Annotated in this window: 37 protein-coding genes (1 of these 37 cut by a window edge); 15 read left to right on the top strand and 22 right to left on the bottom strand. The window is 72.3% G+C overall.

From position 1 onward, the window contains the following. The 3 genes in view from zwf to pgl are tightly spaced (at most 2 nt apart) and all read left to right on the top strand, a layout consistent with a single transcriptional unit that may run on beyond the window. Nucleotides 1-343, top strand: the 3' portion of a protein-coding gene (zwf, locus tag ACXR2U_RS09170; RefSeq protein ID WP_458824710.1) for a glucose-6-phosphate dehydrogenase. 1,199 nt of this gene lie to the left of the window's left edge; 343 of the gene's 1,542 nt are visible here — the last part of the coding sequence; the start codon falls outside the window, past its left edge; it ends in the stop codon at nt 341-343. A gap of 2 nt (nt 344-345) precedes the next feature. Beyond that, entirely contained in the window at nt 346-1,332 is a 987-nt protein-coding gene (locus tag ACXR2U_RS09175; RefSeq protein ID WP_458824665.1) for a glucose-6-phosphate dehydrogenase assembly protein OpcA, read from the top strand. After that, nucleotides 1,329-2,108 carry a 6-phosphogluconolactonase gene (gene pgl / locus ACXR2U_RS09180; RefSeq protein ID WP_458824666.1) on the top strand — a complete coding sequence of 260 codons (780 nt, stop codon included), beginning with the start codon at nt 1,329-1,331 and terminating at the stop codon, nt 2,106-2,108. Before ACXR2U_RS09175 ends, pgl begins: the two co-directional genes overlap by 4 nt. A 73-nt stretch (nt 2,109-2,181) precedes the next feature. On the opposite strand, the gene ACXR2U_RS09185 is transcribed toward pgl, so the two are convergent. The 12 genes from ACXR2U_RS09185 to malQ all read right to left on the bottom strand — a co-directional run bounded on the left by ACXR2U_RS09185 (nt 2,182) and on the right by malQ (nt 14,767). Next, entirely contained in the window at nt 2,182-2,742 is a 561-nt protein-coding gene (locus ACXR2U_RS09185) for an acyltransferase (protein WP_458824667.1), read from the bottom strand. Further along, complete coding sequence (locus tag ACXR2U_RS09190) at nt 2,739-3,080, bottom strand: RNA polymerase-binding protein RbpA (RefSeq protein WP_458824668.1); 342 nt, start codon at nt 3,078-3,080, stop codon at nt 2,739-2,741. Before ACXR2U_RS09190 ends, ACXR2U_RS09185 begins: the two co-directional genes overlap by 4 nt. Before the next feature lie 43 nt (nt 3,081-3,123). Next, nucleotides 3,124-3,357, bottom strand: a complete 234-nt coding sequence (secG, locus tag ACXR2U_RS09195) for a preprotein translocase subunit SecG (protein ID WP_458824669.1) — start codon at nt 3,355-3,357, stop codon at nt 3,124-3,126. A 132-nt stretch (nt 3,358-3,489) separates the two neighbouring features. Further along, nucleotides 3,490-4,284: a triose-phosphate isomerase gene (gene tpiA, locus ACXR2U_RS09200; RefSeq protein ID WP_458824670.1), complete on the bottom strand. Its 795-nt coding sequence runs from the start codon at nt 4,282-4,284 to the stop codon at nt 3,490-3,492. After that, a complete protein-coding gene (locus ACXR2U_RS09205; protein WP_458824671.1) occupies nt 4,281-5,516 on the bottom strand; it encodes a phosphoglycerate kinase in 1,236 nt (411 codons plus the stop codon). Before ACXR2U_RS09205 ends, tpiA begins: the two co-directional genes overlap by 4 nt. After that, the gene (gene gap, locus ACXR2U_RS09210) at nt 5,513-6,529 is read right to left on the bottom strand and encodes a type I glyceraldehyde-3-phosphate dehydrogenase (protein ID WP_458824672.1); all 1,017 of its coding nucleotides are present in this window, start codon (nt 6,527-6,529) and stop codon (nt 5,513-5,515) included. The genes ACXR2U_RS09205 and gap overlap by 4 nt, the downstream gene beginning before the upstream one ends. A gap of 129 nt (nt 6,530-6,658) precedes the next feature. Further along, on the bottom strand, nt 6,659-7,636 hold the full coding sequence (gene whiA, locus ACXR2U_RS09215) for a DNA-binding protein WhiA (RefSeq protein WP_458824673.1): 978 nt from the start codon (nt 7,634-7,636) through the stop codon (nt 6,659-6,661). An 82-nt stretch (nt 7,637-7,718) separates the two neighbouring features. Beyond that, nucleotides 7,719-8,723: a gluconeogenesis factor YvcK family protein gene (locus tag ACXR2U_RS09220; RefSeq protein ID WP_458824674.1), complete on the bottom strand. Its 1,005-nt coding sequence runs from the start codon at nt 8,721-8,723 to the stop codon at nt 7,719-7,721. Beyond that, nucleotides 8,720-9,628, bottom strand: coding sequence for an RNase adapter RapZ (gene rapZ / locus ACXR2U_RS09225; protein WP_458824675.1), 909 nt, complete (start codon nt 9,626-9,628; stop codon nt 8,720-8,722). Before rapZ ends, ACXR2U_RS09220 begins: the two co-directional genes overlap by 4 nt. A 99-nt stretch (nt 9,629-9,727) precedes the next feature. Further along, the gene (uvrC, locus tag ACXR2U_RS09230; protein WP_458824676.1) at nt 9,728-11,779 is read right to left on the bottom strand and encodes an excinuclease ABC subunit UvrC; all 2,052 of its coding nucleotides are present in this window, start codon (nt 11,777-11,779) and stop codon (nt 9,728-9,730) included. A 164-nt stretch (nt 11,780-11,943) separates the two neighbouring features. Continuing rightward, nucleotides 11,944-12,645 carry an acylneuraminate cytidylyltransferase family protein gene (locus tag ACXR2U_RS09235; protein WP_458824677.1) on the bottom strand — a complete coding sequence of 234 codons (702 nt, stop codon included), beginning with the start codon at nt 12,643-12,645 and terminating at the stop codon, nt 11,944-11,946. After that, nucleotides 12,638-14,767, bottom strand: a complete 2,130-nt coding sequence (gene malQ / locus ACXR2U_RS09240; RefSeq protein ID WP_458824678.1) for a 4-alpha-glucanotransferase — start codon at nt 14,765-14,767, stop codon at nt 12,638-12,640. Before malQ ends, ACXR2U_RS09235 begins: the two co-directional genes overlap by 8 nt. Before the next feature lie 62 nt (nt 14,768-14,829). Here malQ and ACXR2U_RS09245 point away from each other — a divergent pair, with 62 nt between their 5' ends. Continuing rightward, complete coding sequence (locus tag ACXR2U_RS09245; protein ID WP_458824679.1) at nt 14,830-15,135, top strand: DUF7677 family protein; 306 nt, start codon at nt 14,830-14,832, stop codon at nt 15,133-15,135. A 30-nt stretch (nt 15,136-15,165) separates the two neighbouring features. On the opposite strand, the gene uvrA is transcribed toward ACXR2U_RS09245, so the two are convergent. After that, nucleotides 15,166-18,165 (bottom strand): excinuclease ABC subunit UvrA, encoded by a 3,000-nt coding sequence (gene uvrA / locus ACXR2U_RS09250; protein ID WP_458824680.1) that lies wholly within the window; start codon nt 18,163-18,165, stop codon nt 15,166-15,168. A 136-nt stretch (nt 18,166-18,301) separates the two neighbouring features. On the opposite strand from uvrA, the gene ACXR2U_RS09255 reads away from it, so the two are divergent. Beyond that, nucleotides 18,302-18,988 carry a DNA alkylation repair protein gene (locus tag ACXR2U_RS09255; RefSeq protein WP_458824681.1) on the top strand — a complete coding sequence of 229 codons (687 nt, stop codon included), beginning with the start codon at nt 18,302-18,304 and terminating at the stop codon, nt 18,986-18,988. Here ACXR2U_RS09255 and ACXR2U_RS09260 read toward each other — a convergent pair. Then, complete coding sequence (locus ACXR2U_RS09260) at nt 18,975-19,967, bottom strand: type IV toxin-antitoxin system AbiEi family antitoxin domain-containing protein (protein ID WP_458824682.1); 993 nt, start codon at nt 19,965-19,967, stop codon at nt 18,975-18,977. The genes ACXR2U_RS09255 and ACXR2U_RS09260 overlap by 14 nt on opposite strands. Before the next feature lie 217 nt (nt 19,968-20,184). Continuing rightward, complete coding sequence (locus ACXR2U_RS09265) at nt 20,185-20,862, bottom strand: uracil-DNA glycosylase (RefSeq protein WP_458824683.1); 678 nt, start codon at nt 20,860-20,862, stop codon at nt 20,185-20,187. 194 nt (nt 20,863-21,056) lie between these two features. Between ACXR2U_RS09265 and ACXR2U_RS09270 the strand changes: the two genes are divergently transcribed. The 3 genes from ACXR2U_RS09270 to ACXR2U_RS09280 all read left to right on the top strand — a co-directional run bounded on the left by ACXR2U_RS09270 (nt 21,057) and on the right by ACXR2U_RS09280 (nt 26,159). Next, complete coding sequence (locus ACXR2U_RS09270; protein ID WP_458824684.1) at nt 21,057-21,866, top strand: serine protein kinase RIO; 810 nt, start codon at nt 21,057-21,059, stop codon at nt 21,864-21,866. Nucleotides 21,867-21,912: 46 nt separating this feature from the next. Then, on the top strand, nt 21,913-23,331 hold the full coding sequence (locus tag ACXR2U_RS09275) for a mycothione reductase (protein ID WP_458824685.1): 1,419 nt from the start codon (nt 21,913-21,915) through the stop codon (nt 23,329-23,331). A 221-nt stretch (nt 23,332-23,552) separates the two neighbouring features. Next, a complete protein-coding gene (locus tag ACXR2U_RS09280) occupies nt 23,553-26,159 on the top strand; it encodes a hypothetical protein (RefSeq protein ID WP_458824686.1) in 2,607 nt (868 codons plus the stop codon). 14 nt (nt 26,160-26,173) lie between these two features. On the opposite strand, the gene ACXR2U_RS09285 is transcribed toward ACXR2U_RS09280, so the two are convergent. Continuing rightward, the gene (locus ACXR2U_RS09285) at nt 26,174-27,826 is read right to left on the bottom strand and encodes a DUF2510 domain-containing protein (RefSeq protein WP_458824687.1); all 1,653 of its coding nucleotides are present in this window, start codon (nt 27,824-27,826) and stop codon (nt 26,174-26,176) included. Next, entirely contained in the window at nt 27,774-28,466 is a 693-nt protein-coding gene (locus ACXR2U_RS09290; RefSeq protein WP_458824688.1) for a hypothetical protein, read from the bottom strand. Before ACXR2U_RS09290 ends, ACXR2U_RS09285 begins: the two co-directional genes overlap by 53 nt. Before the next feature lie 176 nt (nt 28,467-28,642). Between ACXR2U_RS09290 and ACXR2U_RS09295 the strand changes: the two genes are divergently transcribed. The 4 genes from ACXR2U_RS09295 to ACXR2U_RS09310 are packed head-to-tail and all read left to right on the top strand — an operon-like array spanning nt 28,643 to nt 32,634. Next, a complete protein-coding gene (locus ACXR2U_RS09295; protein WP_458824689.1) occupies nt 28,643-29,944 on the top strand; it encodes a DUF4032 domain-containing protein in 1,302 nt (433 codons plus the stop codon). Next, a complete protein-coding gene (locus tag ACXR2U_RS09300) occupies nt 29,941-30,621 on the top strand; it encodes an MBL fold metallo-hydrolase (protein ID WP_458824690.1) in 681 nt (226 codons plus the stop codon). The genes ACXR2U_RS09295 and ACXR2U_RS09300 overlap by 4 nt, the downstream gene beginning before the upstream one ends. Then, nucleotides 30,618-31,109, top strand: coding sequence for a PH domain-containing protein (locus ACXR2U_RS09305; protein ID WP_458824691.1), 492 nt, complete (start codon nt 30,618-30,620; stop codon nt 31,107-31,109). The genes ACXR2U_RS09300 and ACXR2U_RS09305 overlap by 4 nt, the downstream gene beginning before the upstream one ends. 10 nt (nt 31,110-31,119) lie before the next feature. After that, nucleotides 31,120-32,634, top strand: coding sequence for a PH domain-containing protein (locus tag ACXR2U_RS09310; RefSeq protein WP_458824692.1), 1,515 nt, complete (start codon nt 31,120-31,122; stop codon nt 32,632-32,634). Between the two features lie 2 nt (nt 32,635-32,636). Here ACXR2U_RS09310 and ACXR2U_RS09315 read toward each other — a convergent pair whose 3' ends face one another. Then, nucleotides 32,637-33,500 (bottom strand): helix-turn-helix domain-containing protein, encoded by an 864-nt coding sequence (locus ACXR2U_RS09315; protein WP_458824693.1) that lies wholly within the window; start codon nt 33,498-33,500, stop codon nt 32,637-32,639. Between the two features lie 102 nt (nt 33,501-33,602). Here ACXR2U_RS09315 and ACXR2U_RS09320 point away from each other — a divergent pair, with 102 nt between their 5' ends. The 3 genes from ACXR2U_RS09320 to ACXR2U_RS09330 all read left to right on the top strand — a co-directional run bounded on the left by ACXR2U_RS09320 (nt 33,603) and on the right by ACXR2U_RS09330 (nt 35,886). Then, nucleotides 33,603-34,301: an SDR family NAD(P)-dependent oxidoreductase gene (locus tag ACXR2U_RS09320; RefSeq protein ID WP_458824694.1), complete on the top strand. Its 699-nt coding sequence runs from the start codon at nt 33,603-33,605 to the stop codon at nt 34,299-34,301. 69 nt (nt 34,302-34,370) lie between these two features. Beyond that, nucleotides 34,371-35,567, top strand: a complete 1,197-nt coding sequence (locus ACXR2U_RS09325; protein WP_458824695.1) for an MFS transporter — start codon at nt 34,371-34,373, stop codon at nt 35,565-35,567. A 25-nt stretch (nt 35,568-35,592) separates the two neighbouring features. Continuing rightward, nucleotides 35,593-35,886 carry an antibiotic biosynthesis monooxygenase family protein gene (locus ACXR2U_RS09330; RefSeq protein WP_458824696.1) on the top strand — a complete coding sequence of 98 codons (294 nt, stop codon included), beginning with the start codon at nt 35,593-35,595 and terminating at the stop codon, nt 35,884-35,886. A gap of 9 nt (nt 35,887-35,895) precedes the next feature. Here the strand turns inward: ACXR2U_RS09330 and ACXR2U_RS09335 are convergent, their stop codons facing one another. From ACXR2U_RS09335 to ACXR2U_RS09350, 4 genes are all read right to left on the bottom strand, one after another. Then, entirely contained in the window at nt 35,896-36,273 is a 378-nt protein-coding gene (locus tag ACXR2U_RS09335) for a VOC family protein (protein WP_458824697.1), read from the bottom strand. Nucleotides 36,274-36,357: 84 nt separating this feature from the next. Beyond that, nucleotides 36,358-37,392, bottom strand: a complete 1,035-nt coding sequence (locus tag ACXR2U_RS09340) for a hypothetical protein (protein ID WP_458824698.1) — start codon at nt 37,390-37,392, stop codon at nt 36,358-36,360. Next, nucleotides 37,389-39,908 carry an ATP-binding protein gene (locus ACXR2U_RS09345; protein ID WP_458824699.1) on the bottom strand — a complete coding sequence of 840 codons (2,520 nt, stop codon included), beginning with the start codon at nt 39,906-39,908 and terminating at the stop codon, nt 37,389-37,391. Before ACXR2U_RS09345 ends, ACXR2U_RS09340 begins: the two co-directional genes overlap by 4 nt. Before the next feature lie 29 nt (nt 39,909-39,937). Next, nucleotides 39,938-41,377, bottom strand: coding sequence for a hypothetical protein (locus tag ACXR2U_RS09350; protein ID WP_458824700.1), 1,440 nt, complete (start codon nt 41,375-41,377; stop codon nt 39,938-39,940). Nucleotides 41,378-41,583 lie beyond the last annotated feature (206 nt).

Here is a 41,583-nt window from a genome sequence, read left to right on the forward strand (position 1 = left end):
GGTCATCCGCGTGCAGCCCGACGAGGGCGTCACGTTGAAGTTCGGGTCCAAGGTGCCCGGCTCGGCGATGGAGGTCCGCGACGTCGCGATGGACTTCCTCTACGGCGAGGCGTTCACCGAGGCCTCGCCCGAGGCCTACGAACGGCTCATCCTCGACGTCCTGCTCGGCGACGCCACGCTGTTCCCGCGCAACGACGAGGTCGAGGCCAGCTGGCGGGTCATCGACCCGCTGGAGGAGTTCTGGGAGGGCTCGGCCCCGCACCTGTACCGCGCCGGCGAGTGGGGACCCCACGCCGCCGACGAGATGCTCGCCCGTGACGGCCGACAGTGGAGGCGTCCGTAACCATGACCACCCTCTGGGACACCACCGGTACCGCGGTGGTCAAGGCGCTCGCCGCCGAACGCCGCACCGGCGGCGCGGTGACGAGTGGGCTCGCGCTCACGCTCGTCATCGTCGTCGACGAGAAGGACGTGCAGGAGGCGGAGACCGCGGCGACGCTCGCGGCCTCCAAGCACCCGATGCGCGCGCTCATGGTCATCCGACGCCAGATCGACGCGCCGGTGCCGCGGCTCGACGCCGAGGTCGTCCTCGGCGGGCGGCTCGGCCCGGGTGAAGCCGTCGTCATGCGGATGTACGGCCGCTTGGCCCTGCACGCCGAGTCGGTCACGTTGCCGCTGCTCGCCCCGGACGCCCCGGTCGTGACCTGGTGGCACGGTGCGCCGCCGGACCGCATCTCCTACGACCCGCTGGGCGTGTTCGCGGACCGTCGGATCACCGAGGTCGGGCTCGCGTCGGACCGGGTCGCGGCTCTGCGTCAGCGCGCCGCGGACTTCGCCCCGGGCGACACCGACCTCGCGTGGACCCGCGTCACCGCGTGGCGGGCCACCCTGGCGTCGGCGTTCGACGGCACGACGTCGCCCGCCACCTGGGCCACCGTCGACGGCGACGAAGGCGACCCGTCGGCCCTGCTGCTCGCGGGCTGGCTGTCCTCGCGCCTCGGGTTCTACGTGCCGGTGCGGCGCACCAGCGGTGGCATGGCCATCCGTGAGGTGACGATCGGCATGGAGGACGACACCACCCTGCAGGCCGTCCGCGACGGCAGCCGGATGGTGCTGCGCCGCGGCGGTCAGCCGGACTCGATCTCGCCGTTCCCCGAGCGCTCGCTCGGTGAGCTGCTGGCCGAGGAACTGCGCCGCCTGGACTCCGACCGCGTCTACTCCGAGTCGCTCGGCGCCGTGACCGGCACCAGCGGTCTGCCGGAGCGGCCCAACAAGCGGGTGCACATCTGGAACGACCCGGCGCTGGCGCCCGAGACCCCCGCCGCCTCGTGAGCGCGCCGGAACCGGTTCTCGAGGTCTCGGAGACGCCGGACGCCCTGGCCGCTTCCGTCTCCGACCGGCTCGTGGCGCTCGTCGTCGCGGCCCAGCAGGCCCGGGGTTCGGCGTCGCTGGTGGTCACGGGCGGCCGGGTCATGAAGCAGGTGCTGACCTCGCTGGCGTCGGCCGACTCGAGCGCGACCGGCATCGACTGGTCGGCGGTCGACGTGTGGTGGGGCGACGAGCGCTGGGTCGAGTCGGGGTCGTCCGACCGCAACGACCTGGAGTTCCAGCCCGTCGCCGACGCCGCTCCCTTCGACCCGGCCCGGATCCACCGGATGCCGGCCGTCGGGGACTTCGCGACCGTGGAGGACGCCGCGGACGCCTACGCCGAGGCTCTCGCGGCGTCGGCCCGCGACCGTGGCGACGACGGCCCGGTGCCGGCGTTCGACGTCGCCCTGCTCGGGGTCGGCGAGGACGGCCACTGCGCGTCGCTGTTCCCCGGCAACCCCGGGACCTCGGTGTCCGACCGTGCGGTGATCGCGGTCCACGACTCCCCCAAACCGCCGCCGGTCCGGTTGTCGCTGACGTTCCCCACCCTCGACGCCGCCGCCGAGATCTGGTTCGTCACCGCGGGTGACGGCAAGGCCGACGCCGTGGCCGCCGCCCTCACCGGCGGTTCGCGCCCGACCGAGGTGCCGTCGTCGGCACCGCGGGGGCGGGTCGCCACCCGGTGGCTGGTCGACGCGGCCGCCGCGGCGCAGCTGCCCGCCGACTTCCCCGGCCGCTGACCGGTCGCTCCCCCGCGACCGGCCGGTGGGCCTGTCGCCAGGCTGGCCCGACCGCGGGGCGGGTGGTCCGGACCTACTGGAACGGCAGGTGCCGCCCGGTCCGGTAGCCCAGCGAGCTGCGCCGGGGGCCGATCGGACGCGCGGGGACGCCGCCGACGATCGTCATGGGCTCGACGTCGCGGGTGACCACCGCGCCGGCCGCGACGACCGCACCGCGTCCGATGGTGACGCCGGGCAGGATCGTGGCCCGGGACCCGATGCTGACGTGGTCCTCGAGCACGACCGGACCGCCGGCCGGGGCGAAGGTGTCGCTGTGGGGGTCGTGCTGGAGCGTGAAGACGTGCACGTGGCCGCCGATGTTGACGTCCTCACCGATGCGCAGGCCCCGGCGGCCGTCGAGGAAGGCGTCGTTGCCGACGATCGACCGGGCACCGACGTGGATGCCCTCGGGAGCGAAGAACACCAGGCGCCAGGCGACGACCGCTTCGGGCGCCAACGTCATCCCCAGCGCGCGGTAGACCGCCAGGCGGAACGCGTGGACGGGGACCCGGCCGGCGCAGAAGCCGAGGAACAGCAGGAAGCCGCGGCGTTGCTGCAGGAGCCGGTGCCGGAGACCCCGGCCCGCGCCGGTCACTCGCCTCTGCGGGCCCGCACCTTCGCGAGGGCCTCCTCGAGGATGGCCGCGCCGTCCTCGTCGGTGCGGCGCTCCTTCACGTACGCGAGGTGGGTCTTGTACGGCTCGTTGCGCAGGGCCTTCGGCGGGGCGTCGGACTTGCGGCCCGCCGGGTAGCCGCAGCGTGGGCAGTCCCAGGTCTCGGGGAGGTCGGCGTCAGCGGCGAACGCCGGCTGCACCTCGTGTCCGTTCGCGCAGAAGAACGACACCCGCTGCCGCGGGGCCGATTCGCCTCGCTCGTTCTCGCCCATCGGTCCGGCGCCGACTCGGCTGCCGCGGATGGCGTTGCCACCGGCCATGCTTGGTGTTCCCCTCGGGTCGATCTCTCGTTCGGGTGGCGGGTCAGCCGGACTTGTACAGCAGGCCGAGCCCGATGATGCAGACCGCCCACACGACGCCGGAGATGATCGTCAGGCGGTCGAGGTTGCGCTCGACCACGGACGACCCCGACAGGCTCGAGTAGAACGAGCCACCGAGCATCGACGACAGACCGCCACCCTTGCCCTTGTGGAGCAGGACGAGCACGACCAGCATCACGCTGAAGATGATGAGCACGATGGACAAGGCGAGGATCACGTACGTCAGTCCTTGAGGTCGGAGGTGGCGCGGTTGCTGGCAGGCAGTCGGTCCACAGGATAACGGTTCGGTCGCGGATCGTCCTCATCCGCCGCCCGCCGGCTCGTTCCGGACCGCTCGACCGGCCGTGGATCAGCGCAGCGCGGCCCGGCAGATCGCGGCGAACGCCTCGGCGTCGAGCGAGGCGCCCCCGATGAGGCCGCCGTCGACGTCGCGCTGGTCGGTGAGCGCCGCCGCGTTCCCCGCGTTCATCGAGCCGCCGTAGACGATGCGGACGGCTGCGGCGGCGGCCGGCGAGTACAGCTCGGCGAGCTGGGCCCGCAGCGCCGAGCACACCTCCTGGGCGTCCTCGGGCGTGGCGGTCCGGCCGGTGCCGATGGCCCACACCGGCTCGTAGGCGATCACCAGGCCGGGAGCCGAGACGACCTGCTCCTCGGTGATGTCGACCAGGCCGAGGGCGAGCTGGGTGCTGCAGTGCGCGACCTGCTCGCCAGTCTCGCGGATCTCCAGCGGTTCACCGACGCAGAGGATCGGCACGATGCCGTTGGTGATCGCCGCCCGCGCCTTGGCGTTGACGATGTCGTCGGTCTCGCCGTGGATCGCGCGCCGTTCCGAGTGCCCGACCGTCACGTACGTGCAGCCGAGCTTGGCCAGCATCGGCCCGCTGACGTCGCCGGTGTAGGCCCCCGACGCGTGCGGCGACAGGTCCTGCGCCCCGTACCGCAGGGCGAGCTTGTCGCCGTCGACGAGGGTCTGCACGCTGCGCAGGTCCGTGAACGGCGGCAGCACCGCGACGTCGACCCCGGCGTAGACACCGGGATCGACGCTGTGGGCGACCTTCTGGGCGTGGGCGATGGCCTCGAGGTGGTTGAGGTTCATCTTCCAGTTGCCGGCCACGAGCGGCCGGCGGGCGCCCGGCGTGCTCACGGCTGCTCGAGCACGGTGACGCCCGGCAGCGGCTTGCCCTCGAGGTACTCCAGGGACGCACCCCCGCCGGTCGAGATGTGCCCGAACGACGACTCGTCGAGGCCGAGCGCGCGGACGGCGGCCGCGCTGTCGCCACCACCGACGACCGAGAGGCCCGGTGAGGCGGCGACCGCCTCGGCCACCGCCTTCGTGCCGGCCGCGAACGGCGCCAGCTCGAAGACCCCCATCGGTCCGTTCCAGAACACGGTGCGGGCGTCGGCCAGGGCGCCGGCGAACGCCGCCGCGGACTCCGGGCCGATGTCGAGGCCCTTCCACCCGGCGGGGATGGCGTTGGCGGCGACGACCTGGGTGTTCGCCTCGGCGGAGAAGTCGTCGGCGACGACGATGTCGGTCGGCAGCACGATCCGGCTGCCGGCCTCGGCCAGCAGCCGCCGGCAGGTGTCGACCATGTCGGCCTCGAGCAGCGAGTCACCGACCCCGTGGCCCTGGGCCGCGAGGAAGGTGAAGCACATCCCGCCGCCCACCAGCAGCCGGTCGACCTTGGGCAGCAGCGACTCGATGACGGCGAGCTTGTCCGACACCTTCGACCCGCCGAGCACGACCGCGTACGGCCGGTCGGGCTCGCCGGTCAGCCGCTGCAGGACGGCCAGCTCGTCCCGCACCAGACCGCCCGCGTAGTGCGGGAGCAGGGTCGCGACGTCGTAGACCGAGGCGTGCTTGCGGTGGACGGCGCCGAACGCGTCGTCGACGTAGGCGCCACCGGGTTCCGGGGACTCGCCGTCGGTGTCGTCCGGGCCGCCGACGAGCGCCGCGTACGACCGGGCGAGCGCGAGCCGGGCGGCGTCGTCCTTGCTGGTCTCCCCCGCCTCGAAGCGGACGTTCTCCAGCAGCAGGACGTCGCCGTCGTCGATGGCGTCGGCGAGCAGCCGGGCGCTCTCGCCGACGGTGTCCAGGGCGAACTCGACCGGCTTGCCCAGCAGCTGGGCCAGACGATCGGCGACCGGGCGCAGGGAGTACTTCGGGTCCGGCTCGCCCTTCGGCCGGCCCAGGTGCGCCGCGACGATCACCCGCGCGCCGGCGTCGGCCAGCGCGGTGATGGTCGGCAGCGACGCCCGGATCCGACCGTCGTCGGTGATGACCCCGTCTTTGAGCGGGACGTTGAGGTCGGACCGGACGAAGACCCGCCGCCCCTCCACCCCGTGGGCGAGCAGGTCCTCGAGCGACCCCGTCACGACGAGAAGGGCTGGCCGACCAGCTGCACGAGGTCGACGAGGCGGTTGGAGTAACCCCACTCGTTGTCGTACCAGCCGACGACCTTCACCTGGTCGCCGATGAGCTTGGTGAGCCCGCTGTCGTAGATGCAGGACGACGGGTCGGTGACGATGTCGCTGCTCACGATCGGGTCGGACGTGTACTTGAGGTAGCCCTTGAGCGGGCCGTCGGCGGCCGCGCGGTACGCGGCGTTGATCTCGTCGACCGAGCCGGGCGCGGTGCCGAGGTTGACGGTCAGGTCGGTGGCCGAGCCCGTGGGCACGGGCACGCGGAGGGCGTAGCCGTCGAGCTTGCCCTTGAGCTGCGGCAGGACCAGGCCGATGGCCTTCGCGGCGCCGGTCGAGGTCGGGACGATGTTGAGAGCCGCGGCGCGGGCGCGACGCAGGTCCTTGTGCGGGCCGTCCTGCAGGTTCTGGTCCTGCGTGTACGCGTGGATGGTCGTCATGAGGCCCTGGGTGATGCCACCGAAGGCGTCGTCGAGGACCTTGGCCAGCGGCGCCAGGCAGTTCGTGGTGCACGACGCGTTCGACACGATGTTGTGGTTGCCGGGGTCGTACTGGCGCTCGTTGACGCCCATGACGATGGTGATGTCCTCGTTCGACGCCGGCGCCGAGATGACGACCTTCTTGGCGCCGCCGTCGAGGTGGGCCTCGGCCTTCTGCGCGTCGGTGAAGAAGCCGGTCGACTCGACCACGACGTCGACGCCGAGGTCGCCCCAGGGCAGACCCGCGGGGTCACGCTCGGCCAGCACCTTCACGGGCTTGCCGTCGACGTTGATCGCGTCGCCGTCGACCTCGACCTCACCGGGGTAGCGGCCGAGGATCGAGTCGTACTTCAGCAGGGTGGCGAGGGTCTTGGTGTCGGTGAGGTCGTTGACGGCGACGATCTCGAAGTCGGAACCGGCTGCCTGGACGGCGCGGTAGAAGTTGCGGCCGATGCGGCCGAAGCCGTTGATGCCCACACGGATGGTCACTGAGGAAACTCCCGGGTCTGGAGAACGGTCAGGCGTCTGCAGGTGGTGCTCGACACAGAACCCTACTGGCCCGCGGGGCCCCGGTTTCCCACCCCTCGCACTACCCGTCGGTAGCGGTCGCGTCCGCCCTCAGGCGAGCATGTCGGGGGTCACCGCGGACTCGGTGTCGGGGATGCCGAGCTCCTGGGCCCGCTTGTCGGCGAGGGCCAGCAGACGACGGATGCGTCCGGCCACGGCGTCCTTGGTCATCGGCGGATCGGACAGCGCACCGAGTTCCTCCAGCGAGGCCTGCTTGTGCTCGACCCGCAGCCGGCCGGCCTCGAGCAGGTGCCCGGGGGCGTCGTCGGCGAGGATCTCCATCGCCCGCTCGACCCGCGCGCCGGCCGCGACCGCGGCGCGCGCCGAGCGGCGCAGGTTGGCGTCGTCGAAGTTGGCGAGGCGGTTGGCGGTGGCCCGGACCTCGCGGCGCATCCGCCGTTCCTCCCAGGCCATGAAGCTCTCCTGGGCACCGATGCGGGTGAGCAGCGCGCCGATGGTGTCGCCGTCACGGACGACGACCCGGTCGGCACCGCGGACCTCACGGGCCTTGGCCGTCACGCCGATGCGGCGCCCGACGCCGACCAACGCGAGCGCGGCCTCGCTCGACGGGCAGGTGATCTCCAGCGAGCCGGCCCGCCCGGGCTCGGTGAGCGAGCCGTGGGCGAGGAACGCCGCGCGCCACGCGGCGTCGGCGTCGGCCTGGTTGCCGGAGACGACGAACTGCGGCAGACCGCGCACCGGACGTCCGCGCAGGTCGATGAGGCCCGCCTGCCGGGCGAGCCCCTCGCCGTCGCGGGTGACGCGCACGATGTAGCGGTTGGCCTTGCGCAGGCCGCCCGCCGTGACGATCGAGATGTCGGAGGCGTGCCCGTACACCTCGGCGATGTCCTTCTTCAGCCGCCGCGCGACCGACCCGGTGTCGAGCTCCGCCTCGATGACGATGTGGCCCGCGACGAGGTGCAGGGCACCCGCGAAACGCAGCATCGTCGCCACCTCGGCCTTGCGCGCCGACGGCCGGCTCACCTCGACGCGGGACAGCTCGTCCTTGACGGCGGACGTCATCGCCACGAGTGGATCCTCCTGTGTGGGCGAGCGGGCTGGCAGGCGGGCGCAGGTCGGCGTCCGGGCGGTGCGGTGCCCGGTCGTCGGCTCACGGTGCGAGCACCCGACCGTAGGCCACGGCGAGCTTCCGTGGGTCGTGGCGGTCGGAGTGGTCGGCGTCGCGGACGTCGGCCAGGACGACCTCCGCACCGAGCGCGGCGGCGGCGTCCTGCACGTCGGCGAGCTGAGCGGGGTCGAGCGTCGACGGGTCGGCGAGGACGGCGTCGACCATGAGGCCGCCGACCCACCGGCTCTGCCCCCGCAGCACCTGCAGGTGTTCGGCGGGGCTGAAACCCGAGGTCTCGTCGGTCTGCGCCACGAGGTTGAGCACGACGACCTTGCGGGCGCGGGTCGTGACCAGTGCGGCCGCGAGTTCGTGCACGAGCAGGTGCGGGATGACGCTGGTGAACCACGACCCCGGCCCGAGCACCACCAGGTCGGCCTCGCGGACGGCGTCGACGGCGGGGGCGCACGCGGGCGCACCCACCGGGAACAGCTCGATCGCGGCGAGCCGCCCGCCGGCGTCGGCGATCGCCGACTGGCCCTGGATGCGATCGACCCGCACCGCGCCGTCGTCGACGTCGTGCTCGATGTCGGCGACCAGGTCCAGCGGCTTCGGGCTCATCGGCAGGACCCGCCCGGTGGCCCCGACGAGCCGCGCCGCCACCGCGAGGGCCTCAACCGGGTCGGGGTGCAGTTCCAGCAGCCCGGCCAGGACCATGTTGCCGACCGAGTGCCCGGACAACGACCCGCGACCGCCGATCCGGTGCTGCAGCAGCGGCGGCCACCCGGTCTCGGCGTCGGCGCCTCCGGCCAGGGCGACCAGGGCCATGCGCAGGTCACCCGGTGGCAACAGCGCCGGGAGTTCCTTGCGGATCCGACCGGAACTGCCGCCGTCGTCGGCGACGGTCACCACGGCCGTCACGTCGGGGGTCAGCTGTTTGAGCGCTGCCAACGAGGCGGACAGGCCGTGGCCACCGCCGAGCGCGACGACCTTGGGTGGACGACCCGTGGTTGCAGGGTGCAACGGTGCGTCCTCACGCGGTTCCGTCATTCGCGGCCCACGTCACGGTGGACGACCGTGGCCCGGACGCCCTGGGTGTCGAGGCGTTGCGCGAGTTCGCGGGCGATGACGACCGAACGGTGCTTGCCGCCGGTGCACCCGACGGCGAGGGTCATGTACCGCTTGCCCTCCCGGGCGTAGCCGGCACCGATGATCTGCAGGACCTCGCCGTAGAGGTCGAGGAAGTGCTCCACGCCGTCCTGGCTCATGACGTAGTCGCGGACCTCGTCGGTCTCGCCGGTGAGCGGCCGCAGGTCGGGGATCCAGTGCGGGTTGGGCAGGAACCGGACGTCGACGACGAGGTCGGCGTCGACCGGCAGCCCGTACTTGTAGCCGAACGACAACACCGTGGCGTGCGGGGGTTCCACTCCGCCGGACAGCGGGAACGACCCCTCGATGACCCGGCGCAGCTGGTGCACCGACAGCCCGGTGGTGTCGACCACCAGCTCGGCGTCCTCGCGCAACCCGGCCAGGACCTGCCGCTCGCGGGCGATGCCGTCGACGAGTCGGCCCTCCGGCCCCTGCAGCGGGTGTTCGCGGCGGTTGGACTCGAACCGGCGCACCAGGACGTCGTCGGCCGCCTCGAGGAACAGCACCCGCGGCTTGAGGCCGCGGTGGTCGAGGTCGCGGATGACGGCGCGCAGGTCGGCGCTGAAGGGCCGGCTGCGGACGTCCATGACCACGGCGATGCGGCTGATCGCGCCCTGGCTGCGGCTGCCGAGGTCGACCATGGTGGCGAGCAGCTCGGGCGGCAGGTTGTCGACGACGTAGTAGCCCAGGTCCTCGAGGCACTTGGCCGCGGTGCTGCGGCCGGCACCCGACAGGCCCGTGACCACGACGGTCTCGAGCACGGTCGGCGTCGGATCGGCGTCGTCGGCCCGGGGGGTCTCGGTCATCGCCGGCCCCGTCGTCGCTCCGAGGTCGCTCCTCCGTCGAGGGTGCGCTCCTCCGTCGCCGGCGCTCGGTCGATGCTCACGCGCTCCATCATCGCGTGATCAGTTCTCGATGACCTCACCGGTGGTGACGTTGACCGCGGGTTCGGGCGGCTCGCCGCGGTGGACGGCCTCGACGATGGCCGCGGCCGTGGCCGGGCCGATGCCGGGGACCTCCTGGATCTCCTCGGCCGTGGCGGCCCGCAGCTTCTTCAACGACCCGAACCGCTTGAGCACCGCCTTGCGGCGGGTCTCGCCGAGGCCCGCGATGCCGTCGAGCGCCGAGACCGTCATCGACTTCGAGCGCTTCTGGCGGTGGTAGGTGATGGCGAAGCGGTGGGCTTCGTCGCGGACCCGCTGCAGCAGGTAGAGCGCCTCGGAGGTGCGCGGGAGGATCGCGGGGAACTCCTGCTCCGGCAGCCACACCTCCTCCAGCCGCTTGGCGAGGCCGACCAACGAGACGTCGGTGATGCCGAGGTCCTGCAGCACGGCGTGGGCCGCCGCCACCTGCGGGGCGCCACCGTCGACCACCAGCAGGTTCGGCGCGTACGCGAACTTGCGCGGGCGGCCGGTCTCGGGGTCGATCGGACCGTTGACGCTGGGCTCACGGTCGCCGTCGTCGTCGGGGCCTTCGGCGACGTCCCCGGAGCCGCCGTCGGCGATCTGCTCGTCGAGGTAGCGGGCGAAGCGGCGGCGGGTGACCTCGGCGATCCACTGGACGTCACCGGTGCCCTCGGAGGTGTCGCGCAGCGCGAACCGGCGGTACTCACTCTTGCGGGCGAGGCCGTCCTCGAACACGACCATCGAGGCGACGACGTTGGTGCCCTGCACGTGGCTGATGTCGAAACACTCGATGCGCAGGGGGGCATCGGGCAGGTCGAGGTGCTCCTGCAGCTCGGCGAGGGCCATGGAGCGGGCGGTGAGATCGGACGCCCGCTTGAGCTTGTGCTGGACGAACGACTCGGCGGCGTTCTTGCCGACGGTCTCCATGAGCGTGACCTTGTCGCCGCGCTGCGGGACGCGGATGGTCACGCGGCTCCCCCGCCGCTGCGACAACCAGTCGGCGAGGACGTCGACGTCGTCGGGCAGTTCCGGCACGAGGATCTCGCGCGGGATGCCCGCGCCGTCCTCACCCGCCAGGTCGGGGTCGTCGGCGTCGGGATCGTCGGCGACGCCGTAGAACTGGCCGATGAACTGGTCGACGAGCACGCCGGTGTCGACGGTCTCCTCGGCCCCCGCGACCTTGTCGATCACCCAGCCGCGCTGACCGCGGATCCGGCCGCCGCGGACGTGGAAGACCTGCACGGCCGCCTCGAGGTCGTCCTGGGCGAAGTTGACGACGTCGGCGTCGGTGCCGTCGCCGAACACCACCGCCTGCTTCTCCAACGCCCGGCGCAGGGCGCCGAGGTCGTCGCGCAGCCGGGCCGCGAGCTCGTACTCCTGGTCGGCCGCGGCGGTCTGCATCTGCTTCTCGACCCGCCGCATCATGACGTCGGTACGGCCGGCCATGAAGTCGCAGAAGTCGTCGACGATCTGGCGGTGTTCGTCGGGGGTCACGCGCCCCACACACGGCGCGCTGCACTTGTCGATGTAGCCCAGCAGGCACGGCCGGTCGATCTGCCCCGCGCGCACGAACACGCCCCGGCTGCAGGTCCGCGCCGGGAACACGCGCAGCAGCAGGTCGAGGGTCTCGCGGATCGCCCAGGCGTGGCTGTACGGGCCGAAGTACCGCACGCCCTTGCGCTTGGCGCCGCGCATGACCTGCAGCCGCGGGAACTCCTCGCCGACGGTGACGGCCAACCACGGGTAGCTCTTGTCGTCGCGGTACTTGACGTTGAACCGCGGGTCGAACTCCTTGATCCAGCTGTACTCCAGCTGCAGCGCCTCGACGTCGGTGTTGACGACGGTCCACTCGACGCGCGCTGCGGTGGTGACCATCTGCCGCGTGCGCGGGTGCAGCGCGGTGATGTCGGCGAAGTAGGAGTTCAGGCGCTGCCGGAGGCTCTTGGCCTTCCCGACGTAGATGACCCGGTCGCTGCTGTCCCGGAACCGGTAGACCCCCGGGTCGACCGGGATGCTCCCCGGCGCCGGGCGGTAGCTGGACGGGCTGGGCACGGGCTCCACGGTAGTTCGCGGGTCCGACACTCCCGTTCGCCGCCTCGACGGGCTCCACCGCGTTCCTCACACCGACGACAGGGGTCCCAGTTCGCGGCCGGCACCCCTCGGACCGCGAATTCGGACCCCACTCGTGCGACGGGTGGCGCGCGACCCCTCCGGCGTCAGGGCGGGGTGAGACCCAGCCGGCGCGCGGTGTCGGCCGCGGCGTCGAGGTCCGCCGCGGTGTCGATGTCGATCGACCGCTCCTGCGGGACGACCTGCGGCACGACAGCCGGGACGAAGAACCGCAGCTGGTCCCGCAGATCACCGACCCGCGCCAGGTACAGCCCGCCGGTGAGCGTGAACGCCGGCGGCAACGACTGCCGTGGCGCCTCGAGGTCGGCCCACGACCGCACCGGGGCGAGCGTGCCGCCGTTCTCGACCACGCTCTTCCAGGGGTGACGGGACCGCTGCGGCGTCACCTGCACCACCGACCCCGCCCCGCGTCGCTCGAGCAGTTCGATGCCCTCGACCACGTCGGCTGGTGTGCGCAACGGAGAGGTCGGCGGCAGCAGGGCGAGGACGACGGTGTCGGCCAGGTCGAGGTCGTCGGCGGCGTGCACGACAGCATCGAGCATGTGGGCGGTCGCGGTCGCGAGCTCCGCCGGCCGGTCGACCAGCTCGGCGCCCTCGGCTGCCGCTGCCGCCGCGATCTCCGGACTGTCGGTCGTGCACACCACCCGCCTCACACCCGCGGCGTGCGCGGTGGCCACGGCGTGCGCCACGAGCGGTCGCCCCAGGAACGGCCGCAGGTTCTTCCCGGGGAACCCGACGGATCCGCCGCGCGCCGGGACGACCGCGACGACCTGGGCCGGCTCAGCCATCGCGCATCGCGTCGAGCAGGGCGGCCGCGCGCGGGTCGGTGAAGACCCGTTCGAGCGGCATCGGCGCTCCGTCGGGACCGGAGAGCGGGATCTGCCAGTTGGGGTACTGCGTCTCGTCGGTGCCGGGCTGGTTCTGCGTGCGGCGGTCGCCGACGGCGTCGGTGAGCGACACCACGAGCAGACGTGACGGGGTGCGCAGCAGGTACCGGTGCAGTGACGTGATCGTGCCGGTCTCGTCGTCGTCCGACGCCGGCAACCCGGCGCGGTGCAGTTCGGCGAACCACGCCTCGCGGGCGGCGCGGTCGTCGGCCTCCTCCTCGGCGACGGGGCGGGTGAGCAGGCCCAGACGTTCCCGCAGCCGGATGTGGTCACCGGCGAGGTAGGCGGCGGTCGGGGGCAGGTCGTGCGTCGTCACGCTGGCCAGGCAGTACTCGCGCCACCGTTCCGCCGGCAGCGGACCGCCGGTGCCGCCGGGCTCGTAGTCGCCCTCGAACCACAGCACCGACGTGCCGAGGATCCCCCGCTTGCGCAGGTAGTCCCGCACCCACGGCTCGACCGTGCCGAGGTCCTCGCCGACCACGACGGCGCCCGCGCGGGCCGCTTCCAGGGCGAGGATCCCCACCATGGCCTCGTGGTCGTAGCGGACGTACGTGCCCGAACGCGGGTCGGCACCGGCAGGGATCCACCACAGCCGGAACAGGCCGAGGATGTGGTCGACCCGGACACCCCCGGCGTGCCGCAGCACCGTCGCGATCATCGCGCGGAACGGTGCATAGGACAACGTTGCCAGCTGGTCCGGTCTCCACGGCGGCTGGTCCCAGTCCTGACCGAGCTGGTTGTAGGCGTCGGGCGGCGCGCCGACGGTCACACCCTCGGCCAGCACGTCCTGCAACGCCCACGCGTCCGCGCCGGTACCGCTCACGCCGACGGCGAGGTCGTGCACCACCCCGAGCGACATGCCGGCACGGCGGGTCGCCTCCTGCGCACCGCCGAGTTGCTCGTCGAGCAGCCACTGCAGCCAGGTGTGGAAGTCGACGTCGTCCGCAGCGGCGACTCGGAAGGCGTCGACGGCATCGGACTCGGGGTGGCGAAGGTTCGCGGGCCAGGCCCGGAAGTCCGGTCCGTGGCGGTCGGCGAGGGCGCACCAGGTCGCGAAGTCGACCAGGCCGTCACCCTCCCGGGCGCGGAACGCGTCGAACGCGATCTGCCGGGCCGGTCTGCGACCCGCGTCGAAGACGATCCGCAGCGCCTGACGTTTGGCCGCCCACGCCGGGTCCCGCTCGACGCGGTCCGAGCCGACCGTTGCACGGTGCACCTGTGTGGCCAGACCATCCACCTCGGAGCGGTGGTCGGCGTCGAGCTGGGCGTACTCCGGCACCGCCTCCACCCGGAGGTAGGCCGGGTTGGCGAACCGACGGGTCGCCGGCAGGTACGGCGACGGCTGCACCGGCGGGAGCGGCTCCGCCGCGTGCAGCGGGTTGACCAGCACGAAGCCCGCGCCGTGGACGTCACCGGCCCAGGTCGCCAGGTCCGCGAGGTCGGTCAGGTCGCCGACGTCCCACGAACCGGCCGAGCGCACGCTGTAGAGCTGGGTCGCGATCCCCCAGGTCCGACCGCGGTGGACCCGGTCCGGGACGCCGACCCAGGCGGGGGTCACGACCAGGGTGGTCTCGCTGCCGCCCGTCCCGGCCCGCACCTGCAGGCGGTGGTAGCCGAGCGGGAGGTCGGTCGGGATCGCCAAGTCCGTGCGGGTGATCCAGCGCCCGTCCAGCTCCCGGTCGGGCACGGACCCGGTGGTGGTCGCCAGTCCGTGCCAGGCGCCGCCGTCCTCGAGGTCGACCCAGGCGCGGACGGTGTCCCCCGCGGTCGCGTGGACGGCAACGGTGCGGGCGGTCCCGGCCTCGACGACGACGCACGGCGGCAGCATCTGCTGCCACTCGGTGCGCCACAGCCCGTCGAGCGCGTCGGCCGCCGCTGCGGGCGTCGTGGCGTCCACCCCGAGCGCGGCGAGCACGGCGACGACGGTCGACTGCGGGACCTCGACCTGCCGTCCCTGCCAGTCCCAGAACTCGGTCGCGACGCCGAGCCGGTCGGCCAGCGCGCGCAGCGTGTCGTCGACCACGGACCGAACCTAGCGGTGCCCGCGGGGTGTCGCCGCGGCCCGGGCCGTGCCACGCTCAGGACATGGCCCGGCTCCCCTCGAGCGTCCGCGCCGCCGTGCGCGACTTCGCCTACGCCCTCGGTAGCGGCACCCTCGACGGCAACGGCCTCCTGCGCGGGATCGACTACCGCCCGGACTTCGCGAAGAACGCCAACGAGCTGCAGCTGGTGTTCGCCGTGTTCACGAACGTCCTGCGCGTCGACGACGACGGCCGCGTGCTCAACGTCGCGGAGGCGTCGCACCGCGCCGCCGCCCTGGTGCGCCGGTTCCACCAGCCGTCGTTCGTCGTGGACCCGCCGTTCGCCGACTGGGAGATCAGCCTCGGCTGACCTCCCCGCTCGTCCCCGATCGTCGGGCGATCAAGCCGAGAGGCGTCGGCGCGCCGCGGACTTGCGACGGGCGGCCGCCGCGGCCGCCTTCTTCTCCTCGGCGCTCTCGGTCTTCGCGGCCCGGGCGGTGGTCTTGCGCGGGGCCGCCTTGCGGGCAGCGGCCGCGCGGGTCCCCCGCTTCGCCGGTGCGGGCTCGAGCATCTCGGCGAGGAACTGACCGGTGTACGACTCGGCCACCGCGGCCACGTCCTCCGGCGTCCCCTCCGCGATGACGGTGCCGCCGCCGGACCCGCCTTCGGGACCCATGTCGATGATCCAGTCGGCCGTCTTGATGACGTCGAGGTTGTGCTCGATCGTCAACACGGTGTTGCCCTTGTCGACCAACGACTGCAGCACGGCGAGCAGCTTGTTGACGTCCTCGAAGTGCAGGCCGGTGGTCGGCTCGTCGAGGACGTACACGGTGTTGCCGGTCGAGCGCTTCTGCAGTTCGGTCGCGAGCTTCACCCGCTGGGCCTCACCACCGGACAGCGTCGTGGCGGGCTGGCCCAGCCGGACGTAGCCGAGGCCGACCTCGTCGAGGGTCTTGAGGTACCGGCTGATCTTCGAGATCGGCGCGAAGAACTCGGCCGCCTCCTCGATCGGCATGTCGAGGACCTCGGCGATCGTCTTGCCCTTGTAGTGCACCTCGAGCGTCTCGCGGTTGTACCGGGCGCCGTTGCAGACCTCGCACGGGACGTAGACGTCCGGCAGGAAGTTCATCTCGATCTTGATCGTGCCGTCGCCCTGGCACGCCTCGCAGCGGCCGCCCTTGACGTTGAACGAGAACCGGCCCTGCTGGTAGCCGCGGACCTTCGCCTCGGTGGTCTCGGCGTAGAGCTTGCGGATGTGGTCGAAGACGCCCGTGTAGGTGGCCGGGTTCGACCGCGGGGTGCGCCCGATCGGTCCCTGGTCGACTCCGACGACCTTGTCGACGTTCTCGACGCCCCGCACCCGCTTGTGGCGGCCGGTGGGGTGGCGCGCACCGTTCACCTTGTTGGCGAGGGTGTTGTAGAGGATGTCGTTGACGAGGGTCGATTTGCCCGAGCCGCTCACCCCGGTCACCGCGGTGAACGTGCCGAGCGGGAACGTGACGTCGATGTCGCGCAGGTTGTTCTGCCGCGCGCCCTCGACCACCAGCACCCGCTTCTTGTCGACCGGCCGCCGCACCAGCGGCACCTCGATCGAGCGCTTGCCGGTGAGGTAGGCGCCGGTCAGGGACTCGGACGAGTTCAGCAGGTCCTCGAGCGGACCGGACACCACGACCCGGCCACCGTGCTCGCCGGCGAGCGGGCCGATGTCGACGATCCAGTCGGCGACCCTGATGGTGTCCTCGTCGTGCTCGACGACGATGAGCGTGTTGCCGAGGCTCTTGAGCCGCAGGAGGGTCTCGATGAGCCGGCGGTTGTCCCGCTGGTGGAGCCCGATCGACGGTTCGTCGAGGACGTAGAGGACGCCGACCAGCCCGGACCCGATCTGCGTGGCGAGCCGGATCCGCTGCGCCTCACCCCCGGCGAGGGTGCCGGCGGCGCGGTCGAGCGAGAGGTAGTCCAAGCCGACGTCGAGCAGGAACCGCAGCCGCTCGTTGATCTCCTTGAGCACCTGCTCGGCGATCTTCTTCTCGCGGGCGCTCAGCGTCAGCTCGCCGAGGAACGCGGCGGCCTCACGGATCGACAGCGAGCTGACCTCGGCGATCGAGTGCCCACCCACCGTCACGGCCAGGATCTCCGGCTTCAGCCGGGTTCCCTGGCAGACCGGGCACGGCACCTCGCGCATGTAGCCCTCGTACCGGTCGCGCGCCCACTCCGACTCGGTCTCCTCGTGACGGCGTTCCAGCCACGGGATGACGCCCTCGTAGGCGGCGTAGTACGAGCGGGTGCGGCCGTACCGGTTCTTGTACGACACGTGCACCTGGTCGGTGGTGCCGTGCAGGACGGCCTTCTGCTGCCGCGCGGTGAGGTTCTCCCACGGCGTCTCGAGCGTGAAGCTGTAGGAGTCGGCGACACCGCCGAGCAGCCGGAGGAAGTACTCCGAGGTCTGGGCCGTCGCCCACGGCGCGATCGCGCCTTCGGCCAGCGACTTCTCCGGGTCCGGGACGATGAGCTCGACGTCGACCTCCTTGCGGACGCCGAGACCCGTGCACTCGGGGCAGGCGCCGAAGGGGGCGTTGAACGAGAAGGAGCGGGGCTCGAGCTCGTCGATCGCCAGCCGGTGGCCGTTCGGGCAGGCCAGCTTCTCGGAGAACGGCCGCTCGCGGTCGGGGTCGTTCTCCTCGCGGTCGACGAACTCCAGCACGACGATGCCCTCAGCGAGACCCAGGGCCGTCTCCACCGAGTCGGTGATGCGCTGCTTGCTCGACGGCCGTACGACCAGGCGGTCGACGACGACGTCGATCGAGTGCTTCTCCTGCTTCTTCAGCGTCGGCGGGTCGGTCAGGGGGTGCACCGTGCCGTCGACCCGGACGCGGGAGTAGCCCTTGGTCTGCAGGTCCTCGAACAGGTCGATCCACTCGCCCTTGCGCTCGCGGACGACCGGGGCGAGCACCTGGAACCGGGTGCCCTCCTCCATGGCGAGGACCTGGTCGACGATTTGCTGCGGGGTCTGCTTCGCGATCTGCTCGCCACAGACGGGGCAGTGCGCGATCCCGATGCGCGCCCAGAGCAGACGCAGGTAGTCGTGGACCTCGGTGATCGTGCCGACGGTCGACCGCGGGTTGCGGTTGGTCGACTTCTGGTCGATCGAGACGGCCGGGCTCAGCCCCTCGATGAAGTCGACGTCGGGCTTGTCCATCTGCCCGAGGAACTGGCGCGCGTACGCGGACAGCGACTCGACGTACCGGCGCTGCCCCTCGGCGAAGATCGTGTCGAAGGCGAGGCTCGACTTGCCCGAGCCCGAGAGCCCGGTGAACACGATGAGGCCGTCACGCGGCATGTCGAGCGAGACGTCCTTGAGGTTGTGCTCACGGGCGCCACGCACGACGAGACGGTCGGCCACAGGTGTCCACTCCAGGGGTGTTTCGAGGCTGCTGGGGATCGGTTCGCGAGGGTAGTGCGGGGGTCCGACAACCCACGCCGTCGACCTCGGTCCGTCACAGGTCACAGCGTCGGGGTGCCGTCCTAGCATTCCCGCCGTGACCACCCCTGCGACGCCCACCGACTCACCCGAGGCGCTCGTCACGGCCGTCCGCACCGAGCTCCGCGAGATCGCTGAGCCGGCTGCGGCCCCGGCGATGCAGGCGTACATGAAGACCGAGGAGCCGTTCCTCGGCGTGAAGCTGCCGGCGGTCCGCCGGGTCGTGCAGGCTCACCCTCCGGCTGACCTCGACACCCTGCTCGCCGCCGGCACGACGCTCTGGCGCGAGGCCGCCGCGCGCGAGGAGCGGTACGCGGCGACGATGCTGCTGCGCGCTGACCCGGGGAAGGGTCGACTCGAGCTGCTGCCGTTCGCCACCGAGGTCATCGTGACGGGCGCGTGGTGGGACCACGTCGACGCCGTCGCCCACACGACCTGCGAGCTGCTGCAGGTGCACCGCCCGGAGATGACGCCCGTCCTGCAGGAGTGGGCGACCGCAGACGACCGGTGGCTGCGACGCTCGGCGGTCATCGGTCAACTCGACGCCCGCGCCGACACCGACCTCGACCTGCTCACCGAGGTGATCGAGGCGAACGTGACCGACAGCGAGTTCTTCGTCCGCAAGGCCATCGGCTGGGCGTTGCGCCAGTACGCCCGCACCGATCCGGCGTGGGTCCGCGCCTTCGTCGACGCCCACCCCGCCCTGTCGCCCCTCAGCCGTCGCGAGGCCCTCAAGCACCTCTGAGTCCACGACTGGGGTCGGAGTTCGCGGCCAAGAGTGCCCTGACCGCGAACTCGGACCCCAGTCGTCGGGGTGAGGCGACCCAGAGCCGCGGCCGCGCATCAGACCGGGCGGCCGTCAACTCGCGCCTGAGCCACGCGGCGGTGGGGTCGAAGGCACCCAGATCTCGGACACCCCATCGCACGACCCGCAGGTGCTCACGGTGGAGCAGATGCTGACGGCGCAGGTAGGCAGTCCGTGCCTCCGGGTCGGTGAGCTTCTCCGCGCCGTCGACCTCTCCGATGACCCCGTCGGCCCACCAGAAGTCCGTGCGACCGAGGAAGTGACCCTCCACGTCGTAGAGCCACACCTGCGACTGCGGCATCGGCAGTCGGTGCACCACGAACTGCCACCGACTCCGAGACTCGAGGACACTCTCGGCCTTCGGGTCGACCAGGTCCGCCAGCGGTCGAGCCCGGCCCACCCCGCGGCGGCCGATGAACCGTCCGACCTCCTCGCGCAACTGGTCCGGCGAGGTCAGGCCGGCAGCCATGGCGGCGTCTGCGACGACCAGGCCGGCTTCCGTGCCGTGCTCCCGCGCGACGTCGACGACGGTGCGGGTCGGAGTCGTGATCGCGAAACCCGCGACCTGCAATCGGGCGGAGGCACGGAGCCCGGTGCGATGCAAGTGCACGCCGGGCAGCGACGTCGACCGACTGTCGGTCACCGTGAGGCAGGCCAGCTCTCGAGGTGCCCACGTCGGCCAGCCTCGGGCGGTCGCTGCCGACAGCCCGGTCACGGTGCTGCCGTCGGTGACCAGCGCTGCCGCGATCGAGCATCGGGCGCGGTGCCGACGCGCCCGGTCAGCGGGGTGCAGGTCGCCGTCGAGTCCGTTCTCGACGTAGACCCCGCGCCGGAGTCGGAGCAGTCGGCCCGACGCGACCGCACGGTTCAAGGCGCTGGGCGTCCATCCCGCGCTGTACGCCTCGGAGGAGGTGAACACCCGCAGCCGCTGGGGCGGGACCTCGGGTGGTCATCGGTCTGGCACGACCCGAGCGTCTCCGGATGTCCGACGTCGCGGATCGGCCGTCCACAGCCCCGGCGTGTCTGCACAGATCGGGAGAGCCTCTTGACACCTCTGACCCGACGACAGGGGTCCGAATTCGCGGTTTCAGTGGCCGCAACCGCGAACTGGGACCCCAGTCGTCGGAAGAGCCCTGCTACGGCAGGCGCCAGTCCACCGGTTCGGCGCCCTGCTCGACCAGGAGGGCGTTGGCGCGGGAGAAGGGTCTCGAGCCGAAGAAGCCGCCGCGTGCGGAGAGGGGTGACGGGTGGACCGACTCGATCCGCGGCGTCACACCGAGCAACGGGGCGAGCTTGCGCGCGTCACTGCCCCAGAGGATCGCGACGAGTGGGCCGCCGCGGGCGGCGAGGGCGCGGATGGCGGCCTCGGTGACCTCCTCCCACCCCTTGCCGCGGTGCGAGGCGGGCGTGCCGGGGCGGACGGTGAGCGCGCGGTTCAGCAGGAGCACGCCGTGGTCGGCCCAGGGGGTGAGGTCGCCGGTGGAGGGCCGCGGCACACCGAGGTCCGACACCAACTCGTCGAAGATGTTGCGCAACGACGGCGGCAGCGGCTTGACGTCGGGCGCGACCGAGAACGACAGCCCGACCGCGTGACCGGGCGTGGGGTACGGGTCCTGGCCGACGATGAGCACGCGCACGTCGGCGAGCGGCCGCTCGAAGGCGCGGAGCACGTGCTCGCCCGCCGGCAAGTACGGACGGCCCGCGGCCACCTCCGCCCGGAGGAACTCCCCCATCGCGCTGATCTGCGGCGCGACAGGTGCGAGCGCCTGCGCCCACCCGGGGTCGATCAACTCGGCCAGCGGCTTCGGGGGCACGCCCGCACCGTAAACCAGTTGCGACGCCCGGAGGCAGCAGGGCAGGGTCGCTCCCGGAACGCCGTCGAGTCGGGAACCGGGAGGTGCGTCGTGTCCATCACTGTCACGCCAGGACGTCCGCGCCCTGCCCACCCTCGACCCGCGCCGCTGACCCTGCCCTGACAGCAGAGGTCTCCGGCGCACGGAGACCCATCATGATCGAGCGTCACCTCCTCGACGGCCGTGCCGACGAGGACCTCCAGCACGACACCTTCTCCACCTGGGACGTTTCCACGCACGGACCCACCCCGCGACCGGACTGGGTCGTGACCGACCTGTCCGCGCACGACACCGAGCTCGGCATCCTCAAGACGGGCAAGGAAGCCGACGTCCACCTGGTGGAGCGCACCGCGCCCGACGGGACGAGTTGCCTGCTCGCCGCCAAGCGCTACCGCACCGCCGAGCACCGTCAGTTCCACCGCGACTCCGGCTACACCGAGGGCCGTCGGGTCCGTCGCAGCCGCGAGACCCGTGCCATGGCCCGGCGCACCGAGTTCGGTCGGGAGTTGCTGGCCGGCCAGTGGTCGTCGGCCGAGTTCACGGCACTGTCCCGGCTCTGGTCCGACGGCGCGCCCGTCCCGTACCCGGTCCAGCTGCTCGGCACCGAGGTCATGCTCGAGTTCATCGGGTCGCCGACCGGCGAGGCCGCCCCGCGCCTGGCGGCGTGGCGCGGCACCCGGGACGAGGCCCGCGACCTGTGGGAGCAGCTGCGCGACGCGATGTCCCTGCTCGCCCGTAACGGGTGGGCCCACGGTGACCTGTCGGCGTACAACCTGCTCGTCCACGAGGGTCGACTGGTCATGATCGACCTCCCCCAGGTCGTCGACGTGGTCGCGAACCCGCAGGGCGTCGAGTTCCTCGCCCGCGACGTCCGCAACGTCGGGGCCTGGTTCGAGCGGCACGGGGTGGACGTCGACGTCGACCTGCTCATCGGCGACCTCGCCGCCGACGCCTTCGGGGCGTGACGTCTTCGACGCGTTCGGGCAGCGCCGCCGCCGTACCGTGGACGGCGTGGAACACACCGCCCGCCCTGACCACTTCGACGTCGCCGTCATCGGCACCGGCTCCGGGAACTCCATCCCGGGTGGGCCGCTGGAGGGCAAGCGCATCGCCGTGGTCGAGGAGGGCACGTTCGGCGGGACGTGCATCAACGTCGGCTGCATCCCCACCAAGATGTTCGTGTACGCCGCGGAGATCGCCGAGACGACCCGCGAGGGTGCGCGCCTCGGCGTCGACGCCGAGGTCACCGGCGTGCGGTGGCTCGACATCCGCGACCGCATCTTCGGGCGTATCGACGGCATCGTCGCGGGCGGGAAGCGGTACCGCCAGTCCGGCGGCAACGGCGTCACCCTGTTCCAGGGCCACGGCGAGTTCGCGGTCGAGCAGCCCGACGACGGCACGTACCGGCTGACCGTGACCAGCGGCGTCGACGCCGGGAAGAGCTTCACCGCCGACCAGGTGGTGCTGTCCAGCGGCTCCCGCGCCGTGGTCCCGGACCAGGCGCGGGAGTCCGGAGTGCCGTTCCACACCTCCGACACGGTGATGCGCATCGAGGCCGTGCCCCGCCGCCTCACCATCATCGGCGCGGGCTACATCGCGGCCGAGCTCGGCCACGTCTTCGGCGCGCTCGGTGCGCAGGTCTCGATCGTTGCTCGCAGCAACAGTTTGTTGATGGCCCTCGATCCCGAGATGTCGAAGCGCTTCACCAAGGCCGCGACCGCCAAGTGGAACGTCCACCTCGGTCGGACGATCGACAAGGTCGAGGGCGACCACTCCGAGCAGCGGGTGACGCTCGACAACGGTCAGGTCGTGCACAGCGACCTGGTCCTCATCGCGACCGGGCGGGTGCCGAACTCGGACCGCCTCGGCCTCGAACACGTCGGCGTCGAGGTCGCGGACGACGGCGTCATCGTCGTCGATACCCACCAGCAGACGTCGGTGGATCGGATCTGGGCGTTGGGTGACGTCGCCAACCGTTACCAGCTCAAGCACGTGGCCAACCACGAGGAGCGCGTGGTCCAGCACAACGTTGCTCACTACAACGATCGGAGCGAGTGGGTGGAGAGCGACCACCGCTTCGTGCCGTCGGCGGTGTTCACCCACCCGCAGCTGGCTCAGGTCGGACAGACCGAGAAGGAGGCGTTGGAGAACGGGTACGACGTCGCGTGCGCCACGCAGGAGTTCGGCGGGACGGCCTACGGCTGGGCGATGGAGGACACCACCAGCGTCTGCAAGGTCATCGCGGACAAGAAGACCGGTCTCCTCCTCGGTGCCCAGTTGATCGGGCCGCAGTCCAGCGTGCTCATCCAGCCGCTCATCCAGGCGATGAGCTTCGGTCTGCCGGTGAAGGACATGGCCCGTGGCCAGTACTGGATCCACCCCGCGCTCACCGAGGTCGTCGAGAACGCCCTGCTCGCGCTGGAGCTCTGAGCCGACCCGGGTCGAGGCACGCGGGGCCGATCGCGCACAATCCCGGTGCGACCCCGGGGATGTACGCCTCCGGCTGACTCCCTGGAGACCGTGTGAAGTCCGTCCGTGCCGGCGCCCTGCGTCGCCCTGCCGTCGCGACGCTCGCCGTCGCTGTCCTAGCGGCGGCCGGTCCGCTCGCCGCACCGGTGGTGACGCGTGCGGGTGCGGATCCTGCTCCCCCGGTGTCCACCAACGCCCAGTCGTTCCCGAACGACACCGGCGTCGACCTCCCGTTCGACGCTGCCGCCGGCTCCTACCGGGCCATCACCCCGGTCCGCCTCCGCGACACCCGGGACGTCGACAGCCCGGACGGCCACGGCGCGGTCGTCCCGAACGGCTACATCGACGTCGACGTCACCGGCCGCGAGGGCATCCCGCTGGGCAGCGTCGGCGCCGTCGTGCTGAACGTGACGGCAGTGACCCCGACCGCTGCGGGTTACCTCACCGTCGAGCCGAGCCCCGGGTTGGGAGCCGCGGTGTCCGACGTCAACTTCGCCAAGGGGCAGACGGTCGCGAACGCCGTCGTCGCCGACGTCGGCGACACCGGCCGGCTCTACGTCCACAACGTCTCCGGCGGGTCGACCCACGTCCTGGTCGACGCGGTCGGGTACTTCTTCCGCGGCGAGTCCTCGACGCCGGGTTCCTACGAGCGGGCGGGGCCGACCCGGGTGCTCGACACCCGCAACGGCACCGGTGCTCCCCGCGCGGCGGTGGCTCCCGGTGGGCGCGTGCGGGTGCGCGTGACCGATCCCGGCGGCATCGACCGCACCGCGGCTGTCAGCGCGGTCGCGGTCAACGTCACGGCGACGGCGTCGACGGGCGCGGGGTACGTCACCGTCTGGCCGGACGGCACGGACCGGCCGGTCGCGTCGACCCTCAACTTCACCCGCGGCCAGACCGTGCCGAACTTGGCCGTCGTCCCGGTCGGTACGGACGGGTACGTCGACCTGTACAACGGTTCCGCCGGCCCCGTGCAGCTGCTGCTCGACGTCCGCGCCTACTTCCTGCGCGGCACACCGAGCGCGAACGGGACCGTCGTCGCGACCACCCCCACGCGCGTGCTCGACACCCGCAACGGGACCGGCGCCCCGGGTCGCGCCGTCGCGCCCGGTGCCACCATCCGCGTGCCGGTCGGGTCGGAGGCCGGCAGCAAGGTCCTGCTCAACGTCACGGTCACCGCCCCGACGGGCAACGGTTACATCACCACGTGGTCCGGCGACGGGCCGCGGCCGGTGGTGTCGAGCCTGAACTTCGCGCGCGGACGCACCCTCGCCAACGCCGTCGTCGTCCCCGTCGCCTCCGACGGCACGGTGAGCGTGTTCAACGGCTCGGCCGGCACCGTGCACCTGGTCGCCGACCGCACCGGCGACATCCTGGGCGCGGACCGCTCGGTCGCCGACGTGTCACCTGCCGACGCCACCGTCACCCTCTCAGCGGACCAGGTGATCTCGGGTACGAGGAGCGCGGACGGTACGGCGACCGTGGTCCTCGCCGCGGGCGTGACCCCACCGGCTGTGGGCGCCGGCGTCGTCGCACCCGGGACCCCGACGCTGCCCGACGGTGTCGCCGGGCGTGTCTTCCGCGTCGTGACGAACCCGGACAGCACGAGCCGCGTCGACACCGATCCCGTCTCGCTCGACGCGCTGTACACCGACTACGACGTCAGCGTGAACCGCTCCCTGCAGCCGTCCGACATCGTGGGCGGTGGTGACGCCGTCCTCGACGCCGGCACCGCCGACTTCAGCTGCAGCGGTACCGACCCGACGCGCTCGGTCCAGCTGACCCTGGACCTGTCGGACCTCCACGTCGATGTGGCCCTCGACGCCACCCGTCGGGCGGCGCACCTGCAGCTGTCCGCCGACCCCGAGTTGCTGAGCCGGTACTCGTTCGCCGCGGGCACGGCGTGCACGCTCGCGCCCGGAGCCGGCGGGTCCTCGCTCGCCTTGCACATCCCGGTGACGACCACGCCGCCGGTGTACGTCGACGTGGACCCCACGGTCGTCCTCACGACATCCGGCGCGGCGTCGATGGACCGCCGCTCGGTCACCCACGTCGCCGTCGGCTTCGACCGCGGCAACGGCCACGACACCGACGTCCACGACCTCAGCGGCGACGCGGCGGGCACGGCCGCCGGTGCCGCCACCGTCGACCTCGGTCTGTTCACCCGGCTCACGCTCGCCGGACGGGTAGGTGTCTCGGGCAGCTTCGGTCCCTCGGTGACCGTGGCCGACCGCGGCACCGGGTGCAGCTCGTTGACCGGAGCCGTGAGCGCGAACTGGGTGCCGAGCACCGGCGCACTGTTCCCGTCGGCCTTCCGCCCCTCGAGCGGCCGCTTCGCCCAGATCGTCCTCCGCGGCTGCGACTGGGACCAGTTCCCGTTGTCGGTCTCACCCGGCCGGATCGGGAACGCCGCGGTCGGCGACGCCGCGAAGGCCCTCACGGCCAAGGTCGGGGTCCCGCTGCGACGCGTGGACATCGGCCTGTGCCGCCACCTGGAGACGACCGACGGTCGCGCCGACGTGCTGACCTACCTCGACGGCTCCGGCAGCCGGGTCACGCTGCTGTTCGCGTACCGCTGGGTGACCGTGCTCGGTGTACGCACCGGCAGCACGTGGGCCGCGATCCACGCGGCGTACCCCGCGACCCAGTTGTTCCACGACGCGACCGCGTCGTTCACCTACGTCGACGCGCCCGACGGCACCTCGCTGCGCATCCGGCTCGACCAGGGTCGTGCCACGTTCGTCTACGCGGGCTCCCGCGCGTCGGTGCGGTCGATCCCGTCGTGCTGAGGGCGGGAGGCTGGTCAGCCCCCGGCGTTGACGTGGTCGGTCCAGGCCGAGCCGTCCCACCAGCGCCACAGCGGCTGACCGTTCGGGTCGGCGTACCAGCCCGCGGGCTGGCTCGCGGCAGGTGGCGGCGGCGGAGTCGACGTGGCCGGATCGGCCCTGCCGAACAGCCCGCGCAACCCCTTCGTCGAAACCCCGGCGGACGGCTGCGCGTACCCGTGGGAGGTCGGCGCCGACCAGCCGTCGGCCTCGGATCCAGCGCTTGGAGCGGCCGGTGGGGTGGGGACGGCCGATGGAGGCGGCGCCGGCACGTCAGCGCGAGAGGGCGGCTGGGGCGGTGCGGCGACCACCGGCACGGCCGAAAGACCTGAGCCCGGTGACAACGGCGTCGGCGCCGCGGGAGGCGGAGGCGGGGACGTCGACGCGGGTGAGTCCGGTACCGGAGGAAGCCGTGCGGGGGTCGGGCCGGCCTGCTGCCACAGCGACCCGGCGGGGACGTCCCTGCGGAAGTCGTGCTCGCACTTCGCGCAGGCGCGCAGGGCGGATTCCGTGCGGCGGTCGCCGCAGTTCGGGCAGAAGGTGATGACGCTCTCGTCGGCGTCGAGCCCCTGGCAGCGAGGGCAGACGAACGGCTCGGCCCCGGCGTCCTTGAGCTGCATCAGCCGCGTCACCATGACGAACGGGCTGACGCCGTGCATCGACACCATCCCGCCGAGCCCGCCGGACAGCACGTTCTTCCGACGGGTCCGCGCCTGTAGCCGCTGGTAGTCGGGGTTGACGATCTTCTCCAGTCGGCAGGTCGTGCACACGAGCAGCGTCCGGACCGGCAGCTGCGCTCGCAGCCGCGCCTGGAGGTGGAGGAACTCGACGACGGGGACGTCCCGCTCCTGCAACGGGATCCGCACCCGTCCGAGCTTCGGATCGGCGGCGGCGAGCGCGGCGTCGAGCCGCGAGGTCAGGTCCCCGACCTGGGCGGCCATGGCCGGCGGCAGGGGTCCGGGTCGCAACGCGATCGCCGCTCCCGCCGCCGTCATCGTGTACAGCAGGCCGAGGTCGAGCCCGGCCGCGCGCTGGCCCACGACCAGGACGACGTCGCCCTCGGCCACCCGCTCCGCGGTCCTGCCCTCCAGCATCCGGTTCAACCGTGCCGCGGCGCCCGCGCCGGACTGCGCGACCCCGAGTGTCGCCTCCCCCGGTGTCGCTCCGACGAACGTCGGGGCGTCGAAGGTCGCCCGCGGGGCGAAGCGCCGCAGGCCGGAGTCGAGTGCGTCGAACGCGGCCACGAACGCCTGCCCGTAGGCCGCGGCCGCGGCGGCGGGGAACGGCGCCGACGACGGCCAGCGCGCCTCGAGGGCGACCTGCACGCCGGTGCCGACACGCTCTCCTCCGAGGTCGCGCACCGCGAGGTCGACGGCGGCGGTGAACGGCACCTTGTCCGGGTGGAGCGTGGCGGCCGACAACGCACCGCCCCGGTGCGCGGTCAGCGTGGTCAGACCACTGGCGTCGAGGGTGAGCCCGGCGGTGCGCAGGACGCGCAGCACCTCGGTGCGGACGTCCGCGAGTTCCCCGGCGACGACCCGTTCGGCCCGCGCGCTCGCCGGGGTGGTCGAGGTGATCTCAGTACTCCGTGCCGGTGTCGTAGGAGGTGGAGTCGTAGGAGGTGGAGTCATAGCTGGTGGAGTCGTACGTCGACGACGTGTCGTACGACGTCGTGTCAGCGGTCTCCCCCACGCTGGACGAGATCGCGCTCGCGTCCTCGGCTTCGCCCGCCGCGGTCGCCCAGCTCTGGTCGGCCTGGGTCGACGACCAGTCGGCGTCCGAGGCGTACCCCGACGCCGTGTCCGAGGCGGCGTCGGCGGAGTCCGCGTACACCGCGGCGGTGTCGAGCAGGCTGCCCGCGAGCTCGGTGTCGCCGGAGGCGGCGGCGGTGTTCGCGGCATCGACGTAGTCCGCGGCGGAGTTCGCGTTGTCCGTGGCGATCGAGCTGTTCCAGTCGGCCCACTCGCTCGAGGTCGCCGCGTCGGCGTCGAGCCCCGCGGCCTCCGACGCGGTGGAGAAGGCGTCACCCGCGGCGGAGTACTCCTGCGCGAGCGTCGAGTTCGGGTCGAGCTGGTCCGCGGCGAGGCCCGCGGAGTCGGCGGCGTCGGAGAACGCCGTCGACCCGGCGTCGAACTGCGACGCGGCGAACCCCGGGTCACCGTCGGCCGCTGACGTGACTCCGGCATCGACCTGGTCGCCCGCCCAGATCGCGGAGTCACCGGCGGACTCCGCGTTCCAGTCGGACCAGTCACCGGAGGTGCTCTCGGTCATCTCGTCTCCCCTCGGAGGTGGCGCCGGTGCAGTCGGCGCCGGTCGAGGATCGCAAGCCGGGCACCCGTGCGCCAGGGGCAAACCGGGCCGGTCGGGGGCCGACCACGACCCAGCGCTCCTGCCGAGGTGGATTTCAGCGGATGTGCCCCCTGGCGGGACTAGGCTCCTGAGCTGCCATGGGGACGTACACGCTGACGACGCTCGGTGCCGCCACCGACCTGCTCGACCTGCCCCTCGACACCCCGCTCGAGGACTGGAACAGCGACCTGCTCGTCCAGGTCCCCCGCGGCATCTCCCGCCACGTCGTGCGGTTCGTCCGCGCCAACAACGAGCTGTTCGCACTCAAGGAGGCGACGGACCGCTTCGTGGTCCGCGAGCACCGGCTGCTGCGCGAGCTCGCCGACCGGTCGGTGCCGGTGGTCAGCGCGTTCGGCACCGTGGTCGAGCGGGCGGACACCGGGGGCGACGACCTCGGCGGACTGCTCATCACCCGGCACCTCGCGTTCTCGCTGCCCTACCGTTCGCTGTTCACCGGCCGGGTGCTGCCGAACCTGCGCAACCGGCTCATCGACGCCCTCGCCGAGCTGTTCGTCCGCCTGCACCTCGCCGGGTTCTTCTGGGGCGACTGCTCGCTGTCGAACACCCTGTTCCGCCGCGACGCCGGAGCGCTGGCCGCCTACCTGGTCGACGCCGAGACCGGCGAGTTGCACGAGACGTTGTCCAACGGCCAGCGGGCGCACGACCTGCAGATTGCCACCGAGAACATCGCCGGCGAGATGTTCGACCTGCAGGCGGGCGGCTACCTCGACGACGACATCGACCCGATCGAACTGTCGATGGAACTCACGCCGCGCTACGAGTCCCTGTGGGCGCAGCTCACCAACGACGAGGTCATCGCGACGGGCGAGAAGTACCGCATCGACCAGCGGATCCGCCGCCTCAACAGCCTCGGCTTCGACGTCGCCGAGGTGAACGTCGAGAGCGTCGACGAGGGCCGCAAGCTGAAGATCGGCACGCACATCGTGGAGCCGGGCCACCACCGCCGCCGGCTGTTCGCGCTGACCGGGCTCGACGTCCAGGAGAACCAGGCCCGCCGGTTGCTCTCGGACATCGCGCGGTACCGGGGGTCGTGGGAGGACGGCGTCGGACACCCCGTCCCGGAGGACCTCGCCGCCCGTCGGTGGCTCGACGAGAAGTTCTACGGCACCCTCTCGCGCGTGCCCCCCGAGCTGCGGGCGAAGCTGCCCGACGCCGAGCTGTTCTACGAGATCGCCGAGCACCGCTGGTTCCTGTCCGAGGCCAACGGTGAGGACGTCGGCCGGGCCGCCGCGGTCGACTCGTACGTCAAGAACGTCCTGCGGTACCTGCCCGACGCCAAGGTCGAGGTGCTGGACGACCCCCCGACCGAGGAGATCCCGATCTTCGGTGGACCCGACACGGAGGAAACCCCGGTGGCAGCTGTCCAGGACGAGTCGTGACCGGCACCGCCGCAGGTGACGCCTACACCGGCGAGGTCGAGGTCGGGGGTCCCTGGGACGTCCGGCGGCTGCCGGAGCTGACGATCGTCAAGCTCGCGGTCGGGCCGATGAGCAACAACGCCTACCTGCTGCGGTGTACGGCATCGGGTGAGGGGCTGTTGATCGACGCCGCCGCCGAACCGGGGCGGCTGGCCGAGCTGGTCCGGTTCGAGGGCTCGCCGGTCAACACCGTCGTCACCACCCACCGCCACCGCGACCACTGGACGGCGCTCGCCGACGTCGTCACCGACGCCGGGGCCGCCGTGTTCGCCGGCGAGGAGGACGCCGACGAGCTGCCCGTGGCCGTCGACGAACGCCTGCACCACGGCGACGTCGTCGCGGTCGGTGAGGTCGTGCTCGACGTGATCGGCCTGCGCGGCCACACGCCGGGTTCGGTGGCCCTGGTGCACCGGCCGGCAGACGGCCGACCCCATGTGTTCACGGGGGATTCGTTGTTCCCCGGCGGCGTCGGCAAGACCACCTCTCCCGCCGACTTCACCTCGTTGCTCGATGACGTCACCGCCCGGCTGTTCGACGTCCTCCCCGACGACACCTGGGTCTATCCCGGCCACGGCAACGACACGACGCTCGGCGCGGAGCGGCCGTCGCTCCCCGAGTGGCGTGCTCGCGGCTGGTGACCAACAGCGTCCCGGCACCGCCGCGCGAGCGGGTGTCACGGTCGGCCATCGGGTACTGGACCGTGCGGGCACTGCCCGGGTGGGTGGTGATCGGAGGGGTCGAGGCGGCGGTGCTGTTCCCGGTCGGTCCCCCGGCCGCCGTCTGGCTGCCGATCGTCCTGGTGACGCTCGCCCTCGCCGTCCTGCACGTCGTCGTGATGCCGCAGTGGCGCTACCGGATCCACCGCTGGGAGCAGTCGCCCACCGCGTTCCAGACCCAGAGCGGCTGGCTGGTGGTGGAACGGCGGATCGCGCCGCTCTCGCGGGTGCAGACCGTCGATCTCGAGCGCGGGGTGCTGGAGAACCTGTTCGGGCTGGCGACGCTCACCGTCACCACGGCGTCCGCCGCCGGCGCCCTGCAGGTCCCGGCCCTCGACCGTGACGTCGCCGAACGGCTGAGTGCCGAACTCGCGCGCGTGGCGGGTGATTCCCCTGACGACGCCACCTGACTTCCCCCCGATGGCGCCGCTCACAGTCGACGGCGCCCTTCCCAGCGACGTGCCGTGGCGGCGGTTGGACCAACGGATGCTGCTGGTCGCGCCGTTCCAGGAACTGGGCCGGTGGGCGATCCCCCTGGTCGTCATCCTGTTCACCGGTTTCGGCGACCCGATCCGCACCGCCATCACCGGCGCCGGTGCGGTGGCGCTCATCGGCTGGGGTGTGGTCCGGTACCTCACCACGACCTACCGGGTGACGCCGGAGCAGGTGCAGATCCGACGCGGCGTGATCAACCGGTCGACGTCGGTGGCCCCCCGCGACCGGGTCCGCTCGGTGGACGTCACCGCGCCGTTCCTGCACCGCCTGCTGGGTCTCGGCAAGCTGGTCATCGGCACCGGGAAGGTCGACACCCGCCGCAACCGTGACCTCGTGCTCGACGGCCTCAGCGTGGCCGACGCCGAGCGGCTGCGGGGCGAACTGTTGCACCGGGCCCCGACGGCGCCCGGTGAGGTGTCACTCGACAAGGTCGCGGCGGCGTCCGAGGTCGAGCTGGTCCGGCTACGGCAGCGGTGGTTGCTCTATGCACCGTTCACGCTGTCGGGCGCGATCACCGGACTGGTCGTCGTCGGCGCCGGGTCCCGGCTGTTCAACGAGGCTCGCATCGACCCGACCCGGTTCGCCCTCACCCGGGAGGCGATCAGATCGTTGCAGCGTGCACCGCTGTGGCTCGACGTCGTCCAGATCGCCGCGGCCGTCGTGATCGCCGTGTCGCTGCTGTCGATCGCCGGGTACGTCCTGGCGTTCCACCGCTTCCGGCTGACCCGCCGTTCCGACGGCACCCTGCACGTCTCACGGGGCCTGATCACCCGCCGGGAGACCACGCTCGAACACAAGCGGGTCCGCGGCGTCGAGCTCAGCGAACCGGTGCTGCTGCGGGCGGTGGGCGGAGCACGCCTGGTGGCCGTCGCGGTCGGGTTGCGGGAGAACCGCGGCAACGAGAGGACGGCGTCGCTGCTGGTGCCGCCGTCGCCGCGGCGGATCGACCTCGCGGTCGGGGCCGACATCGTCGACGACCCCACCGCTCTCGACGGGGAGCTGGTCGGCCACGGCCGCACGGCCGTCCGGCGCCGGTTCACCCGCGCCGTGCTGCCCGCGCTCACGGTCGTCGTGGTCGTCAGCGTGCTCGCCGCGTTCGGGGTGCTGCCGCTCTGGACGCAGTGGGTCGCGCCGCTCCTGCTGGTGGCCGCGGTCCTCCTCGCCGCCGACCGCGCGAGGTCGCTCGGTCACCGCATCGGCGGACGACTGGTGGTCACCCGCCACGGCTCGCTCGTCCGCCGTCGCCAGGTGGTCGCCGCCGACGGCGTCATCGGCGCCGTCGTCCGGTCCTCGCCGTTCCAACGCCGCGCCGGCGTCGCGACCCTGCACCTCACCACGGCCGCCGGGCGGCAGGCGTACCCGTTCACCGACCTCGAGACCGAGCGGGTCTGGGACGTCGTCCGCGAGGTGCTGCCGGGCGGCACCCTCGAACGGCCCTGACGTCAGCCCTCGACGACGACGCGCTCCGGCACCCCGGCGACACCGATCAGCCGCAGCTTGGTCTCGTCCTCGGTGCCCGGTTCGGCGGTGAGCACGACGATCTTGAGCTCGGCGCCGCCGTCCGTGAGCACGTCGCAGTCGATCGTCACCGGGCCCACCGCGGGGTGCGTGACCACCTTGCGTTCCTCGTGGTGGGCGCCGACGGTGGCCGCCGCCCAGAGCTCGGCGAACCGGGGGTTGCCCTGCTGCAGGGTGTGGACCAGCCCGGCCAGGCGCGGGTCGTCGGGGAAGCGGCCGGTCGCCCGGCGCAGGTCGGACACCACCGCGACACGGGTGAGCTCGTCGTCGTCGGTCGACATCGGCCACTGCGACATCACCGGCACGTGGTCGTCGACCGGGAACACGTCGCGGGCGAAGTTGCGGCGGTGCGGGGCGAACACCGTCGGGTCGCCGAGCAGCGCCGTCCACAACCGGTTGGTCCAGATCAGTTGCCAGTCGGCGGCGAACACGGCGACCGCGGCGTCACCGAGACGCGACAGCATGCGGTGCACGCCGGGCGGGATGTGGTCGGAGACCCGTCCGTCCGTCGGCGGTGCCAACTGCGCCAACCGGTAGAGGTGGTCGCGTTCCTCGTCGGTCAACCGCAGCGCCCGGGCCAGGGCGGCGGCCACCTGGGCCGACGGGGTGGTGGCGCGGCCCTGCTCGAGCCGCACCACGTAGTCGACCGAGAGGCCCGCGAGATCGGCCAGTTCCTCCCGCCGCAGCCCGGCGGCGCGGCGGGCGTGACCGGACGGCAGGCCCGCTGCGGCCGGCGTGAGCCGGTCCCGCCACGCGCGCAGGGTCGAGCCCAGTGCTGTCGCCGTCACGACTCGAGTGTGCCGGGCCGGGACGCCGCGAGGGTGGTACGGCCGGTCCCACCGTCAGGCGGTCTCTGGTCGCGCCCCTCGCACCGACGCAGGCTGGATCGCATGACCACCACCTTCATCACCGGAGCCAACCGGGGCCTCGGCCTCGAGACCGCCCGCCGGCTCGTCGCAGCCGGCCAGACCGTCGTCCTCGGCGCGCGCGACCCCGAACGCGGCCGCGAGGCCGCTGCGAACGTCGGCGCACGCTTCGTCCAGATCGACGTCACCGACGACGCCTCGGTGACCGCCGCCGCGGCCGACGTCCGCGAGCACGAGGGCACGCTCGACGTGCTCATCAACAACGCCGGGATCGCCGGACCCGCCGGCGACCCGACCGATCTCACCGGGACCGACGTCCTCGACGTCTTCGACGTGAACGTCGCGGGCACCGTCCGCGTCACGACGGCCTTCCTGCCCCTCCTGCAACGATCCACCGACCCGGTGATCGTCAACGTCAGCAGCGCCATGGGCTCGCTCGCCGCCACCCACGAGCCGTCACGGCCGGAGTCGCACCACCTCGCGCCGGTCTACACGGCGTCGAAGGCGGCCCTCACCATGTTGACCACCCAGTACGCCAAGGCGTTCCCCGGCATCCGGGTCAACGCGGCGGACCCGGGCTACACCGCCACCGAGTTCAACGGCAACAGCGGACCGCAGACCGTCACCGAGGGCACCGACGCCATCGTCACGCTCGCCACCGAGGGGCCCGGGCACGGCTCGGGCCGGTTCGTCGACCGCGACGGCGAGATCGCCTGGAGCTGAGCCCGCTCGGCCCTCGTTCCACGGGGTCGGGCGGACCGAGCGTGAGCCGCGTCGTTACCGTCCGGCACCGTGACCACGACGACCACCACCCCGCGCGCCGGCCACGTGGCGCTGGTCGCCTACCTGTTCGCGGTCACCATGATCGGCACGACCCTGCCGACCCCGCTGTACGCGTTCTACTCGGCCGAACTGGGGCTGACCCCGCTGCTGGTGTCGGTGGTGTTCGCGGCCTACGCCATCGGGGTGCTCGGCACGTTGCTGCTGCTCGGGCGGCTGTCGGACCACGTCGGGCGGCGGCGCGTCCTGCTGCTGACCGTCGTCATCGCCGCTCTGAGCTCGGCCGTCTTCGTGGTCGTCGACCTCGCGCCGTCGCTGCCGCTGCTCCTGGTCGGACGCCTGGTCTCGGGCGTGTCGGCGGGGTTCGCCACCGGCGCCTTCACCGCCTACCTCACCGAGCTCGCGACCAAGCGGGGACGCAACGCGGGGCTGCTCGCCACCGTCGTCAACCTCGGCGGCCTGGGGCTCGGTTCGCTGATCGCCGGCGTGCTCGCCGAGCACCTGCCGCACCCCACGCTGCTGCCGTACCTCGTGCACCTCGCGCTGCTCGTGCCGGTGGCGCTCGTGCTCGAGGTCGACCTGCCCGAGACCGTCGACTCCCCCGACGGCTGGCGGGCGGGCGCGAAGCCGCAGCGGCTCGGGGTGCCGCCCGAGATCCGGGTCCCGTTCGCGGCCGCCGCGCTGGCCGCGCTCGCCTCGTTCTCGGTGCTGGGGTTCAGCACGGCGCTCGCGGGGCAGGTGCTCAAGGAGGGCCTCGGCGACCGCAGTCACCAGACGGTCGGCGCGGTCGCGTTCCTGCTGCTCGCCGGTGCGGTGGCCGGTCAGGTGCTCGCCGGCCGGCTCGCGAACCGCACCGCCAACCTGGTCGGGCTCGCCGTGACACCGGTCGGGGTCCTGCTGCTGGTCCTCGCCGTGGTGGCGACCTCGCTGCCGCTGCTGGTCGTCGCCGTGCTCGTCGCGGGCCTCGGTGTCGGGTTCGCGTTCCGAGCGACCCTGGCGAAGGTCGGCGCGATCGCTCCACCGGAGCGGCGCGGCGAGGTGACGTCCACCTACTTCGCCGGCGCCTACCTCGGCCTGACCGTGCCGGTCGTCGGTGCGGGTCTGCTGGTCACCACCACGTCGCTGCTGGTCGCGGTCGTGACGCTCGCCGTGTTCGTGACGGCGTTGTGCGTGGTGGCCGCGGCGATCGTCGCCCGCACGCGCGACTGACGTCCTCGGCTGCCACACTGCCCGCATGGTGCTCGAGGTCGCGCTCATCAACGTCGTCGCCGGGCAGGAGGACGCCTTCGCCGCGGCGTACCTCGGCGCCCGGCAGATCCTGGCCACCACACCCGGGTGTCGGTCGGTGCGGATGACCCGCGGCATCGAGTCGCCGTCGCGGTTCGTGTTACTCGTGGAGTGGGATTCCGTCGATGCGCACGAGCAGAACTTCCGCGGCACCGAACGCTTCACCGAGTGGCGGGCGGCCATCGGCCCGTACTTCGACGGCCCGCCCGACGTCCAGCACGCGACCGACGTCGACGTCTGAGCCCACCGCCTACCTCGCGACGAACACCTCGACGGTGTTGCCGTCGGGATCGGTGACGACCACCCCGTAGTAGCCCGGCGCGTCGAGGTCGCGGTGCCTCGCCGGCGCGCCGGAGACCGCCGCGACGGCGTCCACCACCTCGGGCTCGTCGACCCGCACGGCCACGTGGGCCGCCGCGGTCGGGGTGCGTCCGGCGACGAGCCAGAGCAGCGCCCGCTCGCCGGTCCCGTAGCCGACGGCCTCCTCGCCCACCTCGTCCTCGTCCTCGAAGTCCTGGAACGCGACGACGCGGCCGAGCCCCGCGGCGCCCAGCACCCGGTCGTGGAACGCCGCGGTGCGGTCGAGGTCGTGCGCCACGAACGTGACGTGGTCGAGGCGGGCGGGCACGCCTCCATGAGTACCGCACTGCGGGAGCGGGTGCGGCCCTCGGGGTCTCGCCGCGTCGCCGGTCTCGGCGCTGCCCCTCTCAGCTCAACAGGTCGGTGCGAGGTCCACCGGGGGGTTGGGCCGGACTAGTGAACCGACCGGTCCGACGTGGATGACGCCCCCGCCCAGTTGAGCGGTCGAGGTGACCGTGGTGCGCAGGCCGACGACGTCGCGGTCGACCCGGTAGGTGTTCTTGGTGTTGCGGACCACGACGACGAACGAGTCGAGCAGGGGGTTCGCGAGGTTGTGGGCGCGCGCGATGACGGCGAGGACCGGACCGGACGACACGTTGACCCCGATCGTGATCGTCACGACCCCGTCGGCTTCGGTGGCCGTCACCGGGAGCGAGTCGCACAGGCTACCGAGTTGGTGGACTGCGAGTCCTCCGCCGACCCGGTCCCGCAGAGACTCGACCCCGGAGCTGATGCCGGGTCCCGTGAGCCCCAGCGGAGGCGACCAGCTCTGCGGGAACAGGGTCGTGAGGAACACGGCGAGGAGGGCGGCGCCGACGAGCGGAACAGCGCCGATCCCGACCCCGTCGACGCGACCCGACACCGAGGGTGCGCGGCGGCGCAGCGCGCGGGCCAGCCACCAGGTCACGCCGATGTAGGGGCCCCACCGGAGAGCCCACGACACCGCGCCCTTCTGGACCGCACTCCAGAGGTGCGAGCCTGGCTCTCCGACGTGGCCCAGCGCCGCGATGCCGCCGACGAAGAGCCCGACGACCACCACCGCGACGATGGCCGAGACGAGCACACCCAACAACGCCCCGACGAGATTGCCCAGAGCTCGCCGAGCAGATGACCCCGACCCCGTCACCAGCGCGAGCACGGCCCAGGCCACGGCGACCACCAACCACCACAGAGTGGGCAGCGCGAGGGCGGGCACGCACACCACGGCCGCGACCGCCAGGAACCGAAGGTCGTAGAAGATGCGTGCTGGCGCCGGCACGGCCTCCCTGCCGACCGGGCGGTCTCCGCCGATGTCGAGGCCGGTGGCCAGTGTCGGCGCTCCCCCGTCGGCGGCTTCGACGTGTTGGCCGTAGCGGGTCGTGGTCGTCTGATCGGGAGAGTCGGTCATGGGCGTGGATTCCTCCGGGGCTTCGGGGTGTCGCGGGCGAGCGTGGTGCGGGCCTGCCTGAGGTCCCGACGTAGGGAGGTCAGCGTCTGACCGTTGCGGCCGGCGAGCACGTGCGCGCTCGCGCAGTACGAGACCGCCGGGTCGTCGAGGACGGTGTCGACCAGCCCCGCGAGCTCGGACGGATCGGCGGGGACCTCAAGCGACGCAGCGGCCGCCGCCTGCAACAGGTGCCCCGCGTACGAGCGGCCGGAATCGCCGACGCAGGACGGCACGTGACACTGCACGCAGGCCGGGAGCACCGATGTCGAGGGCATGAGCGACGGCTCGGGTTCGAGCGTCGTCGGGAACGACGTGTCGGTTCGCGCCGTCACGTCGGCGAGTTCGGCGGCGGGCGCGTTGGCCGTGAAGGCGATCAACCGCCCGGGGCCGAGGCGCGCCAGCTCGTCGTGCTGGCGGGGGTGCAGGACCATCGCGTTACCCAGCGCCTCGCGTTCGGCGGCCTGGATGACGCGGTGACTGAGGATGGACGAGGTCAGCTTGGCCACGCCGGGGTGCAGCATCGTGGGTGCCTGGTCGATGACGACGAGACCCTCGCCTGCGCCGCGCACCTCGGCGAGCGCCTCGACGAACGCGTTAACGCCCGCGTTGGAGCCGTCGGGCGGGAGCAACCGGTGCGCTTCCTCGAGCACGGTCACGTGCGCCAACCGGTCGGGCACCCGGTTGACGTCGCGCCAGGCCAGCACGTTGGCCATGACGAGCGAGAACATCAGCGCCCGTTGCTCGCTCGTGGCGAAAGCGCCGAGTTCGATCACGGTGTTCTCCGCCATCAGACCAGCGACGTCGATGCCCGCGTTCCGGTCGCCGAGCAGCGCCCGGCCCATCGTGCCGGCGGCGAGGTACTCGAGCCGTCCGACCAGAGACGCCTCCGCGTCCATGCGCGTCCGCTCGCTCTGGCCACGCCCCTGCAGCTCCACGATGACGTTGCGGTACAGGTCGCCGAGAGTCGGCGAGGCCCCGTCGGGCTGTTCGTCGTACGTCGACATGAGGGCTTGGCCCAACAGCATGTACCCGTAGGGCCACGCCGACGACAAGCCGAGGACGGCGTCGAAGGCGGCCAACACCCGTGGAGCGAACGCCGCTGGGGCGACACCCTCCGGCGGGGCCAGCGGGTTGAACGCGGGGTGGTCGGGCCCGAGGCGGTACACCCGGCCACCCCGCCCCCGCTTGCGTCCCAGTTCGATCAACGCGCGGTAGTCGCTCTTCGCCGGATCGATGACCAGCCACGGGACGTCGAGGTCGGACAACTGGTCGAGCAAGGCGTGCATCGTGGTCGTCTTGCCGAACCCGGGGAGCCCGGCGAGCAGGACGTGGCGGTTCAACTCGCTGAGCTCGAGGTCGACCGCGCCGCCGTCCGGGCGGTTGCCGATCGTGACGGAGGTGACGCCGTCACGGCGCGGTGACCACGTCCGGCCGCGACCGAGAGTGCCGCGTGTGCCGGTGGCCACGCCGTCGAGCCCGCCGCGTGGAGCCACCGGGAGCCGGAACGCCACGGTGGCGTCGCTCGGGGTGAACTGGAACAGCAGCTCGCGCAGCTCCGCGGACTCGGGTGTCTGGAACGGGTCGGAGACCAGCTCTTCGAGCAGCACCAGGCACGAGTCGATGTCGGTCTCCGACGCAGGCACACACACGTCGAAGTTGCCGGCCACGGCGCGCGGACCGGAATCCTCCCAGGTCCGCGAGAGATCCCCTCCGACCATCTGCGGGACACCGGGCGCGAGCGGAACGTCACTGGCGAGCATCACCCGGAGGTGCACCGAGCTACGAGGCAGGTCTCGTAGCCACCCGTTGTAGGCCCTGAGGGCCGTCGCGAGGATGGGGCTCTCCTCGACGTCACGCAGGTGGGTGACGAGGGTCGCGAACTCCTCCTGCAACCACTCCAGCGCCTCGGGCGTGGTGGGACGGGGTTCGACGTGGACCGCGAGCATGGTCGTGCCGGCGTGGCGACGCAGCAGGTCCACGCTGCTCAGCAGGGCGTGGGCCGACCAACTCCACGGCAGGAGCACCGGGTCGGACAGCGACTGGTCCTCCACGAACGGTGCCAGCGGCTCGACCGTGCGGCGGATCTCGGCCAGACCAGTCGCGTCGGGGTCAGAGGCGAAGGGACGCACCCGCGCCGCGACCTCTGCAGCTGGTACCGGCACGGCCGGGAACTCTGGTGGGATCGCTGCACACAGCAACGCTCCCGCGTGGACCGCGTCCCGCACCGAGCGGGACGCGCCCACGATGTGGCAGACCACGCCTGCCGGGTTGTCGCCCCCGGAGACGAAACGCAGCTGGAACGCCGATCCGGGCCTGGCCGCCATGCTGATGGCGCGCAACATCCCGACCTGACGTCCGAACGCCTCGACCAGCGGGCGTCCGGTCAGCGAGTTGGACTCGTCAGCGAGCAGGTCGGGCAGCCACGGGATGTCGACGGCGAAGTACCAACGCCCGACGGTGAGTTCGACCGGCGCCACCGTCCCGCGTACATCGTGGTCCTGACCGGTCACGCCGACGCCGACAGCTCGATTGCGTCGAACGGCAGCAACCGGGTCAGCGGTTCGAGGATGAGCTGGTCCGGGTCGTTGATGGCCCGCCGTAGAGCTCGCCCGTCCGCCGGCGTCTCGGCGTGCGGGAGACCAAGCCGGAGCAGCCCGCCGGCCGCCGTGGCCCGGCAGCGACCAACGGCCTGGGCGTGCTCGACCATACGACGGGCGAGGTACTGGCCGATCATGGGAGCCAGTTGACGGCGGTACGGGATCACGGTCAGCTCGACGCTCGCCCGTAGGAGTTCCGCGGTGAGGGCCTCGGCGCGAGCCCGGACCTCCTCGAGAGCCGCGGTGTCCGACGTGACGACCAGGACCGCGGCCCGCCCACCGCGGACCGCAGCGGCATCGCCTTCGACGACGTCGGCCACCCCGAGCTGCGACCACACCTCGCCGAGACGCTCGTCGCTCATCAGATCGGGCGTGCGGACGTCGTCGTCCGTTCCGGCGTTCGCCGCCGGCAGGACGTTCGCGCCCGCGGAACCACCCTCGGGCCGGCGCCCCGCCGAAACCGTGGGCAGGGACTGGGTGTTCCACGCGCCGCCCGTGACCATCTGGCGCACGGCTTCCGACCCGGCCGACCGACCGTTCTCGATGAGCGTCTTCAGGACATCGGCCTGGGTGGCGAGTTTCGCAGCGAACATCTCTGGATTGGCGATCTGCTCCGGGCTGACGCCGAGCTCAGCGGCCTGGAGCTTGACGACGTCGAGTTCGCCGCGGGTGCGCTCGAGTTCGATCTGTCGGGCGCCCGGGAGCTTGATCAGCTCGGCCTGCTGCGCGAACGTCTCGACCTCGGTCTCCTGCGCGATCCGGTTCAGCTCAGCCGCCTTCACGGCATTGCTCTGGAACATCGTGACGAAGTGCTCGTTCCAAGTCGCGCTGACGTGCAGCACCGACTCCAGGACGAACAAGCCGTCGAGCAGCGGGGTTCCGGCGAGGAACAGGTCCACGAGGTTCGAGGCGTGCAGCTCCTCGTGCGTGTGTCGCGAGAACTCCCTGCGCACCAGCGACTCCACCGCGGTCAGCACCATTGGCTCGAGCTGCTCGGCGATGTTGGCCGCGTCGCGGTCGATGTAGCGCATCAGCTCGGCATCGGCCGAGGCGTCCTCGGCGAGACGGACCACTGACTGCACCTCCACGGCAGGCACCGCGAAGTCGCTGTTGGTCGGGACGTCGGCGACCGTCACCTCGACCAGGTGTCCGGCCGTGGACACCACGACGCCCGTGAGCGTGCCGGTCATCGGCAACGCCATCACGCGACGGTGACGACGTCCCGGCCGCACGATGCGATCGGCCTTGCCGTTCTTGAGTACGACGAGCAACGTCGCCGGGTTGAGTTCGATCGGCGGTCGGATCGCGGACACCGGGCCGGCGAGTTGGGCCAAGCGGTTCAGTCTCATGTTGTCCTCCTCGAAGAATGACGACCGCACCGCGTCGCCCATCCGAACGTCGGGCTACCAGCCACCGCCGCCGTCACCGCCGCCGTCACCGCCGCCGGCATCACCGCCGTCGGCATCACCGCCGTCGGCATCACCGCCGTCGGCATCACCGCCGTCGGCATCACCGCCGTCGGCATCACCGCCGTCGGCATCACCGCCGTCGGCAT

The sequence above is a fragment of the Jatrophihabitans sp. YIM 134969 genome (genome assembly GCF_054456675.1).

Bases quoted from the DNA above. Each gene is read 5' to 3' on its own strand.
- ACXR2U_RS09295 (WP_458824689.1), top strand. From the start codon at position 28,643: ATGGGGACGTACACGCTGACGACGCTCGGTGCCGCCACCGACCTGCTC.
- rapZ (WP_458824675.1), bottom strand. From the start codon at position 9,628: ATGACCGAGACCCCCCGGGCCGACGACGCCGATCCGACGCCGACCGTG.
- ACXR2U_RS09350 (WP_458824700.1), bottom strand. From the start codon at position 41,377: ATGAGACTGAACCGCTTGGCCCAACTCGCCGGCCCGGTGTCCGCGATC.
- ACXR2U_RS09285 (WP_458824687.1), bottom strand. From the start codon at position 27,826: ATGACTCCACCTCCTACGACTCCACCTCCTACGACACCGGCACGGAGT.
- ACXR2U_RS09340 (WP_458824698.1), bottom strand. From the start codon at position 37,392: ATGACCGACTCTCCCGATCAGACGACCACGACCCGCTACGGCCAACAC.
- ACXR2U_RS09190 (WP_458824668.1), bottom strand. From the start codon at position 3,080: ATGGCCGGTGGCAACGCCATCCGCGGCAGCCGAGTCGGCGCCGGACCG.
- ACXR2U_RS09330 (WP_458824696.1), top strand. From the start codon at position 35,593: ATGGTGCTCGAGGTCGCGCTCATCAACGTCGTCGCCGGGCAGGAGGAC.
- ACXR2U_RS09290 (WP_458824688.1), bottom strand. From the start codon at position 28,466: ATGACCGAGAGCACCTCCGGTGACTGGTCCGACTGGAACGCGGAGTCC.
- ACXR2U_RS09175 (WP_458824665.1), top strand. From the start codon at position 346: ATGACCACCCTCTGGGACACCACCGGTACCGCGGTGGTCAAGGCGCTC.
- ACXR2U_RS09310 (WP_458824692.1), top strand. From the start codon at position 31,120: ATGGCGCCGCTCACAGTCGACGGCGCCCTTCCCAGCGACGTGCCGTGG.
- ACXR2U_RS09245 (WP_458824679.1), top strand. From the start codon at position 14,830: ATGGCCCGGCTCCCCTCGAGCGTCCGCGCCGCCGTGCGCGACTTCGCC.
- ACXR2U_RS09270 (WP_458824684.1), top strand. From the start codon at position 21,057: ATGATCGAGCGTCACCTCCTCGACGGCCGTGCCGACGAGGACCTCCAG.
- ACXR2U_RS09320 (WP_458824694.1), top strand. From the start codon at position 33,603: ATGACCACCACCTTCATCACCGGAGCCAACCGGGGCCTCGGCCTCGAG.
- ACXR2U_RS09220 (WP_458824674.1), bottom strand. From the start codon at position 8,723: ATGACGGAACCGCGTGAGGACGCACCGTTGCACCCTGCAACCACGGGT.
- ACXR2U_RS09235 (WP_458824677.1), bottom strand. From the start codon at position 12,645: ATGGCTGAGCCGGCCCAGGTCGTCGCGGTCGTCCCGGCGCGCGGCGGA.